Genomic DNA, 56,221 nt, shown 5'->3' on the forward strand with positions numbered 1-56,221 from the left:
AGGGGGGACCCTGTGGGAGAGTAGGACGCCGCCGAACAATCATTCACAGAGAACCCCCATCCGGGAAACCGGATGGGGGTTCTTTGCATTTCCGGTGACGTATCGTCGGGGCATGGACGATCAGACAGCGGTCATTGCGAACAGTGTGCTCCGCCCCGAGCAGCGCGACGGCGCCCTGCGCGTTCTGGCGGACGCCCAGGCGGTGGACGGCCGGGCTGCCGTGTCCGAGCAGGGCCGGCTTCGGCTGCGTTCCTCGGATACGCCGCGCCCCGGCGTGAGCCACTTCATCGAGAGTGAGAACGCCGCCGCCGTCGGTTACGGGCAGCTCGAAGTCCAGGAGGGCTCCGCCGCCAATCCCGCCGCCAACCCCGCCGCCGAGCTGGTGGTCGACCCGGCCGCCCGCGGCCGCGGCCTGGCCCGGCCGCTGGTGGACGCGGTGCTGGCACAGGCCCACCGGGCCGGCCGCGACGCGGTGGACTTCTGGGTGCACGGCGGTCACCCGGCGGCCCGGCACCTGGCCGGCCGGTACGGGGCCGAGCTGGTCCGCGAGCTGCGGCAGATGCGCCGCACCGGGGCGCAGACCGAGGCCGTCGCCGTCCCCGAGGGCGTCGAGCTCCGGACCTTCCGCCCCGGCGAGGACGACGCCGAGTGGCTGCGGTTGAACGCGCTGGCCTTCGCCCACCACCCGGAGCAGGGCTCCTGGACGGAGCGGGACCTGGCCGAGCGGCTGGCCGAGCCCTGGTTCGATCCGGCCGGTTTCTTCCTCGCCACCCGGGGCGGCAAGGTGGTCGGCTTCCACTGGACGAAGGTGCACCCGGCCACCGCCACCGAGCCGGCGCTCGGCGAGGTCTACGTGGTCGGGGTGGACCCGGCCGAGCAGGGCAGCGGTCTCGGCCGTGCCCTGACCGCTGCCGGTCTGCGTCACCTGACCGGTTCGGACGCCGGCGAGCGCGGACTGGAGACGGTCCTGCTCTACGTCGACGCCGACAATCCGGCCGCGGTCCGGGTATATGAACGACTGGGGTTCACCATCCACGAGGTGGACCTCATGTACCGCGTCCAGTGCCGCGCGGACCAGGCGGCCTAGGACCGGACAGGACCTACAGGACCGGGCAGGGCCTAGCGGCTCCGGGCGGTCCGGGGCAAGGGGTCGGACGTCACCGGCCCTTGCCCCGACCGACTCAGCTTTCCTCCTGGCCATGCGGTGTTTACCGTGGATTCAATTGCTGCCGCGAAGATCACAGGATGAAGTCCGTAGTGTCTCGCTCGTGCAGAGTCGACCGCCACGTGCCGGCCGGCCCTGTACGGACCGCGCCCGGCGGGTGGGCGTTGGCCCTGGGCGAGGACGACGGCCCGCAGAGCCATTCGCGTCCGGACGACGTCCTGCTGCTGGAGGAGCTGGAGCCCATGAGCATCCCCCGCCCCGTCTCTGCCTCGCTGTCCCCGCCGGCCAGGATGTCCGGTGCGCTGGGGATACCGCCCGAGCTGCCGGCCGAGGACGAGCAGGAGTTCGACGCACTGCCGCAGGGCCGCTTCCTGGACCGCGAGCGCAGTTGGCTGGCGTTCAACGAGCGGGTCCTGGAACTGGCCGAGGACCCAGGGATCCCGCTGCTGGAGCGGGCCAAGTTCCTCGCCATCTTCGCGAGCAACCTGGACGAGTTCTTCATGGTCCGGGTGGCCGGGCTGAAGCGCCGGATCGCGACGGGCGTCGCCCAGCGCAGCGCGTCCGGCCTCCAGCCGCGCGAGGTGCTGGACCTGATCTGGACCCGCTCGCGTGAGCTGATGGCGCGGCACGCCGCCGCCTTCCAGCAGGAGGTGCTGCCGGACCTCGCCACCGAGGGCATCGAGGTGGTCCGCTGGCCGGAGCTGGCCGAGAAGGAGCAGGCTCGGCTGCACACCCTGTTCCGGCAGAAGATCTTCCCGGTCCTCACCCCGCTGGCGGTCGACCCGGCGCACCCCTTCCCGTACATATCGGGGCTCTCGCTCAACCTGGCCGTGGTGGTGCGCAACCCGGTGTCGGGGCACAAGCACTTCGCCCGGGTGAAGGTGCCGCAGTCGCTGGCCCGCTTCCTGGAGGCCTCGCCGCAGCGTTACGTCCCGCTGGAGGACGTGATGGGCGCGCACCTGGAGGAGCTGTTCCCGGGCATGGAGGTGCTCGCCCACCACGCCTTCCGGGTGACCCGCAACGAGGACCTGGAGGTGGAGGAGGACGACACCGAGAACATCCTCAAGGCCCTGGAGAAGGAGCTGATGCGGCGGCGTTTCGGCCCGCCGGTGCGGCTGGAGGTCGAGGAGTCGATCGATCCCTACATCCTGGACCTGCTGGTGCGGGAGCTGAACATCACCGAGGCGGAGGTCTTCCCGCTGCCCGGTCCGCTCGACCTGACCGGTCTGTTCGGGATCGCCGAACTGGACCGCCCGGAGCTGAAGTACCCGAAGTTCGTGGCGGGCACCGCCCGCGGGCTGACGGACGTCGAGTCGGCGTCCCAGCCGGACATCTTCGCCGCGATGCGCGAGCGGGACGTCCTCCTGCACCACCCGTACGACAGTTTCTCCACCTCGGTGCAGGCCTTCCTGGAGCAGGCCGCCGCCGACCCGGACGTCCTGGCGATCAAGCAGACGCTGTACCGCACCTCCGGCGACTCGCCGATCGTGGACGCGCTGATAGACGCGGCGGAGTCGGGCAAGCAGGTGCTGGTCCTGGTCGAGATCAAGGCGCGCTTCGACGAGCAGGCCAACATCAAGTGGGCCCGCAAGCTGGAGGAGGCCGGCTGCCACGTGGTCTACGGCCTGGTCGGGCTGAAGACGCACTGCAAGCTGTCGCTGGTGGTCCGGCAGGAGGGTGACACCCTGCGCCGCTACTCGCACGTCGGCACCGGCAACTACCACCCGAAGACCGCCCGGCTGTACGAGGACCTGGGGCTGCTGACCTCGGACCCGCAGGTCGGCGCCGACCTCTCGGACCTCTTCAACCGGCTGTCCGGCTACTCGCGCCGGGAGTCCTACCGCCGCCTGCTGACCGCCCCGCGCGGCCTGCGCGACGGGCTGGTCTCCCGGATCCACAACGAGATCGCCCACCACCGGGCCGGCCGGCCGGCGTACGTGAAGCTCAAGGTCAACTCGATCGTCGACGAGGCCGTGATCGACGCGCTGTACCGGGCCTCGCAGGCCGGCGTGCCGGTCGACGTCTGGGTGCGCGGGATCTGTGCGATCCGGCCGGGCGTGCCGGGGCTGAGCGAGAACGTCCGGGTCCGCAGCATCCTGGGCCGCTTCCTGGAGCACTCCCGGGTCTTCGTGTTCGGCAACAACAGCGATCCGGAGGTCTGGATCGGCAGCGCCGACATGATGCACCGCAACCTGGACCGCCGGATCGAGGCGCTGATGCGGATCACCGACCCGGCCCACCGGGCCGAGCTGTCCGGCCTGATCGACCTCGGGATGTCGGACGAGACCGAGTCCTGGCACCTGGGGCAGGACGGCACGTGGACCCGCCACTCGCAGGACGCCGAGGGCCGGCCGCTGCGGCACGTCCAGGATCTGCTGATCGACTCGCGCCTGCGCCGCCGGGCCGCCGCCTCGCGCTGACGCGACCACTGATGCGAGCCGCTGGAACCGCAGGGGACCGGTTCCAGCGGTCGGCCACCAGCCCCGGGGGGACGAACCCGGGGGAACGGGGATCTACCACGCCATGACCGATGCGCCGATGACGGCCCAGGCGGCCGCCACCACGACCGCCGGGGACATCCTCTCCAGCCACCTCACCGCCCAGGCCGGCGCGTTCCTGCGCGCCCTGCCGCTGACGGTGGGCGAGGTCGGCGCCAGACCGGGGACGGCCGCGGTCGTCCCGGCGGCCGGCACCGCCGACCTGCTGCGGGCGGTCCGGCGGATCGGCGGGCTGCTGCACACCTTCGGCTCCGTCTTCGAGCAGGCCTGGGCCCAGGAGTCGCGCACCGAGCTGCGCTGGCTGCTCAACCTGCTGGCGCTGGAGCCCGGTTACGTCCGCCGCTCGGCCCGGCTGCTGGGCGCGCTGGACTCGCTGAGCGGCAGCGATCCGGACGGGACGGGCATGCTGGCCGGGCACGTCGGGGCGCCCAAGGCGCGGGCGCTGCTGGACCGGCAGCTGACCCTGGCCCGGACCAGGGCGCACTCCTCGGTGCTCCAGGAGCTCCGGTCGGCCCGGCTGCACGCGCTGGCGGACCGGATGACGCTGCTGGTCGGCGATGCCCCGCTGCTGGAGTCGGCGGGCGGCCGGGCGCAGGCGGTGCTGCTGCCGCAGGCGGCCGCCGCGTTCACGGCGCTGTCGGCGAGCGCTCAGCAGCTGCCGCTGCACCGGGCCGCCACGCCGTACGGCGGCGACGGGCTGCGCCGGCTGGGCGCCGTCCCGGCGGCGCGCGGCGCGGTGGACGCGGACACGGCGCTGGCGGCCGACGACGCGCCGTGGGCACGGACGCGGATCCTGGTGAAGCGGGCCCGGTACGCGCTGGAGGTGTGCGGTCGCGGGTCCGCCGAACTGGACGAGCTGGACGGGGTGCTGGGCCGGCACCAGGAGGCGGCGGACGCCGCGGTCACCGCGGCCACCGCCGCGCGGACCCCGCGGATCACCCCGGCGACCGCCTACGTGCTGGGCGTGGTGCATGCTGATCAGCGACTGGAGGTGGAGGCGGCGCGGTACGCCTTCGGCCGCCGGTGGCCCGACCTCCCGCCCGGCCCGGACGGCTGGCCGGACCTCCCCCCTGCCGAGGGCTGGGGGCATTCCCCCGCACCACGGACGGCCTGAATTGCGCGATCGCCTGAGCACCGGGCCGGCAGTGGACGCGGCCGCGACCGGGGCGGGGCACGCCCGGGTGATCCTGGCGGCGGGCGCGGTGCTGTGGCTGCCGGGCCGGCCGAAGAAGAGCGGCCGGCTGGGGCGGCCGCGGATCGCGGTGATCCACCGGCCCAAGTACGACGACTGGAGCCTGCCGAAGGGCAAGCTCGACCCGGGGGAGGGGGTCGTCGCGGCGGCGCTGCGCGAGGTGCGCGAGGAGACCGGGTTCGCCTGCCTGCTCGGTCCGGAGCTGCCGGCCCAGCACTACCTGGCGCAGGGCCGGCCGAAGGAGGTGCGCTACTGGGCGGCGGTGCCGTCGAGCGGGGCGTTCCGGCCGAACCGCGAGGTGGACCGGCTGGAGTGGCTGCCCGCCGGGAAGGCCCGTGCCCGGTTGACGCACGACCGCGACCGGTTGCTGGTCGACGCCCTGCTGGCGATCCTGGGTGCGAAGCCCGTACGGGCGAGCGGTCACCATCGGTGAGGGACGAGCGGTCTCCATCGGTGAAGGAACGGTGGAAGTGATCTCGTCGCGCCCTTGCCGTGACGCAACCGTGACTACCTGACGTAGTTTCCTGTCATCCTTTCGAGGTTCACTCTCCGTTCACTTGTGACCGGCTGTCGTGTCACCTACCCGGCCTAACTTCGGGTTTACCGGAGGGCCGAACGGGCCCCGGACCACAGCAGAACCCGCGCTCCGCCGTCCTCGCACGGCCCGCGCGACGGGCGATGCCACAGAAAGGGACACCCCTGTGAAGCTCCAGCGGAACGGCCGCTCCAAGGCCCTCGCCATCGGTGCCATGGCGCTCGTCAGCTCGCTGTCGCTCGCTGCCTGCGGCTCGGACGACAACGGCGCCAAGGCCGCCGGTGGCTCCAGCGGCTCCGCTTCGGCCGCCGCGGTCAACTGTGGCAAGGGCGGGACGCTGCTCGCTGCGGGCTCGACGGCTCAGGCCAACGCGATCGACGTGTGGAAGACCACCTACGGCGCGTCCTGCTCCGGCACCACCGTCAACTACAGCGGTGGCGGCTCCGGCGCCGGTGTCCAGCAGTTCAACCAGGGCAAGGTCGCCTTCGCCGGCACCGACTTCGCGCTCAAGCCCGCCGACGTCGACGCCTCCAAGACGGTCTGCACCGGTGGCAAGGCGATCGACCTGCCGCTGGTCGCGGGTCTCGTCTCGCTGGTCTACAACGTCGACAACGTAGACAACCTGGTCCTGGACGGCCCGACCTCCGCCAAGATCTTCGACTCGCAGATCACCAAGTGGAACGACCCGGCGATCGCCGCCCTGAACCCGGGCGTGCAGCTGCCGGACGCCGAGATCCAGACCGTCCACCGTTCGGACGACTCCGGGACCTCCTACAACCTCACCTCCTACTTCGCCAAGACCTCCGGTGGCGCCTGGACCGCGGCGCCGGAGAAGGCGTGGAAGGGCAAGGGCGGCCAGTCCGCCCAGGGCAGCGCCGGCGTCTCCGCGCAGATCAAGCAGGTCAAGAACTCCATCGGCTACGCCGAGCTGTCCTACGCGCAGAGCAACAACCTCAAGAGCGCCAAGATCGCCACCGGTGCGGCCAAGCCCGTCGAGGCGACCGCGGCCAACGCCGCCCTCACCTTCGCCTCCTCCACCGTCGTGGGCACCGACGGCGACCTCGCCCTCTCCCTGGACTACGGGACCAAGGCCGACAACGCCTACCCGATCATCCTGGTGACCTACGAGATCGCCTGCGACAAGGGCAACAAGCCGGAGAACCTGGACAACCTCAAGTCCTTCCTGACCTACGCGGTCAGCGACGCCGCGCAGAAGGCGATCGGCGACAAGGGCTACGTCCCGCTCCCCGCCGCCATCAGCGACAAGGTCAAGGCCGCCGTCTCCTCCCTGGCCTGACCCGACAGGAGCACCGGTGGGACGGCCCCGTGAGCGAGGGGGGCCGGGGTCGTCCCACCGGAACGCACCGACCCAGCACGAACGTCCGGGGCACCGCCGCCATGGTGCCGTCCCCCTTCCGGGGCGGCACCACCAGACCGGAGTAGACAATGACTTCATCCTCCCCTGCCGCCCCGCGAGGCAGGGAACGCCGACCGCGCGACAGCCGCTTCGGCGACAAGATCTTCATGAACCTCGCCCGCGGTTCGGGCGTCCTGCTGCTGGTCATCATGGCCGCGATCGCCGGCTTCCTGGCCTGGCGCGCGGTCCTGGCGCTCAGCACCAACGAGGGCAACTTCCTCACCACCTTCGAGTGGACGCCGGACGCCACGAAGCCGGTCTTCGGCATCGCCGTCCTGGCCTTCGGCACCCTCGTCAGCGCCGTCATCGCGATGGCGATCGCCGTCCCGGTGGCCATCGGGATCGCGCTGTTCATCTCGCACTACGCGCCGCGGAAGATCGCCCAGCCGTTCGCCTACCTGGTCGACCTGCTCGCCGCCGTCCCCAGCATCGTCTACGGCCTGTGGGGCGCGCTCTTCCTGGTCCCGCACATGGACGGCCTGACCAGCTGGCTCAACCAGTACCTCGGCTGGACGTACCTCTTCGACCAGACCAAGTCCGGCACCCCGCGCAACCTGTTCACCGTCGGCATCCTGCTGGCGATCATGGTCCTGCCGATCATCACGGCGGTCTCCCGCGAGGTGTTCCGCCAGGTGCCGCGGATGCAGGAGGAGGCGGCGCTCGCGCTCGGCGCGACCCGCTGGGAGATGATCCGCACCGCGGTGCTGCCGTTCGGCCGCCCCGGCATCATCTCGGCCTCGATGCTCGGCCTCGGGCGCGCGCTCGGCGAGACCATCGCCGTCGCGGTGGTGCTGTCCGCGAGCAACGTGCTCTCGCTGCACATCCTCGACGCGGGCGGCGGCACCTTCGCGCAGAACATCGCGCTGAAGTTCGCCGAGGCCGGCAACAACGGGCGCGACGCCCTGATGGCCTCCGGCCTCGTCCTGTTCGTCATCACCCTGCTGGTGAACGGTGCCGCGCGACTGATCATCGCCCGCCGCAAGGAGTACTCGGGGGCCAACGCATGACCGCGGCAACGACTTCCGTCACGGCCGACGCCCGGCCGCTCAGCCGGTCGCTGACCGCCAACCGGCTGCCCAAGTGGGCCCCGGCCGCCGTCGCGGTCGGCTCGATCGCGCTCGGCTGCGGGATCGGCGCCGTCGGCGGGCTGGAGAGCCACCTGCAGTGGGGCCTGATCTCGGCCGTGCTGTTCCTGCTGATCAGCTACGGCGTCTCGGCCCAGGTCGAGGGCCGCCGCCAGGCCAAGGACCGGTTCGCCACCTCGGTGGTCTGGGTCGCCTTCATCCTGGCCGTGGTCCCGCTGATCTCCCTGACGGTCTACACGATCCAGCAGGGCATCGGCGTGGTGAACGGGAACTTCCTGAGCCACTCGATGAAGGGCGTGATCGCCTCCGGCCCCGGCGGCGGCATCTACCACGCGCTGCTCGGCACCATGCAGCAGGTCGCCCTGGCCACCGCGATGGCCGCCCCGGTGGGTCTGCTGACCGCCGTCTACCTGGTCGAGTACGGCCGCGGCACGCTCGCCAAGACCGTCACCTTCTTCGTCGACGTCATGACGGGCATCCCGTCGATCGTCGCCGGTCTGTTCGTCCTCTCGCTCTGGAACATCGCCCTGGGCTTCAGCTACTCGGGCTTCTCGGGCAGCCTCGCACTGGCGATCCTGATGATGCCGGTCGTGGTCCGGTCCACCGAGGAGATGCTCAAGCTCGTCCCGAACGAGCTGCGCGAGGCCTCGTACGCGCTCGGCGTGCCGAAGTGGAAGACCATCCTGCGGATCGTCCTCCCCACCGCGATCGGCGGCATCACCACCGGCGTGATGCTGGCGGTCGCCCGCATCACGGGCGAGACCGCCCCGGTGCTGATGCTGGTCTTCGGCGCCGACGCCATCAACAGCAACCCGTTCGACGGACCGCAGCAGTCCCTGCCGATGTACATCTGGCAGCAGTACTCGGTGGTCAACAACGACTTCGGCTACGCCCGCGCCTGGGGCGCCGCGCTGGTGCTGATCGCCTTCGTGATGGGGCTCAACCTCATCGCCCGGGGCATCGCACGCTGGCGCTCGCCCAAGGGCGGACACTGACCGACTGACGTACGAAGACAGACGAGAGAAGCAACGATCATGGCCAAGCGCATCGACGTCAGCGGACTGTCCGCCTACTACGGCACCACCAAGGCCATCGAGGACATCTCGATGAGCATCGAACCCCGCTCGGTGACCGCCTTCATCGGCCCCTCCGGCTGCGGCAAGTCCACCTTCCTGCGCACCCTCAACCGGATGCACGAGGTGATCCCCGGCGCCCGGGTCGAGGGCAAGGTCCTCCTGGACGACGAGAACCTCTACGCCTCGAACGTCGACCCGGTCGCCGTCCGCCGCTCGGTCGGCATGGTCTTCCAGCGCCCGAACCCGTTCCCGACCATGTCGATCTACGACAACGTGATCGCCGGCCTCAAGCTCGCGGGCGTGCGCAAGAAGTCCGTCCTGGACGAGGTGGTCGAGCGCTCGCTGAAGGGCGCCAACCTCTGGAACGAGGTCCACACCCGGCTGAACAAGCCGGGGGCCGGCCTCTCCGGCGGCCAGCAGCAGCGGCTGTGCATCGCCCGCGCCATCGCGGTCGAGCCGCAGGTCCTGCTGATGGACGAGCCCTGCTCCGCGCTCGACCCGATCTCCACCCTCGCGATCGAGGACCTGATCGGCGAGCTGAAGTCGCAGTTCACCATCGTCATCGTGACCCACAACATGCAGCAGGCGGCCCGCGTCAGCGACCGCACCGCCTTCTTCAACCTGGCCGGCGTCGGCCAGCCGGGCAAGCTGGTCGAGCTGGACGACACCCAGCGGATCTTCTCCAACCCGTCGGTCCAGGCGACCGAGGACTACATCTCCGGCCGCTTCGGCTAGGCCGTACCCCCCCGCCACCGGCCGACGGACCGCGGTGTCCGGAGGCGAACGGCGAGCACACAGGCTGCTCCGCGGTGCTGCATGGCGGTGCCGCCGTGGAGCATGAAGAAGGGCCCGCCCCCGAGATGTGGGGGCGGGCCCTGTCACGTGCGGGGCCGGTCAGCCCCAGAACAGGTGGGCGAACCAGTACACCAGCGCTGCGACGATGGCGGCCGCCGGCATCGTGATGAACCAGCCGAGCACGATGTTCTTGGCGACGCCCCAGCGCACCGCGCGGATCCGCTTGGTGGCCCCCGCGCCCATGATCGCCGCGGTGATCACGTGGGTGGTGGAGATCGGCGCCTTGAAGACGAACGAGGTGACGTACATGACCGTCGCGGCGGTGGCCTCGGCGGCGAAGCCCTGCGGCGGGTCCAGCTCGATGATCTTGCGTCCGAGCGTCCGCATGATCCGCCAGCCGCCCGCGTAGGTGCCCAGCGAGAGCATCGTGGCGCAGGAGATCTTCACCCACACCGGGATGCCCTCGCCGGAGTGGTGGCCGGAGATGGTGAGGGCCATCACCACGATGCCCATCGTCTTCTGCGCGTCCTGCAGACCGTGCGCCAGCGCCATCGCGGCGGCCGAGGCGGTCTGGGCGACCCGGAAGTTGCGCTTGGCCTTGTGCGGGTTGGCCCGGCGGAAGATCCACAGGATCGCCAGCATCACCAGGAAGCCGCCGACCAGGCCGACCACCGGCGAGACGATCATCGGGATGACGATCTTGTCGAGGACGCCGCCCCAGATCACGTCGATGCCGCCGGCCATGGCCGCGCCCACCATGCCGCCGAACAGCGCGTGCGAGGAGGAGGACGGCAGACCGAAGTACCAGGTGACCAGGTTCCAGGCGATCGCCCCGACCAGTGCGGCGAACAGGATCACCATGCCCCGGTCGCCGGTGGGGGTCTCGATGATCCCCTGGGAGACGGTGTGCGCCACGCCGCTGCCGAGGAAGGCGCCGGCCAGGTTCATCACCGCGGCCATCGCCAGCGCGGCCCTGGGGGTCAGCGCCCGGGTGGAGACCGAGGTGGCGATCGCGTTCGCGGAGTCGTGGAAGCCGTTGGTGTAGGTGAAGAAGAACGCAACGCCGACGACGGCGATGAGTGCTGCCATGTCCACGAGGGTCAGGACTCCTTGACGGCGATGGTCTCCACCGTGTTGGCGACGTGCTCGAACGCGTCCGCCGCCTCCTCAAGAACGTCCACGACCTGCTTGAGCTTGAGCACCTCGATGGCGTCGTACTGGCCGGAGAACAGGTGGGCGAGCAGCTTGCGGTGGATCTGGTCGGCCTGGTTCTCCAGCCGGTTGACCTCGATCCAGTACTCGGTGAGGTTCGACATGCTGCGCAGGTTCGGCATCGCCTCGGCGGTGAGCTCGGCGGCCCGGGCCAGCACCTCGATCTGCTGCTCGATCCCCTTCGGCAGCGTCTGGATGTCGTAGAGGACGACCAGGTCGACGGCCTCCTCCATGAAGTCCATGATGTCGTCCAGCGACGAGGCGAGGTTGTAGATGTCCTCGCGGTCGAAGGGCGTGATGAAGGACGAGTTCAGCTGGTGGAACACGGCATGGGTGGTGTCGTCCCCGGCGTGCTCGGCGGCGCGCATGCGCTCGACGATCTCCGCGCGGGCCGACACGTCTGATCCCAGCAGTTCCAGCAGGAGCTTCGAACCGACGACGAGGTTCTCCGCGGCGGCAGAGAACATGTCGTAGAAGCTCGTCTCCTTCGGGGTCAGGCTAAAACGCACGGAAATCTCCGATGTGCGGGGTAGGGACTGAACGATGCTAGGTGCAACCAAGCGCAATCGTGCAAACGGGGTGGTGATGGTGGAGGCGGAACCTCCTCTTCCGTTCGGCTGCCGCACCAGCTGACCCGGACCGCACACCCAGGTGCGGACGTGAGCCCCCAGTCTGACGGAACCTCGCCCGGATTGTCCCCGTGGTACGTACGGAAGACGGGGGCGCCGCTCAGACGGGTGAACCGCGCGGCGGGCCGCCCGCAGCCCGGTCGCAGCCCGTTCGCAGACCGTCCGGAACCCGTCCCGAACCCTTCGGCACATGCCGCGTCGGCCGTCGGAACACCACGGACGGCCCCGGTGTTGGACACTGGTGGCCGACGCAGCCACCAGGCATCCAGACGAAGGCGGGCCGATGACCACGACGCAAGCGCGCACCGAGCCGGACCACGGGCACGGCACCGACGCGCAGGCCGACGCACCCGCCGTCCCCGCGGCCGCCGCAGGACATCAGGGCGGGCACGGCCCGCACGGCTACAGCGCCCAGAAGGACGCCCACCTCAAGCGGCTGCGCCGGATCGAGGGCCAGATCCGCGGCCTCCAGCGCATGGTCGACGAGGACGTCTACTGCATCGACGTGCTCACCCAGGTCTCGGCCGGAACCAAGGCGCTGCAGTCCTTCGCACTGTCCCTGCTGGAGGAGCACCTGCGGCACTGCGTCGCGGCCGCCGCCGAGGAGGGCGGCGCCGAACTCGACGCCAAGGTCGCGGAGGCCACGGCCGCGATCGCTCGGCTGCTGCGCAGCTGAGGCCGGGCCTGGTCCGGGCCGGGCGCGCGGGTCCGGACCGCCAACACCCCCAGCCGCGAACGTCCCTGGGCCGCGAACGCCCCTGGGCCGGGAGCGACCTAACCGTCGGCCTGCCGCCAGGCCTCGCCGTCGGCCCGCCCAGGCTCGGCCCGGTCGAGCAGCACCTCGTCGATCCGCTCGGTCGGCAGCCGGTCGCCGGTGCTGGCCGTCGCGGCGATCATCAGCTCGCCGGCCAGATCGATCTCGTCGAGGGCCGCGTCGTCGTGGCCGCCGCTGCGGCCGCCCGTGGACGACACCACCTGCACCACCCCTTCAGTGCCTCGCCAGCCCGGGCGGCAGCCACCCGACGTCCAGCCTAGGCACTTCGGAGCCCGTCCACATGGCACGGACGGGCCATCTCGGCGCCGCCGAAACGGGTGGCCGCCGCTCCCCGGGCGGCCACCCGCTCCGGCGGCGCCCCGGTTCGCCCCGGCGCCGGAGCCCTGCCCCGGCGGCCTACTTCGGGCTCTCCGAGGGCTTCATCGCGTAGATGTCCGAGGCCGGCGGCTCGGCCGCCTCCACCGGCTTGCCGAAGTCCGTCACCGAGGTGGTCGACGTCACCTTCACCTGGTCCTTGGCCTCCTTCGAACCGGCCACCCCGGCGAAGGTGAACACCTCGACCACCTTGTGCAGCCGGCCCTGGTCGTCCAGCCAGGCGTCGTACGGGACCTCCTTCACGGTGAAGGTCTGGGCCCCCATCCGCAGGCCGTCCCCGCCGCGGCCGCCGGTCGCGTCGGCCGCCTTGGCCAGGTCCAGGGTGCCGCGGTAGTGGTGCAGCGCCACCCCGTCGACGGTCTCGGTGCCGACCGGGTCCGCCTTCTGCGCCCCGCGCAGGGCGCCCGCCGCCGAGGCCGGGTCGGTGGCGCCGCTGCTGACCAGGTTGCCGTCCGGCAGTTGGCGCACGTCCAGCTTGACCCACTTGCCCTCGGGCACCTTGGCGCCGCTGTTCTGCAGGTAGACGGTGCCCGGCAGGACCACCTCGACGATCTTCCCGGTGGTCGCCGCGCCCGGCGGCACCTGGACCTCCAGCCGGCCGATCCGCTTCACGTAGTCGTAGCCGCCCGTCCCGGTGAAGACGGCCTTCTTCTCGGACGACTCGGTGACCAACTCGGTGGCGGTGTGTGCGGAGCCGGTGCGGCCCGTGATGTCGGCGCTGTTGCGCACCGCCGTCAGCGGGTCCGCGGCGAGCTGGTCGGGGGCACCCGACTGCCGGTCGGAGGAGCCGCCCCCGGAGCCGGCCGCGCAGCCGGCGGACAGGCCGGCCAGGGCGGCGGCGAGCAGGGCGGCCCCGGCCGCCGAACGCAGATGCGGCAGCGGACGGCGCCCCGGCCGTCCGCCACGCTGCTGGTCGGTCATCTTCATCCTCGCGACAACCCCCTCGGGCCTGACTGCCCTGCCGACACCACCAGGTGAACAGAGCTCTTTCCGGGCAAACGAGTTGAGCCGCGAAGGGTTACGCGGAAGAGGTCTTGAGGACGGCATCGCGCGCCCGGCGCCCGGCGCGTTACGGTGAACCACGTGCACAGTGAGCTGCCGGCCTTCCCCGGCACCGCCCGGATGCCCGAACACCGTGTCGCGGTCAGCGAGCGCGGTTCCTTCGCCTTCGCGACCTGCAGTTGCGGCTGGTTCTCACCGGCCCGCCGCTCGCGCGACCTGGCCCGGCGCGAGGGGGACGACCACCTCGCCCTCGCCGAGAGCGGCGGCGGACCGGGGTAGCCGGGCCGGGCGGCTCACGCCGCCAGATCGGACTCCGGCGGCTGCTCCTCGGAACGCACCGCCCCGCGCTCGCGCCCGCGCCGCCGGCCGCGCGGGCCGGCGCCGGCCCGCTCCGGCGCCCGGATCAGCGGGGCGAGGGCGGTTCGGCCCAGCGCGTGGCAGAGCGGGACCAGCACCGCCATCGCGATCGGCGCCAGCAGCAGCACCACCGCGGCGGCGAGCGCGAAGCCGCCGATCACGTCGGTCGGGTAGTGCACGCCCATGAACATCCGGCAGAAGCCCTGCAACAGGGCCAGGCCCCCGGCGATCCAGCCGAGCCGCCGGTTCACCAGGAACAGCGCCACCGCCACGCCCATCGTCATGGTCGAGTGGTCGCTGACGAAGGAGTGGGTGCCGGCCTTGCCGTCCACCAGCACCAGCAGCCCGCCGTGGTCGACGAACGGGCGCGGGCGGTTCACGATCGCGGCGATCGGCAGGTTGGCCAGCTCGGCGATGGCGACGGAGAGCGGCACCCAGAGCAGCCCGGCGACGGCCACCGGCGCGTCCGGGCGGCGTCTCGCCTGCAGCCAGGCCACCAGGCCCAGCATCGCCAGGCCGATCAGGATGCCGTACTCACCGATCCACGAGACCAGGTGGTCCAGCCACTGCGGGGAGCGCTTGGCCAGTCCGTTGACGGCGTAGAGCAGGCCGAGGTCGGGGTTGGTCGTGTCGGCAAGCGGCGTCGACACGCCGCACCTCCTTCTGGTCCGCTGCAGCTGTTCGATCCGGTCGGGGCCCTTCCCGGCGCGGGAAGCTGACGGTGGGCCATCGGGATCAACGTCATCGCCGGGGCACAGCGTTCCACGGAAACGCGCGGTTATGGAAACTTGACTCAGCGTCCACAGGGCACTCACACCTCGGGGCCACGGGCGGCTCAGTTCCTCGCCGCCAGCCGCCCCGCCCCGGCGGGGTCCGGGCCGGTCGGGGCGGGTGGCGCGGCGGCCGCGGGGGGTCCGGCGGCGGGCCGGGTGGCGGCGCTGCTGGGGCTCGCCAGGGCTGCCGGAGCCACCGGGGCCGAAGGGGTGGTCGCCGCGGTCGGACTGGTCGGGCCGGTCGGCGTCGTCGAGCCCGGGCGGCTCGGGGCGCTCACGGAACCGTCCGCGTTGCGGGCCGGCAGCGCCTGGGCGCCGTCCGAGGTGACCCGGGTCGCGCCGATGTACTCCCTGGTGTCGATCTTGTCGTAGCGGATCACCGCGCCGGTGTGCGGCGCGTTGATCATGTAGCCGCCGCCGACGTAGATCCCGACGTGGTGGATGCTCCGCGGATCGTTCAGGTCCGTCGCCCAGAACACCAGGTCGCCCGGCCGCAGCTGATCGCGCGACGGGTGCGGGCCGGCGTACCACTGGTCGTTCGCCACCCGGGGCAGCGTGATGCCCACGCTGGCGTACGCCGCCTGGGTCAGGCCCGAGCAGTCGAACCGCCCGTTCTGCGAGGGCAGCCCCTCCCCGCCCCACAGGTACGGCGTCCCGAGCTTGCTCTGCGCGAAGTAGATCGCCGCGGCCGACTGCCCGGACACCTCCACCGGCGCCGTGGGCACGGTGAAGCTGCGGGCCATCGCCTGAATGTTCCTCACATAGCCCTGGGTCTCCTTGTACGGCGGCACCCCGTTGTACTTGGTCACCGCGTACGGGCCGGCGTTGTAGGCGGCCAGCAGGTTGGCCTGCCGGTCGCCCGGGACCTTGGCGACGTCCTTCGCGAGCGCGCAGTCGAAGGTGGCCGCCGAGGCGATCGCGTCCAGCGGGTCCCAGACGTCCTTCTTGCCGTCCCCATTGGCATCCGTGCCGTACGCCGCCCAGGTATCGGGCATGAACTGCGCCATTCCCTGTGCCCCGACGCCCGATTGGGCCTTCGGATCGAAACCGCTTTCCTGGTAGAGCTGTGCCGCGAGCATCGGCGGCGAGATCTCCGGGCAGAGCGCGCCCCACTGCTGGATCGGCGCCTGGAACGCCGCCGGGACCGTCCCCGGCGAGAGTGCGGCGCGATTTGCCGACTGCTGCGGCGTCCCACTCGCCGCGAACGTCCCCACCGTCACCAAACCGAGCAACCCGAACGTCACAACTCCCGCAGCGGCGGCGGCCGTACCGGCCTTCCGGAGTACCATCAGCACCATCCCGACGAATCGTCAGTCGAAGTGTTCCGGAAGGCGTTGCTCACCGCAATCATCAGAGATACAAAGAGTGAGCGCTATCCTTCGTACGGTGGACATCCTCGCGTACGTGCCCGGTACCTCACGACCAATCCGCGAGAAGTAGCCAAGTCGACATCAGATCTGGCCAAGAATAGGTACCGACCCTTCGCGCGGGCGGGGTCAGGGCCCTTGAATTTGCCTGATCGGGCGGTGAGATGGAAATGAACCTGAGCAGCGTGCACACGAACGCGATCGGCCACCTGGCCGAGGACCCACCAAAGAAGCCGAATATCGACACCATCATCGGCGGGATCGCCCCGGACTGGGGCCCGTTCGCGACCCTCGGGTCGGAGGCCAGGGTGATGGTCGAGGTCATCATGGCCGTCGCCATCCTCCTCTGCCTCGGCATCGCCGTCTGGGGGGCGGCCAAACAGCGGATCGGTGCGACCGCGATGCGTGACAGCTTCGGCGCCGAACAGGGCAAGGGGCTGATCGTCGCCGGTCTGACCGGCGTGTTCATCATTGGATCACTCGGCACTCTGTTCACCATTGTCTACGGCATGGCGATCTGACGATCGGACAGCAGTAGCCAGGCCCGCCCGCCCCGGGGCCAGGTCCCCGTCCGGACCGCCCCGAGCCCACCCGCCAGCAGTCCACCCCCCCCGTTCCCACCCTCCGTCCGCGCCCGCCCCCGGCGGAGGGCCCCCGGAGCCCCCCGGCTCCCCGCACCAGGAGGGCCGCCGTGCCGTTGTCCGACGACCAGCCGCACACCCGTACGCGGCTGCCGGTCGGCGAACAGCCCTCCTCCCAGCCGACCCAGCGTCAGGCCCGACCGCTCCGCACCCTGCTGACCGTCCTCGTGGTCGTCACCCTGCTCGTCGTGGCCATCTCCATCGCCAACCGCGACAAACCCGACCCCGGCAGCACCGGCCGCTCCGCCGACCACGCCGCCCCCACCGCGCCCGCCGGCGCCGGCCCCGCCCCCAGCGGCGACCAGCCCGTCGGCACCACCACCAACGGCATCGGCTCCGGCTACCCGCACACCGACCAGGGCGCCCAGTCCGCCGCCGCCAACTACGCGGTGGCGATCGGCTCCGCCGACATGTTCCGCGCCGACAGCCGCCACACCATCGTCGCCACCATCGCCGACCCGGGCGCGGTCTCGGGCCTGCAGAGCCGCCTGGACCAGGGGTTCGGCGGCGACACCGCCGCCCGTTACGGCCTCGACGCCCAAGGCCGCGCGCCCAAGGGCCTCACGTTCGTCAGCCGCACCGTCCCGGTCGGCGCCAAGTCGACCGGCTACAGCGACGGCGACGCCAAGGTCGAGGTCTGGTGCACCGGCCTCACCGGCCTCGCCGGCGAACACTCGGTCCAGCCCGTGACGACGAACTGGTTCACCCTCACGCTCTCGCTCCACTGGACGGGCAGCGACTGGAAGCTCACCGACTTCACCAGCAAGCAGGGCCCCGCGCCGATGCCGGGGGACCAGCAGGCCGCCACCGCCGACGAGATCACCGGCGCCGTCCAGCAGCTCGGGGGGTTCCGCTATGCCCGTTGACCAGACCTCACACCGCTCCACGGCACGCCGAGCGGGCACGCTGGCGGGCGCGTTCGCCGCCTTGCAGGTCGCGGCGCTGCTGGCGGCCCAGCGGGTGTTCGCCGAGCCGACACCGACGGCCACGCCGACGCCGACCACGACGCCGAGCGCCAACTGCCCTGATCTGCCGATCTCCGGCAACGGCATTCTCTGCGTGGACAAGCCGGGCGTCGGCTCGCTTCCGGGCGGTGGGGCCATCGGGAGTGTGGCCGATCCGTTGGGGTCGTTGGCCAAGGGGTGTGCCCAGGCGGCGGCTTGGGTGGTGCGGAAGTTGTCGAGCGCGATCGACGGGACGACGCAGGTGGACTTCACCAATGCGTCGTTCCTGCAGCAGTACGCGGTGGTGTTCGCCGTGTCGACGGTGATCACGCTGGTGCTGTGGCTGCTGGCGGTGACGAAGCGGGCGGTGCGGGGGGCGCCGTTGGCGACGGCGTTCACGGAGGCGATCGGCTTCCTGTGGCTGACCGTCGTGGCGTCCGCGTTCACGCCGCTGATCCTCTACACCGTGGTGAGCGTGACGGACGGGCTGACCAAGGCGATCGCGGTGGGGACGAAGTCGGACACCGGGTCGTACCTGGGCGCGTTCGCCGACACCCTGGAGAAGGGGGACATGGGCGGCGGCCCGCTGATCCTGATCATCGTGTCGTTGGTGGCGGTGCTGGCGGCGGCGGTGCTCTGGATCGAGCTGCTGATCCGGGCGGCGATGCTGTACGTGGGCGCGCTGCTGGGTACGGCGGTGTACGCGGGGTTGGTGGACAAGCAGCTGTGGAAGCACGTGCGCCGGTGGGCGGGGGTGATGGTGGCGGTGGACCTGGCGAAGCCGATCATCGTGGTCATCCTGGGCCTGGCGGGTGCGGTGGCGTCGGGGGCCGGGGCCAGCGACGACTTCGCGCGGGTGCTGTCGGGGCTGGCGATCCTGTTCCTGTCGATCTTCGCGAGCGCCGCCGTGTACCGCTTCGTGCCGGGCTTCGGCGACGAGATCATGAACATGCGCCATGCCCGGGCGAGTGCGGTGTCGGCCGGTTCGGCGATGATCAACGGCACCGCGAACCTGATGAAGCAGGGCATCACCACCCACGGTGACCGCGGGCCGGTCGGTGCGGGTGGTGGCGGCGGCGGGGGTGCGGGCGGCGGTTCGGTCGCGCCGGGCATCGCCGCGCACGCCGGGCGGACGCCGGCGCCACCACCGCAGGCCGGGCCGCCGCAGACCTCGGTTCCGATCCGCGACAGCAACTCAGCGAAGGGAGGGTGACGGGTAAGTGAGCAGTGAACCGCTCGGCCAGTACGGAGCCCAGTACGCCCAGCCGTACGTGCACCAGCGCCGCACCTACCTGATCGGCAAGGCCCGCCCGAACGCGCCGATCGGCCGCAACCGGGAGTCCGGCGAGATCGTCCTGATCATCTTCGGGGCGTTCCTCGGCATGCTCTGGGGCCTGCTGATGCCGATCCTGCCGCTGCGGATCGGCGGCCTGATCGGCCTGCCCATGGTGGCCATCGCGGCGGTGTACGTGCCGTACCGCAGGCGGACGTTCTACAAGTGGGCGGAGATCAACCGCACCTACCGCCGGACGGTGCGCAGCGGCCGGTCGGTGTGGCGCTCGGACGTGATGGACGCCGGGACCCGGATGGACGGCCGGGAGGTGGAGGTCGGCCCGCCGCCCGGGGTGGGGCGGCTGCGCTGGCTGGCCGCGCCGTTCGGGCCGGACGAGGTCGGGGTGCTGATGCACCTGGAGCGGCGGACGGTGACGGCCGCGATCGAGATCGAGGGCCCGGGTGTCGGCCTGCGCGACTCGGAGGACCAGGAGGCGCTGGTCGACCGGTTCGGCACGCTGCTGAAGCACGTCGCCAACGGGGACGGCTTCGTGACCCGGTTGCAGATCCTGGCCCGGACGCTGCCGGCCGACCCGGACGCGCACGCCAAGGACGTCGAGCGGCGCGGGGACCACGACGCGCCGCGCTGGCTGCAGGACTCGTACGACCAGTTGCAGTCGATGGTGTCGACCTCCTCGGAGCAGCACCGGGCGTACCTGGTGGCCTGCATGCACTACACCCGCGACCTGGCGGCCGAGGCGCACGCGATGGGCCGTACGGCGACCGGTCGGCGGGCCCGGGACGACGAGGGGCTGGCGGCCGTGATGGCGCGCGAGCTGACCGACATCTGCGCCCGGCTGGCGGAGGCGGACATCCGGGTGCGCCAGCCGTTGGGGCAGGCCCGGCTCTCCTCGCTGCTGCACTCGATGTACGACCCGGACCACCCGATCGACCACATCCAGGCGATGTCCCGGCGCAACGCCTGGCCGGCCGAACTGGACGCGACCAACCCGCAGTACCTGGAGGCGAAGACCCGCGAGTCGGCGACCCGGGAGCCGTGGTGCCACGCCACCGCGTGGATCAAGGAGTGGCCGCTGACCCCGGTGGGGGTCAACTTCCTGGCGCCGCTGCTGGTGCACACCCCGGACGTGATCCGGACGGTCGCGGTGACGATGGACCTGGAGCCCACCGACGTCGCGATCGAGCGGATGCTGACCGAGAAGACCAACGACGAGGCGGAGGCCAGCCGCGCGGCCAAGATGAACCGGACGGTCGACCCGCGCGACCTGGCCCACACCGGCCGGGTGGACCAGCGCGGCGACGACCTGGCCTCCGGTGCGGCCGGGGTGAACCTGGTCGGCTACATCACGGTGTCCTCGCGCAACCCCGACGCGCTGGCCCGGGACAAGCGCACCATCCGGGCCTCGGCCGGCAAGAGCTACCTCAAGCTGGAGTGGTGCGACCGCGAGCACCACCGGGCCTTCGTCAACACCCTGCCGTTCGCGACCGGCATCCGCCGCTGACGCCCGGTCCGCACCGCTCCACCACCGCCCGTCGACCAGACCAGGAGGCCGTACATGGCGCTCGGCAACCTCTCCGAGGCGTTCACCAGCCTGATGTTCGGCAAGGTGGAGACCACCCGGCTGCCGGTGCGCACCTCCACCGGCCAGGCGCAGGCGGTCTACCTGCCCACTGCCGCGCCGGGGCTGGGCGACTCGGGCGTGATCATCGGCCGTGAGGTGTACAGCGGCAAGGGGTACGTCTACGACCCCTTCCAGCTGTACGGGCAGCAGCTGCCGGCCCCGCACTGGCTGGTGCTCGGCGAGTCCGGCAACGGCAAGTCGGCGCTGGAGAAGACGTACGTGCTGCGGCAGTTGAGGTTCCGCGACCGGCAGGTCGTGGTGCTCGACGCGCAGGGCGAGGACGGCGTCGGCGAGTGGAACCTGATCGCCAACGCGCTGGGCATAAAGTCGATCCGGCTCGACCCGATGGCCGCCCGGGACGGCGGGGTGAAGCTCAACCCGCTGGACCCGGCGATCACCCAGACCGGCCAGTTGTCGCTGCTGCGCACCATCGTCGAGGTGGCGATGGGGCGGGGCCTGGAGGAGCGGGCCGGGTTCGCGCTGAAGGCCGCGCACGCCCATGTGGTGGCGACGGTGAAGGACCGTCAGCCGGTGCTGGACGACATCATCGACACCCTGCGCAGCCCCGAGCTGTCCTCGGTGGAGTCGCTGGGCGTGGCGGTGGACGAGGTGCAGTCCTGGGGCCTGGACGTGGCGCTGGTGCTGGACCGGCTGGTCGACGGCGACCTGCGCGGCATGTTCGACGGGTCGACCACCGACGGCATCGACCTGGACGCGCCGCTGATCGTCTTCGACCTCTCGCACATCGACCGCAACTCGATCGCGATGCCGATCCTGATGGCGATCGTCGGCGTGTGGCTGGAGCACACCTGGATCCGGCCGGACCGGAAGAAGCGCATCTTCCTGGTCGAGGAGGCCTGGCACATCATCAACAGCCCCTTCGTGGCACAGCTGTTCCAGCGGCTGCTGAAGTTCGGCCGCCGGCTCGGGCTCTCCTTCGTCGCGGTGGTGCACCACCTGTCCGACGTGGTGGACGGTGCGGCGGCCAAGGAGGCGTCGGCGATCCTGAAGATGGCCTCCACCCGGACGATCTACATGCAGAAGGCGGAGGAGGCGCGGTCCACCGGCCGGGTGCTGGGCCTGCCGCGCTGGGCGGTGGAGATCATCCCCACCCTGTCGCCGGGCATCGCGGTCTGGGACGTCAACGGCAATGTCCAGGTGGTCAAGCACATCATCACCGAGGCCGAGCGGCCGCTGGTGTACACCGACCGTGCGATGACCGAGGACGCGGTGGCCGAACGGGACCGGGCCGAGCGGCAGTTGGCGGCCGAGCCGGGAGTCTGAGCGGCCTGGTCGGGGGCTTGAGCGGTCGGGTCGGGGGGCCTGGGCGGGTCGGGCGGGTGGTCTGGGCGGGGGCACCGGCGCTGGTCGGACGGCGACGGTTCGTCAGGAGGTAATCCTCTCGTTACGTTCGACGTCCTGACAGCTACGCGCGTTGACTCTAGGCTTCACAGGCGCAACACATCACCCAGACGCCCGGTCAAGTCCACAGCGGGCGCTCCTCCAAGGTGCAGGGGACCCTCATGCTCACCGTCAGATCCCGACGCGCGGCGCTCGCCGTCGTCGCCGCCGCAGGTCTGGTCGGCACGGTGGCCGTGCCGACGGCCGCGCAGGCCGCCGACGCCAACGCCAAGCGTCACAAGACCGTCAACCTCCAGCTGCTGGCGATCAACGACTTCCACGGCAACCTGGAGCCCCCGGCCGGTTCGTCCGGCACCATCCGGGAGATCGACCCGGCCACCGGCAAGGAGGTCTCGACCCCGGCCGGTGGCATCGAGTACCTGGCCACCGAGCTGCGCAAGGCCCGGATCCCGGCCGACGACTCGATCACCGTCGCGGCCGGCGACATCATCGGCGCCAGCCCGCTCACCTCGGCGCTCTTCCACGACGAGCCGACCATCGAGGCGATGGACAAGCTCGGCCTGGACGTCACCTCGGTCGGCAACCACGAGTTCGACGAGGGCGCGCAGGAGCTGCTGCGCATGCAGGACGGCGGCTGCCACCCGGTCGACGGCTGCTACGAGCCCGGCCGCACGTTCAAGGGCGCCAACTTCAACTACCTGTCGGCCAACGTCACCGACGAGAAGACCGGCAAGCCGCTGCTGGCCCCGTACTGGGTGACCAAGTCCCAGGGCGTGAAGGTCGGCTTCATCGGCGTCACCCTGGAGGGCACGCCGAACATCGTGACCGCCGAGGGCGTCAAGGGCCTGAAGTTCGCCAACGAGGTCACCACGATCAACAAGTACGCCGCCGAGCTCAAGGCCAAGGGCGTCAACTCGATCGTCGCGCTGATCCACGAGGGCGGGTACCCGGCCAGCAGCGTCTACAACTACGACTGCGGCCCGGCCGGCCAGGGCATCTCCGGTCCGATCGTCGACATCTCCAAGAAGCTCGACCCGTCGATCGGCGCCATCGTCACCGGCCACACCCACAACGCGTACGCCTGCACCATCCCCGACCCCAACGGCGTCCCGCGCTCGGTCACCAGCGCCGCCTCCTTCGGCCGGCTGTACACCGAGATCGACATGAAGCTGGACAAGACCACCGGCGAGATCGTCCGCCCGACGGTCAAGGCCGAGAACCACGTGGTGCGCCGCACCGTCGAGAAGGCGCCCGACATGACGGCGCTGGTCGACCACTACTCCAAGCTGGCCGCCCCGATCGCCAACCGGCCGATCGGCTACATCGCCTCGGACATCAACGGCCGCGGCAACAGCGACCTGGAGAAGCCGCTCGGTGACCTGATCGCCGACGCGCAGGTGGAGGGGCTCGCCCCGGCCGCCAAGGGCGGGGCGCAGGTCGCCTTCATGAACCCCGGCGGCATCCGCTCCGACCTGGTCTACAAGGCCTCCGGCGCCGAGGGCGACGGCGTGGTGACCTACGGCGAGGCGTTCACCGTCCAGCCGTTCACCAACATGATGCAGGTCAAGACGCTGACCGGCGCCCAGCTGGTGCAGCTGCTCCAGCAGCAGGTCAGCGGCTCCAACGCGGCCGCGCCGAAGATCCTCCAGGCGTCCTCGGGCCTCCACTACACCCTGGACATGCGCAAGACCGGTGCGGACCGGGTGGTCGTCGACTCGATCCGGCTGAACGGCGCCCCGATCGACCAGGCCGCCAAGTATCGGGTCGCGGCCAACGAGTTCCTGGCCGGCGGCGGCGACGGCTTCCCGGCCTTCGCGGCCGGCACCGACAAGCTCGTCGGCGCCTCCGACCTGGACGTCTTCGCCGCCTACCTGGGTGCCCACAGCTCGGCGGCCTCGCCGCTGAAGGCCCCGGCGCAGGATCGGATCAAGGTCATCGGCCCGGGCGTCGACATCGACTGACCGTGAGCCGGTACAGGACGGGCGGGGCGCTGTCGGGGCGCCCCGCCCGTCCTGCGTTGTCCGCCCGTCCCGCCCTATTCGGGGGCGGGGCCGCCGGGCAGCCGGACGGTCGCCAGCGCGCCCGGGCCGCCGTCCCCGGCCGGGCCCAGCGACACCTCGCCGCCCGCCTCCCGGACGCTCTGCGCGACGATCGACAGGCCCAGGCCGGAACCGGGCAGCTGTCGCGAGGACGGCGAACGCCAGAACCGGTCGAACACGTACTGCAGTTCCTCCGGCGGAATGCCGGGGCCGTGGTCGCGGACGGTCAACACGCCCTGCTGGAGCCGGACTTCGATGGTGCCGCCGGGCGGGCTGTACTTGACCGCGTTGTCCAGCAGGTTGATCACCGCCCGTTCGAGCCCGGCGGCGTCGCCGTGCACGAACCAGGGATCGGTCGCGGTCTCGAAGACCAGCCCCGGGCCGCGCAGCTTCGCCCGCTCGACCGCCCGCCCGGCGATCTCGTGCAGGGCCACCACGGTGGGGTTGTGGACCGGCTTGGGGGAATCCGGGCGGGACAGCTGGAGCAGGTCCCCGATCAGGACGGTGAGCTCCTGCATCTGCGCCTTCATGTTGCCCAGCAGCTTGGTCTTGGTCGCGGCGGGCAGCGGGCGGCCCGTGTCGTTGCTGCGGATCAGCAGGTCGACGTTGGTGCGCAGCGAGGTGAGCGGGGTGCGCAGCTCGTGCCCGGCGTCGGCGATCAGACGGGTCTGCCGCTCGCGCGAGTTGGCGAGGGCGGTGCTCATCGAGTTGAAGGAGGTGGAGAGCCGGGCGATCTCGTCGTCCCCCTGGACGGGGATGGTGGTGCCGACCTCCTCGGTGCGGGCGATGTGCTCGACGGCGTCGGTGAGTTGGTCGACGGGCTTGAGCGCGGACCGGGCGACCACGCGGCCGGCGATGGCGGCGAGGATGATCCCGCCGAGGGCCACGCCGCCGAGGAGGAGTGCGAGCCGCTGGAGGGAGTCCTCGATGGGCTGGGAGGGGGTCGCCACCATGACGACGACGGGCACCTGGAAGCTGTGGTTCAGGGTCAGCCGGACGATCGCGGGGTCGCCGTTGGTGTACCGGCCGTCCCGGATGATCGACTGGCCCGGCTTGAGCCGGAATCCGGCGGCGTCCGCCGACGTGGCCACGATGGCCTTGGTCGCCCCGGGGGGCAGGCAGACGCCCTCGGCCCCGGCCCGGAGGAACTGGGTGTCCCGGGGGACGGCTCCGCTGATGTCCGGGATGACGACGCCGCGCTGGTTCTCCAGCGCGGCTTCCGGGGTGGCGTAGCAGACCAGGGGGTTCCTCCCGATCGGTGCTGCGGGAGCACCCGCCAGGTCCGCCCGGACCTGGTCGTACAGCTGCTTCTCCACGATGAACCAGCAGGCCAGCGCCGACAGGGCGATGGCCACCGCGACCGCGGCCGCGCTCAGGAAGGTGAGGCGGCTGCGGAGGGAGCGGGAGCGGAGCCAGTGGGAGAGGCGCCGGCGGCGGGGGACGCCGGGTGGAGCCAGTGGCGGGGGCGGGTAGGGCGTGGGGGAGGTCACGTGGTGGCGCCGGCGGCCGGGCGCAGGGCGTAGCCGACGCCGCGCACGGTCTGGATGAGGCGGGGCATGCCGCCCTGCTCGGTCTTGCGGCGCAGGTACATCACGTAGACGTCCAGGGAGTTGGAGGAGGGTTCGAAGTCGAAGCCCCAGACGGCCTTGAGGATCTGTTCGCGGGTGAGGACCTGGCGGGGGTGGGCGAGGAACATCTCCAGCAGCATGAACTCGGTGCGGGTGAGTTCGACGGGCTTGCCGGCGCGGGTGACCTCGCGGGTGGCGGTGTTCATCCGCAGGTCGCCGAAGGCCAGCACCTCGCTCTCGTCCTCGGCGGCGGCGCGGGCGGCGGCCTCGGTGGCGAGGGCGTTGCGGCGCAGCAGGGCGCGGACGCGGGCGAGCAGTTCGTCGAGTTCGAAGGGCTTGGCGAGGTAGTCGTCGGCGCCGACGTCCAGGCCGGTGACGCGGTCGCCGACGGCGTCGCGGGCGGTGAGCATCAGGACGGGGACGGTGTCGCCGCGGGAGCGCATCCGGCGGACGGCGGTGAGGCCGTCCATCCGGGGCATCATGATGTCCAGCAGGACGAGGTCGGGCCGGTCACGTTCGACGGATTCCAGGGCCTCGTAGCCGTCGGTGGCGGTGGCGACCTCGTAGCCCTCGAAGGCGAGGCTGCTCTCCAGGGCGTCCCGGAGGGCGGGTTCGTCGTCGACCACGAGGAGCCGGGCGGAGGGGTGGCCGGCCTCGGCGGCGGTGCGGTCGTCGGCGGACGGGGTCATGGGCTGCTGCCCTTTCTCGTCGGGTGGAGGGCCTGCTGGGGGTACCGGGGGTAATTGTCCGTCTTACAGGTTCTGGCCGGCCTCCAGTTTCGGCAGAACCTGCTTGATGTCGTTGATCGGGATGGCGAAGCCGAGGCCGACGCTGCCGGCGCTGCTGCTGCCGCCGCCGGCGGTGGAGCTGGCGCCGCTGGGGGCGTACATCGCCGAGTTGATGCCGATGACCTGGCCGTTGGCGTTGATGAGCGGGCCGCCGGAGTTGCCGGGGTTGAGGGCGGCGTCGGTCTGGAAGGCCTTGTAGGTGGTGGTGCTCCCGCTGTTCTGCTGGGGGAGGTTGCCGCGCGTGCCGGGCAGGTTGGGCAGGCCGGGCAGGCTGGGGAAGCCGAAGCCGCCGTTGCTGCTGGTGGTGCCCTCGTCGAGCTGGACGGTGACGTCGCGGTTCTCGGCGCTGATGATGCCGGAGGTGACGGTGCCGGTGAGGCCGTCCGGGTTGCCGATGGCGACGACGGGGTCGCCGACGGCCACACCGGAGGAGTCGCCGAGGGTGGCGGGGGTGAGGTTCTTGCCGCCGCTCGCGGTGATCACGGCGACGTCGAGGGACTTGTCGGTGCCGGTGACGGTGGCCGGGGCGGTGGAGCCGTCCTTGAAGGCGACGGTGATCTGGCCGCCGTCGGCGGCGGTGTCGATCACGTGGTAATTGGTGAGGATCCGTCCGCTGGTGTCGAGGATGACGCCGGTGCCGGTGGCGGTGCCGTTGCCGTTCTTGACGGTGATCTGGACGACGCTCGGCGAGACGGCGGCGGCGATGGCCGGCACGTCGGCGCCGCCGTCGGAGCGGGCGGAGACGGGGCTGGCGACGGTGCTGGTGCGGGCGGCGGAGCCGTGCTGCTCGGCGGCGACGAACCCGCCGGTGACGCCGCCGATGACGGCGGCGACCGCGGCGACGGCGGTGACCAGGGCGATCCGTCCGCGCAGCAGGCCGCGCCGGGCGCGGTTGCCGTGGCCGCCGTGGCCGCCGGGCTGGCCGGCGGTGGGCGGCTCGGGGGGCATGGGCGGGGGCGGGGTCGGGGAGTCGAAGCCGCCTGCCGAGTAGTCCTCGTGGTACCCGTAGGCGGTCGTGGCGGCGCTGCTGCCGAGGACGGTGCCCTCGACCACGCGGGGCTCGTACGGGCCGTACTGCTCGTCGTGGTGCTGCTGCTGTTCGCTCATGCCGACCAACGTCCGCCTGGTGGATGAGGATGGCATGAGAACCGGCTCAGAAGGGTCCGAGAAGCCCGTTGGGTTCTCATAAAGCCTGGTCAGGCGGTGTGCGGTGGCGGGTGGAGCGGAGTGCGCTACTCCGCTTCCCCGGTCGGGACCGCCGCGGCGCCGCCACAGCCGCAGGAACGGCGGATCACCAGGCGGGACGGGAACTTGCGGACCCGCTCGGTGTCCGATCCGGGCACCATCAGCGAGTCGTCGAGCACCAGGTCCACGGCGGCCCGGGCCATCGCGTCGCGGTCGGAGGCGACGGTGGTCAGCGGCGGGTCGGCGAGTGCGGCCTCGGGGACGTCGTCGAAGCCAGCCACCGCGAGGTCCTCCGGGACCTTCAGGCCGACCTCGCGGGCGGCCCGCAGCACGCCGATCGCCTGGTCGTCGGTGGAGCAGAAGATCGCCCGCGGCCGGTCCGGCGAGCGCAGCACCCCGAGCGCGACCTCGTACGCGCCGTAACGGTGGAAGGGCGCGTCGATCAGGTGGGGCTCGGTGGGCAGGCCGTGCGCGTCCATGGCGCGCTGCCAGCCCTCGACGTGGTCGATGACCGGGTCGCCGGGGGCGGGGGACTCGACCGGGCCGCCGAAGCAGGCCACGTACGGGTGCCCGTGCACCTCCAGCAGGTGGCGGACGACGGCCTCGGCGCCGCCCACGTCGTCGGTGACCACCGCGACGTCGTCGATCGCCTCGGGGCGGCGGTGCAGCAGCACGACCTTGGCGCCCTCCATCGCGGCGAACTCCTCGGCGGCGCGCTGCGAGGGGCCCTGGCTGACCAGGATCAGGCCGGAGACACGCATGCCGAGGAAGGCCCGGACGTAGTGCACCTCGCGGTCGTCCACGTAGTCGGAGTTGCCGATCAGCACGAGCTTGCCGCGCTCGGAGGCGGCCCGTTCCACGGCGTGCGCCATCTCGGCGAAGAAGGGCTGGCGGGCGTCCGGGACGACCATGCCGATCAGGTTGGTCCGGCGGGAGGCCATCGCCTGGGCGACGCTGTTCGGCCGGTAGCCGAGCTGCTCGATCGCGGCGAGGACCTTCTCCCGGGTCGCGGGCGCGACCGGGCGCGGCCCGTTGTTGATGACGTAGCTGACGACCGCGGTCGAGGTACCAGCCAGCCGGGCTACATCGTCGCGCGTCACTTTGGCCACGGGGGGAGTCTACGCGTGTGGCGTGCGCGTCGGCAGTGGGACCTGGGGCTTTCCGTCAGGGCTTTCGGCAGGTGCCCGGCAGGTGCCGGGGAGCGAACCGGACAAGCCGGGCGGGGGTGGCCCGCCCGGCCGTCGGTCAGGCCTCCAGCGGCGCCGAGGGGCGCTGGGCGAGCTCCGGGCGCTCGCCCTTCTCCGGCTTCTCCGGGACGACGAAGCGGTAGCCGACGTTGCGCACGGTGCCGATCAGCTGCTCGTGCTCGACGCCGAGCTTGGCGCGCAGCCGGCGGACGTGCACGTCCACCGTGCGGGTACCGCCGAAGTAGTCGTAGCCCCAGACCTCCTGCAGCAGCTGGGCCCGGGTGAAGACCCGGCCGGGGTGCTGGGCGAGGTACTTGATCAGCTCGAACTCCTTGAAGGTGAGGTCGAGCGCCCGGCCCTTGAGCTTGGCGGAGTAGGTGGCCTCGTCGACCGTGAGGTCGCCGTTGCGGATCTCCATCGGGCTGTCGTCGGTGCTGATGTGGAGCCGGCCGAGTGCGAGCCGCAGCCGGGCCTCGACCTCGGCCGGGCCGGCCGTGTCCAGCAGGACGTCGTCGATGCCCCACTCGGCGGTGACGGCGGCGAGGCCGCCCTCGGTCACCACCAGGATCAGCGGGCAGTCGATGCCGGTGGAGCGCAGCAGCTGGCAGAGGCTGCGGATCTGCGGCAGGTCGCGCCGGCCGTCGACCAGGATGACGTCCGCACTGGGGGTGTCCACCAGGGCGGATCCCTCGGCGGGGGCCACCCGGACGTTGTGCAGCAGCAGGCCGAGGGCCGGCAGCACCTCCGCGGAGGGTTGCAGAGCGTTGGTGAGGAGGAGGAGAGAACTCATACCCGGTAGTCCCCTTTCCGGGTCGTCGCGGTCGCGTTACGGCTGCCGCCACAGCCGGATGGCGCACGTGCTGAGGTCGGGGGGAGGTGGACGGACGCCCGAGGAGCGCCGGAGGGCCGGCCGGTGCGCAGGACGCGACGGCGCACGCGCCGAGGGTCCCGCAACCCTTGGCGCGCCGTTTCTGCCCTGTTCATCCCGCGAACCCTCCGGTTTGTTTCCGGTCCCGGGCGGCGGCCCGGGTGCCGGGTGGACACCCCGGCCGGCCGGGGCACGTCGTCGTGCCGCGTGGGGCGGGGCGGTTCCCGCGACGCGCCGGGGGTGGGCCGACGAATCGCAAGAATGTCCGTACTGGCGTCCTGAAAGCACAAAAGGACCCGGGGGCGACTCTGCCCGGATCCCTCTTGGACGTCGAGGATAGCCGACGGCCCTCCGCGCCGGGAGGGCTCGAATCCGGCGGTTCGCCCAATCCGGGCGCGCGCCGGGTGAGCCTGGACACAGCTTCGAGCCGTCCTCCGGGCCCCCTCGGCCAGGGCGATTGCCCCTAGTGGAGGCGGACACGCCATCATGGGACGCACATCGGCGGCGCCGTGCGAGTCCATCTTTCGGGTGGTCGGGCGGCCCGGTGGCGAGCCGGACCGGGGCACCGGGGCCGGGCGAGGACGACGAGAAGGGGTGGCCCCGATGGGTGCGACCACGGAGCCCGCGAGCGGCGCCCGGGTGCGCGGGACGATCCGCTACTGGGCGGCCGCGAAGTCCGAGGCCGGGCTGGCCGAGGAGCCGTACGAGGCGGTGACCCTGGCGGAGGCGCTGGCGCAGGCCAGGCGGCGGCACGCGGACCGGCCGAAGCTCGTCCAGTTGCTCGGGCACTGCTCCTACCTGGTCGACGGCTCCCAGGTCGGCGGCCGGGACCACACGACCGTGGCCCTCACCGAGGGCGGCACGGTCGAGGTGCTGCCGCCGTTCGCGGGAGGCTGAGCGGCGTGACGGACATGAACAACGCGAACCAGGGCGGCTACGGCGAGTGGCCGCAGCAGCCCCAGCCGCAGTACCCGCAGTACCCGCAGCCCCCGTACCCGCAGGCCCAGGCGCCGCAGCCGGGGCAGCAGCCGCCGTACGGCCACCCGGGGTACGGGCAGCCGCCGATGGACGACGCGGCGACCACGCTGCTGCCGCCCGTCCCCGCGATGGACGACGCCACGGCGACCACGCTGTTGCCGCCCGTGCCGCCGATGGACGACGCGGCCACCACGCTGCTGCCGCCCGTGCCCCCGATGGAGGACGCGGCCGCGACGACGCTGCTGCCGCCGGTGGTCGTGTCCGGCGCGATGCCGCCCGCCCCGCCGGCCTGGACGCCCGCCCCGCCGCCGGCACGGCACGCCGCGCCGCCGCAGGCCCGGCACGCCGCTCCGGCGCCGGGCCCGCAGCGGGCGGCCCCGCCGATGGCGCCCCCGCAGCAGGGAGCGCCCGCCCTCGACTCGCCGACCATGACGCTCAAGCGGCCGGTCGTCCCCGGCGGCCCGGCGGGCGCCCCGGCCGCGCCGCCGTACGCGGCCGTCCCGGCGCAGCCCGCGCCGGTGGCGCCGCCCGCCGGCCCGCGCGGCCGGACCGGTTCGCCGATCATCGATCCGGGCCTGCAGCCCGCGCTGATCACCGCCGGCGTGGCCGCGCTGCTGGCCGGCGGCGCCGCGCTCGGGCAGGTGGCGCTGGCACTGGTGGTGGCGCTGCTCCAGGTGCTGACGGCGGCCGGCTGGTTCCGGCTGAACGGGATGTGGCCGGCCCGCCAGGGCATCGCGCTCGCCGCGCTGGCCGGGCTGACCGCGGACGCGGCGGTGCTGCTGGCGGACTCCGAGGGCAGCGTGGCGGCGGTGGTCGGCACGCTGGGCGGGTTCTTCCTACTGGTCCTGGTGCTGCAGACGTTCCGCCCCTCGGACCCGAAGGAGCGGTTCTACGCGCTGACGGTGCTCGGCTCGGCCACGGTGGTGACGGCGCTGTGCACCTCGCTGCTGGTGGCCGACTGGGTGCCGGCCGGGGTGGGCGCGGTCGCGCTGGCCACCGTGCTGGCCGCGGCGCCGCTGCCCGGTCCGAAGCTGCTGGGTCCGGTGCTGGGCCTGGCGGCGGCGGTGCTGCTGGGTCTGCTGGTGGGCGCGCCGCCGGCGCTGGGGGTGCTGGCGGGGCTGGGTGCGCTGGTCGGCCGACGCGTCGCGGCGTACGACTTCCCGTCCCGGTTCGTGCACATGACGGCGGGTGTGGCGTTGCCGCTGGCGGTGGCCTCGCCGCTGATCTGGATCGCCACGGACCTGCTGGCCGGCTGACACCCGGCAGACGACCGGCGAGTCCCGCTCCGGAACCATGCTCCGGGGCGGGACGTCGTACGGTCGGGCGGGAACGGCCTTGGCCGGGGGCCGCCATGGAACGCCGGGCAGGGAACGCCGGGCGAGGAACACCGAACGAGGACAGCGAACGACAAGGGCGACCGGCGACGACAGGGAGTGCGATGCGCGGATGGCTGAAGGCGACGATCGGCCTGGTGGTGCTCGCCGGCCTGCTGGTCGGCGCCGACCGGATCGCGGTCGGGGTGGCCGAGGACCAGGCCGCCGACCGGATGGTGAGCAGCGGCCGGATGAGCCAGCGGCCGGACATCTCGATCGAGGGCTTCCCGTTCCTCACCCAGGCGCTGTCGATGAAGCTGGACGACGTCCGGATCTCCTCCGACGGCCTGACCGTCGGCGACGGCGGCCGCCAGGTGGCGCTGCGCTCCTTCAAGGCCCGGCTGTCCGGCGTCACGGTGAGCGACAGCCTGAAGAGCGCCACGGTGGACAGCGGCACCGGCAGCGGCCTGATCTCGTACGCGGACCTCGCGCAGCTGCTGCCGCCGGCCTCCCAGCTGATGTCGGGGGCGGGCAAGCTGCCGGTGGGCGGCAACACCCGGCTGGCCCTGTCGTACGGCGGGCCGGGCAAGATCAAGGCCGCGCTGGGGCCGATCGCGGTCGGCGAGGGTTCGCTGCACAACAACGGGAGCACCGTCACGGTGGACGGCTTCCAGCTCAGCGCGCTGGCCGGGATGTTCGCCGGGGTCACCGACCAGCGGCTGGCGCCGATGAGCTTCACCCTCGACTCGCTCCCGGCCGGGCTGAAGCTGGCCGACAAGGACGGGGCGACGCCGCTGCCGGAGGGCGTGCAGCTGACCTTCGAGGGCAAGGGCGTCAAGCTGCTGGACTGACCGGCCGGTCACTTCCACTCCCGTGCCGCTCCTTCCCTCGGTTCCTTCCTCCCGTTCCTTCCGCTCCTTCCGTCTCTTGCGTTCCGCTCCGCGAGACGCGCCGTCCGGCGCGTCTCGCGGAGCGGTGTCGTTTCCGCCCGTTGTGGGCCGTCCGGGGCCGCCGGTCTCGGACGGGACGGCTGCCCGGCAGACCATGAAAGGGTCAAATCTCAGTATTCGGTCTATCTGGTCTCGGCATTCGGTACGCTGATGACAGCGGGCCTTCGGTGTCCCTAGCATCGTCGACATGAAGCGACAGACGGATCTCACGAAGCGGCGGGCGGTCGACCTGTGCCGCGTGGCCGCCTGTCTGTGTCGAATGCGCTAACTCGGCGTTTTGGCTGGGCAGTTGAAGCCCGCCGCCGATTTTCCCGGTGACCTTGCCCGGCCACCCCGGCCGGCCGTCGCCGCCGCACCCCGCAGCTCCCCGCCCGGTCGGCCCGGACCACCACCCTCGTCCCAGTATTCGGACAGGAATTCGGACCGCAGTCGCCCGGGCACCCAGCAGCACCTCCCGAGCAGAACCTTCCGCACACCGCCCTCGGATGGAGAACACCACCATGAGCCGCAGCGACGTCCTGGTCGACGCCGACTGGGTCCAGGCCCACCTGGACGACCCGAAGGTCGTCATCGTCGAGGTCGACGAGGACACCTCCGCGTACGACAAGAACCACATCCGCAACGCCGTCCGGATCGACTGGAAGCAGGACCTCCAGGACCCGGTCCGCCGCGACTTCATCGACCAGGCCGGCTTCGACGCGCTGCTCAGCGCCAAGGGCATCGCCAACGACGACACCGTCGTGCTCTACGGCGGCAACAACAACTGGTTCGCCTCGTACGCCTACTGGTACTTCAAGCTGTACGGCCACGGTGACGTCCGCCTGCTGGACGGCGGCCGCAAGAAGTGGGAGCTGGACTCCCGCGACCTGGTCGCCGAGGTGCCGGCCCGCGAGGCCACCGAGTACCGGGCGCAGGCCGTCGACTCCTCGATCCGCGCCTTCCGCGACGACGTGCTCGCGGCCATCGGCCAGCTCAACCTGGTCGACGTCCGTTCGCCCGACGAGTTCTCCGGCAAGCTGCTCGCCCCGGCGCACCTCCCGCAGGAGCAGTCGCAGCGCCCCGGCCACGTGCCGAGCGCCCGCAACATCCCGTGGGCCAAGAACGCCAACGACGACGGCACCTTCAAGAGCGACGACGAGCTCAAGGCGCTGTACGAGGCCGAGGGCATCGACCTGGCGAAGGACACCATCGCCTACTGCCGCATCGGCGAGCGCTCCGCGCTCACCTGGTTCGTCCTGCACGAGCTGCTCGGCCAGGAGAACGTCAAGAACTACGACGGTTCGTGGACCGAGTACGGCAGCCTCGTCGGCGTGCCGATCGAGCTCGGCAGCAACTGAGCCCGCGGCTCGACCGTCGTCAGAAGGGAAGACAAGACATGTGCGGTGCGAAGGCCGGCGGCCCGGACCTGGCAGGAGTTGACGTGGCGAACGAAACGATCATCCAGGGTTCGGTGACCCGCGACGGTGAGCCGGTCAACGGCTACGTCCGGCTGCTCGACGAGGGGGGCGAGTTCACGGCCGAGGTGCCCACCTCGGCGACCGGCCAGTTCCGGTTCTTCGCCCGCCCGGGCAAGTGGACCCTGCGCGCGCTGGTGCCGGGCCAGACCGTGGACCGTCAGGTGGTGGCCTCCCAGGGCACCGCCGTCGAGGTCGCGATCGCGGTCTGATCGACGCCCGATCGACCCGATCGACCCGATCCACCTGATCCGCCCGATCCACCAGATCCGCGGACGAAGTACACCGAGGGCCCTGCCGCGGCAGGGCCCTCGGTCGTACCGTGGAGGCGTGCAGACAAGGCGGCGGCGGCACTACTACTTCGCCCTGATGGGCGTCTGCCTGGGCCTGTTCGTGCTGGCCTGGGGCGTGGTGAGGTTCTTCTCCGTGCCCGCCGCGATCGGCATGTGCGTGGTCGCGATGGTGATCCCGCCGGCCGCCGCCGTGTTCGCCAACAAGCGGGACCCGGACGACGACTGGTGGAACGACCCGCGCTGGGACGACCCGAAGTGGGACGATCCCGGCCACGACCGGGACCGCCCCGACCACGAGGAGCACCCGTAGGCGTCAGTAGACGAGTGCCTGGACGTTGTCCGCCATGATCTCGCTGACGAAGACCTGCGCGCCCGCGATCCGGACGCCCTCGACGGTGTCCTGCTGCACGATCCCCCGGCGGGCCGCACACTGGGTGCACAGCGTCACCGAGCCGCTCGCGAGGATCGCCTCCAGCAGGTCCGGAAGCGGTGCCGCGTGCGGCAGTTCGAACTCCGCCGCCCGCCCCGGCAGGGCGAACCAGGAGGACTCCCCGGTCAGCCAGAGCGAGACCTCGATCCCGCTGGCGACGGCCACCGCCGCGACGGTGAACGCCTGCGAACACCGCTCCGGCGCATCGGCCCCGGCGGTGACCTTGATGACGAGTTTCTTCGACATGGCGCCACCTTAGAGGGCTCGCGGCCCCCGCTCGCCGTCATCCCAGGATCCCTTGGGGAAACCTTGGACGGCGGGGGAGAATCGGCGCGAACGATGACGTGGTGGGGCTCACCGCGACCGGCCGATGACCGGCGGATAGAGTGAGCGGCAGCAAAATCCACCACACTGTCGCCGCCTGGGAGCCACCCGTGTCCGGTCTGGAAATCTTCTTCGACGGTCTGCTGGCCCTCATGGCCGTGCTGATCACCTGGTTCGCCATCTTCTCGGTGATGAAGCTCTACCAGGGCCAGCGCTGATCCTGCCGTACGGTTGAGGCAGCCCACACCGACGACGACAGCGACCAGGAACATGATCGAGATCCCCTCTGACCTCCACAAGGACGTCGTCCCGCTCGCCTTCCTCCTCGGCACTTGGGAGGGCGCGGGCGTCTATGACTTTCCGGGCGCCGAGAAGTGCAACTTCGGCCAGGAGATCGTGATCCGGCACGACGGCCGGCCCTTCCTGGAGTTCCGCTCCCGCACCTGGGTGCTGGACAACGAGGGCGAGAAGGTCCGTCCGCTGGAGAACGAGCACGCGTTCTGGCGCATCACCAGCAACCACGACGGCACCAGCGGCGTCCGCGGGATCGAGATCTCCTCCGTCCGCGACGACGGCACCGTGGAGATCTGGTACGGCGAGCTGGCCGACGGCAAGCCGCAGATCGACGTCTCCACGGACGCGGTCGCCCGGATCGAGGGCTCGCCGGAGTACTCGGGCGGCAAGCGGCTGTACGGCTTCGTCAACGAGGAGCTGCTCTGGGTCGGCGAGAAGGCCGCCCCGAACGTGCCGCTGCGCCCGTACATGTCGGCCCAGCTGAAGAAGGTGCTCAGCCCGGCCCAGCTGATCAAGGACATCAACGACCTGCCGGACGACGGCATCGCGTTCTTCAAGTGAGCCCGGCGCTCCGCTGAGCGGTACGGCTTTCGCGTGAGGTAGGGACCGGCCGCCGGCCGGTCCCTACACTTGCCTCAGGACCCCCGACCTTGGCAGGGACAGCACCGTGGCGGACACCGGCACCACCGACTGGCAGCTCTCCGGCGACTGGAAGGCCGACCTGCGCGAACGCGGCTACCGGCTGACCCCGCAGCGGCAGCTCGTACTCGAAGCCGTCGACCGCCTCGACCACGCCACCCCCGACGAGATCCTCTGCCACGTCCGGCAGACCGCCAGCGGCGTCAACATCTCCACCGTCTACCGGACCCTGGAGCTGCTGGAGGAACTCGGCCTGGTCTCGCACGCCCACCTCGGCCACGGCGCCCCGACCTACCACCTGGCCGGCCGCCACCACCACCTGCACCTGGTCTGCCGGGACTGCGACAAGGTCTCCGAGACCGGCACCGAGATCGCCGAGCCGCTGATCAGCAGCCTGCGCGAACAGCACGGATTCGACACCGACCTCAAGCACTTCGCCATCTTCGGCCGCTGCGCCGACTGCACCGCCAAGCTCGCGGACGGCCGGTCGTAAGCTGGCCGGTATGAAGAGCCCGCTGCTGAGCCTGCCCGGAGCCGTCCCCGCCGAAGGCGCCGACGAGGGCGTCGCCGCCCACTACGGCGACATCTTCCGCGAGCAACGCAACCTCGCGCAGGGCACCGGCTTCGTCGACCTCTCGCACCGCGGCGTGCTCACCGTCACCGGCCAGGACCGCCTGGCCTGGCTGCACCTGCTGCTCACCCAGCACGTCAGCGCGCTGGCGCCGCAGGAGGCCACCGAGGCGCTGGTGCTCTCCCCGAACGGGCACGTCGAGCACGCGCTCTACCTGGTCGACGACGGCACCACCACCTGGGCGCACGTCGAGCCGGGCACCCAGGAGGCGCTGCTGGGCTACCTGGAGAGCATGAAGTTCTTCTACCGGGTGGAGGTCGCCGACGCGACCGCCGAGTACGCCGTGGTGCACCTGCCGGCGGGCTCCACCGCCTCCGTCGAGGGCGTCGCGGCGGTGCGTGAACTCCCGTACGGGCGCGACCTGTTCGTGCCGCGCGCCGAGCTGGCGAAGCTGACCGCCGGGTACGGCCCGGCGGCGGGGGTCTGGGCGTACGAGGCGCTGCGGATCGAGGGCCACCGGCCGCGGCTGGGCTTCGAGACCGACCACCGGACCATCCCGCACGAGGTGGACTGGCTGCGCACCGCCGTCCACCTGCAGAAGGGTTGCTACCGCGGACAGGAGACCGTCGCCCGGGTGCACAACCTGGGCCGGCCGCCGCGCCGCCTGGTCTTCCTGCACCTGGACGGCACCGAGGAGACGCTGCCCCCGCACGGGACGCAGGTGCGGCTGGCCGCCGAGCCGGACGGGCGCCCGCTCGGCTTCGTCACCTCCTCGGCCCGCCACCACGAGCTGGGGCCGATCGCGCTGGCGATCGTCAAGCGGAACGTCCCGGTGGACGCGGTGCTGCTGGCCGGGACGGTGCCGGGCACCCAGGACGTGATCGTCCCGCAGTAGCCCGTGCGCCCGGCTGCGGTCAGACCTCCACGAGGACGGTGAACGGGCCGTCGTTCACCAGCGCCACCTGCATGTCGGCGCCGAACCGGCCCGTCTCCACCTTGGCGCCGAGCGCGCGCAGTTGGGCGACCACCTCGTCCACCAGGGGCTCGGCGACCGGGCCGGGGGCGGCGGCGTTCCAGGTCGGGCGGCGGCCCTTGCGGGCGTCGCCGTAGAGGGTGAACTGGCTGATCACCAGCAGTGGGGCCCCGAGGTCGGAGCAGGACTGCTCGACGCCCTCGTCGTCGGCGGGCAGCAGCCGCAGCGTCCACAGCTTGCGGGCCAGTTGGGCCGCCTTGGCCGGGGTGTCCTCGTGGGTGACGCCGACCAGGACGCAGAGCCCGGGCCCCTCGATCGCGCCGACGGTCTCTCCGGCCACGGTCACCCTGGCCTCGGTCACTCGCTGCACCACTGCTCGCATGCCGCCATTGTGCCGGAGGCCCGGGGCGTGCCCGCCGGGCACCCGGTGCCGTGCCCGGCGGCACCCCGGGGCGTGCGGGAGGGGCGCGTGTGCAGGTGGTGCACGCTGGGTGGTGCGCGCCTGCGCGGGGTCGGGCGCCGCTCTTCCTGCGAAAAGGTCCGGTCATATCAGCCACCCCCGTTCGCCAGGGGGCCGTTCGGGTGCACGGGCGGTGCGCCCGCGCCGGGCGGGGTGGCACGCTGGTGGACCGTACGGAGGGCCCGGCGCGCCATATGGTCCGCCGCACCGGGCCGGGCTCGGCCGGGAGGTCGAGCCGGTAGGTCAGGCGTTCTGGCGGCATCGCCCCGGTGGGTGGTTGCGGCCGGGAACCGGAACCTTCGGGGGTGGCCGGGCGTGCCAACGGACGGGACGCGTGAGCCCGTCGGGGGACGGGCCGGACCGGCGGCAGGGACGCAGTGCCGCGAGCGGGCGGGATCGGACGACGGCAGGTGGGTTGGTTGATGGACGCGAGCAGCGCGGCGTGGGACCGGTCCGGGCACGTGGCGGAGGTCGCCGGGGGCGCCGGGGCCCTGGGCACGGCGATAGAGCCCGACCTGGAGCGGCTGGGCCTGGACCAGCTGCGGATCCTGCGCCGGGAGACCCTGGAGCAGGAGGCCGACCTCTCCTACCTGCGGCGGCTGCTGCACGGGCGGATGGACATCCTGCGCGCCGAACTCGACCGCCGGCCCGGCGGTCCGCCCCGGCCGGCCGGACCGCCAGGGGCGGGCGGCGCCGACGGGCCCCCCGGCGACCTGCTGGACCGCCTCCCGGCCATCCTGACCGACGCGCCCTCCACCGTGCGGCGCTCGGCCCGGCACGTCACGCTCGGGCCGCCACGCGGCCACGAGTCCCAGCTGGAGGCGGCCGAGCTGATGGGGGACGTCCAGCTCGCCGACCTGGCCGCGCACCCGGCGGAGGAGCTGCTGGCCGCGCTGGAGCGGCTGCGCGCGCACGAGCGCGAGGTGTCCGGGCGGCGGCAGCGGCTGCTGCGGACGGCCGACGGTTGCAGCGCGGAGATCACCCGCAGGTACCGTGATGGGGAAGCACGGGTCGAGGACCTGCTCGCAGGGGGGCCGCTCTGACCGGGTGAGGTACCACGGGCGGGCGGGGCCCGGTCCACCCTCACCCCCGGAAGGCTCCCGCCATGTCCCAGTCCGCCACCCCGCCCGTCGTCCTCGCCGAGGTCATACGCTCGGGCTTCACCGAGGGCCGCCATCACGGTTCCCTGGTGCTGCTCGCCGCCGACGGCTCGGTGGAGTTCGCGCTCGGCGACCCCGACGCTCCGGTCTTCCCCCGGTCGACCGCCAAGCCGTTCCAGGCGGTGGCCACGCTGCGGGCCGGGCTGGCGATCGAGGGCGAGCTACTGGCGCTGGCCGCCTCCAGCCACTCCGCAGAATCGTTTCATCTCGATGCTGTCCGGGCCATCCTGAGCTCCGCCGGGCTCGACGAGTCCGCCCTGCGCACCCCGGCCGACCTCCCGCTGGACGAGACCGAGGCGGAATTGCTGCTCGGCTCCGGCGGCCGCCGCGCCCCCGTCCTGATGGACTGCTCCGGCAAGCACGCCGGCTGGCTCGCCGCCTGCGTCGCCAACGGCTGGGACACCGCGAGCTACCTCGACCCCGGGCACCCGATCCAGCGGCTGGCCCGCGAGGCCCTGGAGGAGGGCACCGGCGAGACCGCCACGCACGCCGGGGTGGACGGCTGCGGCGCGCCGCTGCTGGCCGTCACGCTGACCGGCCTGGCGCGCGGCTACCGCGGCCTGGTGCTGGCCGCCGAGGGCACGGCGCCCCGCCGGGTGGCCGACGCGATGCGCGCCCACCCCGAGTACGTGGCCGGCACCCGCCGGGCCGACACCTGGCTGATGCGGGCCGTCCCCGGCGCGCTGTCCAAGATGGGCGCCGAGGCCGTCCAGGTGGTGGCGCTGCCGGACGGGCGGGCGCTCGCCTTCAAGATCGACGACGGCGGCGAGCGGGCCCGCGGCCCGGTGCTGGCGGCCGCACTGCGCCGGCTCGGGGTGACCGGCGCGGACGAGACCGTCGAGCGGATCGGGGCGGCCCCGCTGCTGGGCGGCGGCGTCCCGGTCGGGCAGGTGCGGGCGGCCTTCTAGCGGCCTCCCACGGCCTCCCGGGGGCCTGCAAGGGGCCTCCCCGGGGCCCGCCGCGGCCTGCAAGGGGCCTGGCAGCGGCCTTCCAGGGGATGCGGGGCGGCCGGAGGCGGCCGTCGGCGTGCGGGCGGAGCGGCGGCGGTGCACGGTGGACCGGGGGCCGTCGCACAGCTGAGGGAGTCCGCCATGACTGACCACGTGTACCGGGTGACCGAGATCGTCGGATCCTCGACCGAGAGCGTCGACGCCGCGATCCGCAACGGGGTGGAGCGGGCCTCCCGGACGCTGCGCAACCTCGACTGGTTCGAGGTGACGCAGGTCCGGGGCCACCTGGAGGACGGCGGGGTGAAGCACTACCAGGTCGGACTGAAGCTCGGCTTCCGGCTGGAGGACTGAGCCCGCTTCCGCGGCCCGGCCCAGGCCCGCTCGCAGCCCCGCTCCACAGCCCCGCCGTCGGCCCCGGCCGCCCGGTCAGCGTTCGGGCAGCACCAGCGGCACCCCGGTGCGCGGGTGCGCCAGCACCTCGACCGGGTGGCCGTACACCTCGCTGAGCAGCGGGGCGCGCAGCACCTCGGCGACCGGCCCGTCCGCGACCGTCGACCCGGCGTTCAGCAGCACCACCCGGTCCGCGTAGGCCGCCGCCAGGGACAGGTCGTGCAGCACCACGACCACGCCGTCCCCGGCGGCGGCGCGCTCCCGGGCGACCCGCAGCACCAGCTCCTGGTGGCGCAGGTCGAGGGCGGCGGTCGGCTCGTCCAGCAGCAGCAGCGGGGCGCGCTGGGCCAGCACCCGGGCCAGCGCCACCCGGGCCCGCTCGCCGCCGGACAGCGCGGTGAACGGGCGCCCGGCGAAGGCGGCGGACTCGGTGGCGGCCATCGCCTCGGCGACCACGGCCTCGTCCTCGGCGGCGGCCGCCGTGCCGGTCCAGGGGGCGCGGCCCATCCGGACCACCTCGTCGGCGGGGAACGGGAAGGACAGCGCGGCGGACTGCGGCAGCAGCGCGCGGTGCAGGGCGAGCTCGGCGGCGCCGTAGCCGGCCAGCGGGCGGCCGCGCAGCCGGACCTCGCCGCCGTCCGGCCGGACGTCGCCGGCCAGGACGGACAGCAGGGTGGACTTGCCGGCGCCGTTCGGCCCGAGCAGCGCGACCACCTCTCCGGCGGCGACCCGCACCGACGCGCCGTCCAGCAGGGCACGCCCGCCGATGGTCAGCCGGACGGTCTCGGCGGTCAGCAACTCGCTTCCGGGCAGGGGCCGTTCGGGCACCTCCCGGGGGGTTCGCAATCTCATGCCCAGCCTCCCTGCCTGCTCCTGGTACGGCGCAGCAGCCAGAAGAAGAACGGACTGCCGATCAGTGCGGTGAGCACCCCGAGCGGCAGCTCGGCCGGCTCGGCGACGGTGCGGGCGGCGAGGTCGGCGGCCACCAGGACCAGCGCGCCGCCGAGCGCCGAGGCGGGCAGCAGGAAGCGGTGGCCGGGCCCGGCCAGCATCCGCAGCAGGTGCGGGACGACCAGTCCGACGAAGCCGATGATGCCGCTGACCGCGACGGCCGCGGCGGTGAGCAGCGCGACGACGGTGATCAGCACCAGCCGCATCCGCTCGACGTCCACCCCGAGGTGGCGGGCCGGGCGTTCGCCGAGGGCCAGCAGGTCCAGCTTGCGGGCGTACAGCGGGGCGACGGCCAGGCCGACGGCGGCGAACGGCAGGACGGCGAGCACCTTGCCCCAGGTGGCCTGGGCGAGCGAGCCGAGCTGCCAGAAGGTGACCTGGCTGATCGCGGCGGAGTCGGCGGTGAACAGGAAGATCCCGATCAGCGCGCCGCAGAAGGCGTTCACGGCGACCCCGGTGAGGATCAGCGTGACCACCTCGGTGCGTCCGCCGGAGCGGGCCATCAGGTACACCGCGAAGACGGTCAGCAGGCCGCTGGCGAAGGCGAAGGCGGTGATCGTCCAGCTGCCGAGGGCGTCCAGGCCGAGCACGATGCAGGCCACCGCGCCGACCGCGCCGCCCGAGGAGACGCCGATCACGGCGGGTTCGGCCAGCGGGTTGCCGAACACGCCCTGCATCAGCGCCCCGGCGCAGCCGAGCGAGCCGCCGACCAGCAGGGCGAGCACCACCCGGGGGAGCCGGACGTTCCACAGCACCGACTCGGGCACCCGGTCCAGGGCGTGCCCGCCGAGGCCGAGCCGGTGGGCGGCGGAGGCCAGGATGTCGCCGAGCGGGATGCGGTAGGCGCCGATGCCGGCGGCGAGCAGGGCGCAGAGCACCAGGGCGGCGGCGAGCCCGGCGGTGATCAGGGTGGTCCTGCTGACGGCGGGCGCGGTCTTCGCCCGTACGGCGGTGGTCACTTGGCGTCCGCCGGGTAGAGCTGGGCGGCGATCTCGCGGAGCACCTGGGGGGTGCGCGGGCCGTAGCTGAGCAGTTGGCCGTCCTCGATCGAGACGATCCGGCGGTCGAGGCCGGCCGGGGTCTGGGCGACGCCGGGCAGCTTGAGCAGGCCGTCGACGCCGCCGACCGAGTCCAGGCCCTTGCTCATCACCAGGATGGCGTCGGGCGCGGCCTTGACCAGGGCCTCGCTGGTGAGCGGGGTGAAGTCGCCGGTGAGGCCGGCGGCGGTGCCGGCGTCCTGGCCGCCGACCGCCTCGATCAGCGAGCCGGCGCCGGAGGCGGGCCCGCCGAGCAGGTAGACGGAGGCGCTGCCGCGCAGGTAGAGGAAGGCGACCTTGGGGTGGCGGGCGGCGGCCGGGGCGGCGGCCCTGGCCTCGTCGATGCGCTGTTCGGTGCGCTCCTTCAACTGCCGTCCGGCGTCCGGGACTCCGAGGGCGGCGGCGACGGTGTCGATGCGCGGGCCGACGTCGGCGAGCCGCTTGGCGTCGTCCAGGACGAGCAGCGGGACGCCGGCCGCGCGGATCTGCGCGATGGCCTCGGCCGGGCCGGTGGAGCGGTCGGCGAGGACGACGGTGGGGTGCAGCGACAGCACGCCCTCGGCGGACACGTCGTGGGCCTGGGTGATCACCGGCAGGGCGGTGGCCTGCTGGAAGGTGGTGGAGACGTCCCGGGCGACGACCTTGGGGCCGAGGCCGAGGCTGAACACCAGCTCGGAGAGGCTGCCGTTGAGCGGGATGATCCGCTCGGCGCTGGTGACGGTGACCTGGCGGCCGTCGACGGAGGCGGTGGTGGCCGGGAGCTGCGGGACGGGTTCGACGGGCAGCGGCTCGACCGCGTCGGGGGCCCGGGAGGAGCTCGCCGCGGCCGCTCCGGTGGTGGTGCCGGACGGGCCGCAGGCGGTGAGGGCGAGTAGCAGGCCGAGGGCGAGCAGCAGGAGGGCGGGCCCGCGGGCCGCCCCGGTTCGGATCGTACTGCTGCTCAACGCGCTTCCCTTCGATGGGAGTTGTCGCCGCTCCGGTCCTGGTGGAGGGGTTGCGGCGGGACTCTTGACTCATATATTAGGTTAGCCTTACCTGAGTTCCGCAAGGGGGTCGGCGCCACGCCCGACCCCTCCCTTGCCGCGTCCTTCACCACCACTGACCGCACCCCGCCGAGGAGTGATCCGCCGTGCCCCTGTCCAGCCGGCTCCGCCGTCTGGCCGCCACCCTGGTGGCCGCCCTCGCCGCCCTGCTGGCGGTGGGCCTCTCACCCGGCCCGGCACACGCGGCGGAGGGCAAGGTCGCCGGCGGGCGGCTGGACTGGGGCATCAAGCAGTCCTTCCTGACGTACATCACCGGCCCCATCGCCAAGGGGAGTTGGACGCTCAACGGCGGCGCGGCCACGGTCGGCGGCAGCACCTTCCGGTTCCACTCCGCGACCGGCGGCTACGACCCGGCGACCGGTGTGCTGACCGCCGCCTTCTCCGGCGGGGTCCGGTTCACCGGGCACCAGGAGAACGGCGCCAACGCGCTCGACCTGAGCCTCGGCCGGCTCACCGTCCGGGCCGTCCAGGGCGGCGCGGCCGGGCTGTACGCCGACGTCAGCAGCAAGTCCAAGGACACCGGACAGGTCAGCAACGCGAGCCAGGCCAAACTGGCCGAGCTCTCACTGGCCGGCGTCGACCTGCGCGGCGCGGCCGGCACCCTGACGCTCAGCAACGTGCCGGGCACCCTCACCGACGCCGGGGCCAAGGCCTTCGGCAACTTCTACCCCGCCGGGACGGCCCTGGACCCGCTCACCCTCTCGGTCAACCTGCCCGCCGCGCAGCCGACTTCGCAGGCCCCGTCGCCGACCGCCGCGGCCACTCCCTCGGCGGCCGCCGTGCCGACGCCGTCGGCGACCGCCGAGACCCCGTCCGCCGAGACCCCGACCGCCCCACCCGGCGCCCAGGCCCCCGACAGGACCGAGTTCGCCAACGGCGCCCTCGACTGGGGCGTGCGCCGCACCTTCCGCGACTACGTCACCGGCGCGATCGCCCAGGGCCGCTGGGAACTCGGCGCCGGCGCGGCGGACGGCGGAGCCTACTTCCGCTGGACCCCGGCCAAGGGCGGCTACGACCCCGCCAACGGCGACCTCACCGCCGCCTTCACCGGCACCGTGCGCTTCACCGGCCTGCGCAGCGGCGACACCTACGGCCTGGACCTCACCCTCGCCAACCCGGGCGTCACCGTGGCCGGCGGCCAGGGCCGACTGGTCGCGGACGTCTCCGGCCGGACCCCGGACGGCGCCACCCAGCAGCTCACCGGCGTCGAGCTGGCTGCCTTCGACCCGGCCGGCCTCAAGCCCGAGGGCGGCCTGCTGAAGGCCGTCGAGGTGCCGCTGAAGCTCACCGAGGGCGGTGCCAAGGCCTTCGGCGGCCTCTACCCGGTCGGCACCGAGATGGACCCGCTGAGCTTCGCCGTCGCGCTCGACCCGGCCGCGGCGCTGCCCCCGCTGCCGGACCTCGGCAGCGCCCCGGCCACCGCGCCGAGCGCCACCGCGACCCCCGCCACCAGCCCCTCCGCCGCGCCCGTCGCCTCCTCCTCCCAGGGCGGCTTCCCGGTGGCGGCCGTGGCCGGCGGCGCCGTGCTGGTGGCCGCGCTCGCCGTGACCGGCGGCCTGCTCGTCCGGCGCCGCCGCGCGGCCGCCGCGCCGGGCCCCGGCGACGCGGCCTGACACCCCGGAGCGTCCCCCCGCTCCCTCCCCCCGCCCCATCCGAACGGAGTACCCACCATGTCCCGCAACCGCACCCGGCTGGCCGCCCTCGCGGCCGCCACCGCCGGCCTCGGCCTGACCGCCCTCGGCGCCCCCGCACTGGCCTTCGGCGCGGGCGGCCCCGGCAGCGTCACGTACGACACCGGCGCGCTGGACTGGGGCGTGAAGGCCAGCTTCCGCAGCTACGTCAGCGGCCCGGCCTCCCAGGGCGGCGCCATCGAACTGACCGGCGGCGCCACCACCAACGCCGACGGCACCTTCCACTTCGGCCTGGCGAACGCCACGTACGACCTCGCCACCCACGCGCTGAGCTCCTCCTTCACCGGCGGGGTCCGCTTCACCGCCCACCACGGCGCGCTGGACGTCGCCCTCAGCGACCTCAAGGTCACCACCGCCGGGACGACCGGCACGCTCACCGCCGACACCGCGTCCAAGGAGTCGATGGGGGCCACCGAGGTCACCCGACGGGACGACGTGCCGCTGGTGACGTTCACCGTCGGGCGGGACACCACCACCGGGGTGCCGACGGCGGCGAAGCTGACCGAGCAGGGCGCCAAGGCCTTCGCGGGCTTCTACACGGCCGGGACGGACATGGACCCGCTGTCGCTGCTGCTGAAGCAGAGCCCGGCGACGCCGTCGCCGACGGCCACGGCGACCGCCACCGCTTCGCCGACGGCCCCGACCCCGACATCGACCCCGACCGCCACGGGCACGCCGACCGCCTCGCCGTCCGCCACCGGCACGCCGTCGGCCACGCCCACCGCCACGCCGTCGGCCACCGCGACGCCGTCCGCGACGCAGTCGCCGAGCGCCACCGCCTCGCCGTCCGCGAGCGCCACCCCGTCCGCGACCGGGACCCCGGCGCCCACCGGTGCCCCCGGCCGGCTGCCGGTGCTGAACGGCACCCTCGACTGGACGGTCAAGGAGAGCTTCCGCGCGTACCTGGCCACCCCGATGGCGAGCGGCAAGGTCGAGTTCGGCGGCGGCGCGGCCGACTACCGCTTCGGCGGCGCCACCGGCGGCTACAACACCGCCGACCACTCGCTGACCGCCGCGTTCGGCGGTTCGGTCCGCTTCCTCGGCCACCCGGGCAAGGACGGCTGGGCGCTCGACACCACGCTCTCCAAGCTGGGCCTGACGATCGACCAGGGCGGCGCCTTCCTGACCGCCGACGTGAACGGCAAGTCCCCCGACGGCAAGGCGACGTCGCTGAGCGGCGCGCGGATCGCCAAGCTGGACGTGCCCGCCTCCGCCCTGAAGCCGGTCAACGGCGTGGTGACGCTCTCCGGCGTCCCGGCCACGCTCACCGCCGAGGGCGTCTCGGTGTTCTCCAACTACCCGGCGGGCACGGCCCTGGACCCGGTCAGCGCCACCCTGGCGTTCGACAAGGACGCCAAGCTGCCGGCCACCCCGCCGACCGCCGGGTCCGGTGCCGGCGCCGGTACTGGCGGCGCCAACCAGCCTGCCGGAGGCCAGGGTTCGGGCACCGGTACGGTCGGCGGCGCCTCGCTGACCACCGGCGGCGGCCTGACCGGTGCGGGCGCTGCGGGCGGTGCGGGCGGCGTGCTGGCCGCCACCGGTTCGCAGACCCCGGTGGTCCCGCTGCTGGCCACCGCGGCCGGTCTGCTGCTGGTCGGCGGCAGCGCCACCGTGCTGGTGCGCACCCGGCGCGGCGCGCGCTCCTGACGCACCCCCGGGACGCGCGACGGCCCCGGCGAGCAACCGCTCGCCGGGGCCGGTCCGTTGGCGCACCCAGGCGGGTGCGCCCTACGGGGAAACGTTCAGGCGCTCAGCGGGTAGCGCGCGTCCAGGTCCCGGAAGACCGCGCCATTGAGCACGAAGGCCCGCTTGCACTCCTCGACCACCCGGCGCCGCTCCACCTCGTCCATCGCCAGCCCGGCCGCGTCCAGCCGGGCCCGGTAGTCGCGCTTGAAGGCGGCCGGGTTGTCGACCTCCTCGAAGACGTAGAACCGCACGCCGTCGCCCTTGCGCTCGAAGCCCCAGGTCTTCTCGGCGATGCCGCGGATGATCTGACCGCCGGACAGGTCGCCCAGGTAGCGGGTGTAGTGGTGCGCGATGTACCCGGCCGGCCACGTCTCGGCCAGTTCCTCCACCCGCGCGACGTACGCGGCGGTGGCCGGCAGCGGCGCCAGGCCGTCCTGCCAGTCCGGCCCGCGCAGGTGCGCCAGGTCGCGCTCGATGGCGGCGGTGCGCAGCAGTGCCCGGTCGATGAAGGGCCCGGCGAGCGGGTGCTCCGCCAGGTGTCCGGCGCGGCTCTCCAGGGCCCGGTAGACGTACCAGAGCTGGCCGGTGAGGTCGGCGTAGGCCTCGATGCCGAGCCGTCCGCCCAGCAGGTGGCTCATGAACGAGGACTGTTCCGCGGCCTCGTGCTCCTCGCTGCTGGCGGTGCGGAGCGCGGTGGAGAACGGGACGGGCTCGGGCGTGGGCATGCGGCCTCCAGGATCGGATTCGGCCCCGACTGTTTTGGTTAGCCTAACCTAACAAGCCGTCTTGCCGACAGGCTGTCGGCAAGACGGCCGCGCCCGGCCCCGGACACGGCGAAGGCCGGGGCCCGCGGACGAATCCGCGAACCCCGGCCTCCGGCTGCCCCGACCTACCTCGAACTGCTCAGAACGATCTGATCGAACGAGATCGGAACGACGGCTCAGTGACCGCCCTGCTCCGCCAGACGCTTGATCGAAGCGGTGACCTCGGCCTCGGCCTCGGCGCGGCCGACCCAGTTGGCGCCCTCGACGGACTTGCCCGGCTCCAGGTCCTTGTAGACCTCGAAGAAGTGCTGGATCTCCAGGCGGTCGAACTCCGACACGTGGTGGATGTCCCGCAGGTGCTCCCAGCGCGGGTCGGTGGCCGGAACGCACAGCAGCTTGTCGTCGCCGCCGGCCTCGTCGGTCATCTGGAACATGCCGATGGCGCGGCACTTGATGAGGCAACCCGGGAAGGTCGGCTCGTCCAGGATCACCAGCGCGTCCAGCGGGTCGCCGTCCTCGCCGAGCGTGCCCTCCACGTAGCCGTAGTCGGCCGGGTAGCGGGTCGAGGTGAAGAGCATCCGGTCGAGCCGCAGCCGGCCGCTCTCGTGGTCGACCTCGTACTTGTTACGAGAGCCCTTCGGGATTTCGATAAGGACGTCGAATTCCAACGGTTCCTCCAAGGTAGGGACTGACAGAATCCAAGTGTCTCCTACGGGAGTGAGTGCTCGGGAAAGGGGCCGGTCGGTGGGAACAGGGGTCGGGGCGGCGCGCCGCCGCAGGGGGACGGCCGCCGGACTGTTCGGAGCGGCCCTGCTGGTCGCCGGAACGGTCCTGACCTCGGGCGGAGCGTACGCGCAGCCCTCCCCGGGCCCCGGCGGCCACAGCACCGAGCACGGCGAGGGCGACGGCCGGGGCGACGGCCGGGACGGCCGCGACGGTGGGAAGGGCGGCCGGGGGAGGGGCGACGGCAAGCCCGGGCCGGGCGACACCCCGGCCACCCGCCCGGCCGAACAGCCCACCGCCCCCGGCACCGCCGCCGGCTCCACGCCTGCCGGCACCGGCTCCACGGGCCCCACCGGCTCCGCCCCCGCCCCGGGTGGCGGCGCCCGCCCGGCCCCCGCCCCCGGCGCCGTCCTGGCCACCGTCGAGGCAGGCGGCTCCGCCGCCGCACCCACCGCCCAGGGCCTCCAGCAGGCGCTCGCCGCCGTCGTCGCCGACAAGAGCCTCGGCACCGTCACCTTCGCCGTCGCGGACGCCGCCGGCGGTCAACTCCTGTACGGCTCCGGCGAGAACACCCCGGGCACCCCCGCCTCCACCACCAAGCTGGCCACCGCGATCGCGGCCCTGTCGCTGATCCCCGGCGACACCCGGCTGACCACCCGGGTGGTCCGGGGCGCGGACCCCGGCACGATCACCCTGGTCGGCGGCGGCGACCCGACGCTCACCGCGCTGCCCGCCGACCAGGTCCAGATCGGTGGTCAGGCGGCCGATGCCGACACTGCCCCCGCCTCGCTCGACGCCCTGGCCCGGCAGACCGCCGCCGCTCTCAAGGCCGCCGGCACCACCACCGTCAAGCTCGACTACGACCTGTCGATGTACGCGGGCAATCCGCAGCACAAGAACCACGACGCGCAGAACATCGCCCTGGTCGTCCCGCTGATGGCCGACGAGGGCAGGGTGGACCCCAAGAGCCGCGACGAGGCGCCGGCCCGGGTCGCCGACCCGGCCGGGAAGGCCGCCGAGAGCTTCGCCGCCCTGCTCAAGGCCCAGGGCGTCACCGTCGACGGCACGGCCAAGCCCGCCGCCGCCCCGGCCGCCCCCGCCGCCACCGTCCTCGGCCGGGTGGACTCGCCGACCGTCGCCCGGCTGGTCGAGCGCATGCTCACCACCTCCGACAACCAGCTCGCCGAGGCGATGGCCCGTCAGGCGGCCCTCGCCGCAGGCCAGCCGGCCAGCTTCGAGGGCGCCGCCACCGCCGTCACCCGGGAACTCGCCAAGCTCGGCGTGCCGATGACGGGCGTGTCCCTGAACGACGGCAGCGGACTGCACCCGGGCAACGCCGTCCCGCCGGCCGTCCTCGTCCAACTCCTCGCCCTGGCCGCCTCCGACCAGCACCCGGCCCTGCGCCCGGTCCTCACCGGCCTGCCCATCGCCGGCTTCACCGGCACCCTCGGCAAGCGCTACGGCACCGGCTCGGGGGCCGCCGCTGCGGCCGGCCTGATCCGCGCCAAGACCGGCACCCTCAGCGGCGTCAACACCCTCGCCGGCACCGTCGTCGACGCCGACGGCCGCCTTCTGGCCTTCGCCGTCATGACCCGCACCACGGCCCCCGCCGACACCGCCCGCGCCGCCATGGACCGCATCGCCGCCCGCCTCGCCACCTGCGGCTGCCGCTGACCCGCCCGCGCCCCCGCCCCGGGCCCCGCCGGGGGCGGGGTGAGGGTGTTCGTCGCGGGTGGCTGCCGCTGGTGGGTGGGAGCACGTACGGTGAGGGCATGACGAGCGCGAGTGGCGGTGCTGGCATGGTCGACTGGAATCTCGCGGTCGCAACCGCGACCAGGTTGGTGCGGCCGGGGCCGGAGGTGAGTCGGGCGGAGGCGGCGGCCGTGGTCGCCGAACTGCGCCGGCACGCGCTGGAGGCCGAGGAGCACGTCCGGGCGTTCACGGGGATGCGGTCGAGCAGTCTGACGGCGGCCACCGCGACGCCGGTGCTGGTGGTGGACCGCCCGGGCTGGGTGCGGGCGAACGTGGCCGGCTTCCGCACGGTGGTCCAGCCGCTGGTGGAGAAGCTCCAGGCGCGCCGGGCGAGCAGCCCGACGGCGGGGGTGTTCGGCGCGGTGGGGGAGAAGGCCACCGGCATCGAGGTGGGCGCGCTGCTGGCGTTCCTGGCCGGGAAGGTGCTCGGCCAGTACGAGACCTTCGCCCCGGCGGAGCCTTCGCTGGAGGCCCCGGACAGCCCGGCGGCGCTGTTCGACAAGCCGCGGCTGGGGCCGGAGGGCCCGGGGCCGGGCCGGCTGCTGCTGGTGGCGCCGAACATCGTGCACGTCGAGCGGGAGCTGGACGTCGACCCGTCCGACTTCCGGCTCTGGGTCTGCCTGCACGAGGAGACGCACCGGACGCAGTTCACCGCGGTGCCGTGGCTGCGCGACCACATCCAGTCCGAGGTGCAGTCCTTCCTGGCGGAGACGGACGTGGATCCGGGCGCCCTGCTGGACCGGCTGCGGGACGCGGCGGGTTCGCTCGGCGGCGGGCTGCCGGGTGTCGGGGGCCGGGAGGGCGTGCCGTCGGCGGGGCTGATGGAGGTCGTCCAGTCGCCGGCGCAGCGCGAGATCCTGGGCCGGCTGACGGCGGTGATGTCGCTGCTGGAGGGCCACGCGGACGTGGTGATGGACGGGGTCGGCCCGGCGGTGGTGCCGACGGTGGCGGAGATCCGGGAGAAGTTCCAGCAGCGCCGGGACCGCGGGGCGAACCGGCTCGACCTGCTGTTGCGCCGGCTGCTCGGCATGGACGCCAAGCTGCGCCAGTACCAGGACGGCGCGGTGTTCGTGCGCGGGGTGGTGGAGCAGGTCGGCATGGAGGGCTTCAACCGGGTCTGGACCTCCCCGAACACGCTGCCGACCAAGGAGGAGATCCACGATCCGGCCTCCTGGGTCGCCCGCGTCGCCCGCTGAGGCGGGCGCGGACGGGGCTCGGACCCCAAGCGCCGCGCGGTGGTCGGTGGTGGTCAAACCCGCTCGTACGAGTGGTCCAATCGGGCAGCCGGAGGGTGAAGATACGTTTCTCCATTCACCCGAACGTGGGACGGTGGTCGTACCGGTGGCGCGGGTGGCGTAGCGGGGTGCTCCTTTCTGCCACCATCTGTGAGCGCCCGGTAACAGGGCGCTCATGAAGCTGCGCGGCCCAGCCGCGCGAGCCGCCGTCCTGTCCCCTCCGTCGAGGAGTCGTCCGCCGTGGGTCCACACCCCGCAGTCGCAGCGATACGCCTGGCCGTCCGCCGCACGCTCACCGACCTCGCCGCCGAGGCCGGTACCACCTTCACCGCGCCCGTGCGCGAGCCCCGCGAGCGCCCGGCCGGGGCGCCCCTGGTGGGCGCCGCCGTCGGCACCACCCTGATCGGCAACGCCGCCCGGCACCCGTCCGGACTGCCCCGGACCCCGGCCGCCCCCGGCTCGCCGCTGGTGCTGGTCGCCGTCAGCGGCGGCGCCGACTCGATGGCGCTGGCCATCGCCGCCGCCTTCGAAGCCCCCAAGATCGGCCTGCGGGTCGGCGCCGTCACCGTGGACCACGGCCTGCAGCCCGGCTCCGCCGACCGGGCCGCCCAGGTGGCCGAACGGCTGCGCTCGCTCGGCCTGGACCCGGTCGAGGCGATCCCGGTGCGCGTCGGCCGGTCCGGCGGCCCGGAGGCCGCCGCCCGGGACGCCCGCTACGCGGCCCTGGACGCGGCCGCCGAACGGCTCGGCGCGGTCGCGGTGCTGCTCGGCCACACCCGGGACGACCAGGCCGAGACGGTGTTGCTGGGCCTGGCGCGCGGTTCGGGCTCCCGCTCGCTGGCCGGGATGCCGGCGCAGAAGGGCCGCTACCGCCGCCCGCTGCTGGAGCTGGACCGGGCGGCCACCCGGCAGGCCTGCTCGGCCCAGGCGATCCCGGTCTGGGACGACCCGCACAACTGTGATCCCGCCTACACCCGCTCCCGGGTCCGGCACGAGGTGCTGCCGGTGCTGGAGAAGCACCTGGGCGGCGGGGTGGTCGAGGCGCTGGCCCGCACCGCCCGGCTGTTCCGCGACGACGCGGACGCCCTCGACCAGTGGGCCTCCCTGGCCGAACGCGACCTCCGGACGGGTGAGGGCGCCCTGGACGCCGTGAAACTCGCCGAACTCCCGCCCGCGGTCCGCCGCCGGGTGCTGCGCCGGGCCGCGCTGCGGGCGGGCTGCCCGGCCGGGGACCTGTTCGCGCGGCACCTGGAGACGATCGACCTGCTGGTCACCGGATGGCGCGGCCAGGGACCGCTGCACCTACCCGGGGGCGTCGAGGCCACCCGCAGGTGTGGCACGCTGGTCTTTCGGCGGCAGGGCGACTGACGGGCGGGCATGTCCCGGGGTAGTCGGCCGCCGGCCACACAGACCCCGAACGTTTGAGGACGTATCCCCGGTGGACCAGAACGACATGGGCGCTGACCTCGCGAAGGTGCTCATCAGCAAGGACGAGATCGACGCCAAGCTCCTGGAGCTGGCCGAGCGCATCGACCGGGACTACGCAGGCAAGGACCTGCTGATCGTCGGCGTCCTCAAGGGGGCTGTGATGGTCATGGCCGACCTCGCCCGGGCCCTGCACTCGCAGGTCACCATGGACTGGATGGCGGTGTCCTCCTACGGCATGGGCACCAAGTCCTCCGGCGTGGTCCGCATCCTGAAGGACCTGGACACCGACATCGCCGGCCGGGACGTCCTGATCGTCGAGGACATCATCGACTCCGGTCTGACCCTGTCCTGGCTGCTGGGCAACCTGAGCTCGCGCGGCCCGGCCTCGCTGGAGGTCTGCGCCCTGCTGCGCAAGCCGGACGCGGCCAAGGTCGAGATCGACGTGAAGTACGTCGGTTTCGACATTCCGAACGAGTTCGTGGTCGGCTACGGCCTGGACTACGCGGAGAAGCTGCGTAACCTGCCCTTCATCGGGACGCTCGCCCCGCACGTCTACGGGGGCTGAGGACTCCGTTCGGGCTACGGATGGGAACAGGAGCCGGTTCCCGCCCGTTGGACCGGGGGGACCAAGAACGACGGCCGTGTCGCTGCGCTCCCGCCATGCGCGGGTGTGACTGCGGTACGGTCCATTAAAACCGCTCTTCACATGAGCACCGACCAGGATGCGCCGGCGGCACCCAGCCCGCGGCGCCGCTGAGTGGCAGGAGGGACGGGGCGGCAACGCCCCGCATGGATGGACGTCAAGCGATACTTCCGTGCGCCGATCATGTGGATCGTGCTGGCCGTCCTCGCCGTCATCGTCTTGATGCAGGTCGTTTCGGATTCGAACGGCTACAAGACGGTGGACACCGGTCAGGTCGTCGCGGCGATCGACGCGAAGCAGGTCAAGTCGGCGCAGATCACCACTGGTGACTCGAACACGATCAAGATCCAGCTGAAGGACGGCGCCACGCTGTCCAACGCCGGTACCGGCAAGACGCCGTCCGGCAGCAAGTTCCAGGCCTCGTACATCGGCGACCAGGGTGTTGCGATCGCCGACAAGCTCCAGGCCCAGATCAACGACAACGACCAGAGCACGCTCGCCGAGGGCTACACCATCAGCCCCGAGAAGCAGAGCACCTTCGTCAGCCTGCTGCTGTCGATGCTCCCGATCGTCATCATCGTCCTGGTCTTCCTGTTCCTGATGAATCAGATGCAGGGCGGCGGCTCCCGGGTCATGCAGTTCGGCAAGTCCAAGGCCAAGCTGCTCACCAAGGACACCCCGAAGACGACCTTCGCGGACGTCGCGGGCGCCGACGAGGCGGTCGAGGAGCTCCACGAGATCAAGGAGTTCCTCCAGGAGCCGGCCAAGTTCCAGGCCGTCGGCGCCAAGATCCCCAAGGGTGTGCTGCTCTACGGCCCGCCCGGTACCGGCAAGACCCTGCTGGCGCGTGCCGTCGCGGGCGAGGCCGGGGTGCCGTTCTACTCGATCTCCGGCTCGGACTTCGTCGAGATGTTCGTGGGTGTCGGCGCCAGCCGCGTCCGCGACCTCTTCGAGCAGGCCAAGGCGAACGCCCCGGCGATCGTCTTCGTCGACGAGATCGACGCCGTCGGCCGGCACCGCGGTGCCGGTCTGGGCGGCGGTCACGACGAGCGCGAGCAGACCCTCAACCAGCTGCTGGTCGAGATGGACGGCTTCGACGTCAAGGGTGGCGTGATCCTGATCGCGGCCACCAACCGCCCCGACATCCTGGACCCGGCGCTGCTGCGCCCGGGCCGCTTCGACCGTCAGATCTCGGTCGAGCGCCCCGACCTCCAGGGCCGGCTGGACATCCTCAAGGTGCACCAGAAGGGCAAGCCGATCGCGCCCGACGTCGACCTCTCGGCCGTCGCGAAGCGCACCCCCGGCTTCACCGGCGCGGACCTGTCGAACGTCCTCAACGAGGCCGCTCTGCTGACGGCCCGTTCGGACAAGAAGCTGATCGACAACGGCATCCTGGACGAGGCGATCGACCGCGTCGTGGCCGGTCCGCAGAAGCGCACTCGGATCATGTCCGAGCGGGAGAAGAAGATCACCGCGTACCACGAGGGCGGCCACGCCCTGGTGGCGGCGGCGTGCCCCAACAGCGACCCGGTGCACAAGATCACGATCCTCTCGCGCGGCCGGGCCCTCGGCTACACCATGGTGCTGCCGGACGAGGACAAGTACTCCACCACCCGCAACGAGATGCTTGACCAGCTGGCCTACATGCTGGGCGGGCGCGCGGCGGAGGAGCTGGTCTTCCACGACCCGACCACCGGTGCGTCGAACGACATCGAGAAGGCCACCGCCACCGCCCGGGCCATGGTGACCCAGTACGGCATGACCGAGCGGCTCGGCGCCATCAAGTTCGGCTCGGACAACGCGGAGCCGTTCCTGGGCCGTGAGATGGGCCACCAGCGCGACTACTCGGAAGAGGTCGCCGGGCTGGTGGACGAAGAGGTCAAGAAGCTCATCGAGAACGCGCACAACGAGGCCTGGGAGATCCTGGTCGAGAACCGCGACGTGCTCGACAACCTGGTTCTGGAGCTCCTGGAGAAGGAGACCCTGAACAAGGAGCAGATCGCGGAGATCTTCGCCACGATCGTCCGGCGCCCGGCCCGGCCGGCCTGGACGGGCTCGTCCCGTCGCACGCCGTCCACCCGGCCTCCGGTGCAGTCCCCGAAGGAGCTGGCGCTCACCAACGGCGCCGCCGCGATCGACACCGCCCCGGTGGACATCGTGAAGCTCCCGCCGCTGCCGAGCGCGGAGCCGCCCGCCGAGGGCTGATCCCGCGCACCGTACGGAATGGATGCCGCGTCACCGGGGTTTGTACCCTGGAGACGCGGCATCCGTGCTGTTCAGCAAAGTCGTCCCAAGTAAGCGAGGCCCGCATGATCGACCCGGTGACGCTCGACGGTCCA

General features: G+C 72.6%; 55 protein-coding genes (1 of these 55 cut by a window edge). 37 read left to right on the forward strand and 18 right to left on the reverse strand.

Annotated features, from left to right (window positions below; all coding sequences use genetic code 11):
* Positions 1-112: 112 nt before the first annotated feature.
* The 8 genes from mshD to pstB all read left to right on the forward strand — a co-directional run bounded on the left by mshD (position 113) and on the right by pstB (position 9,703).
* Positions 113-1,087, forward strand: a complete 975-nt coding sequence (gene mshD / locus ACFVHI_RS21760) for a mycothiol synthase (protein WP_380341814.1) — start codon at positions 113-115, stop codon at positions 1,085-1,087.
* Positions 1,088-1,407: 320 nt separating this feature from the next.
* Positions 1,408-3,585: an RNA degradosome polyphosphate kinase gene (locus tag ACFVHI_RS21765; protein WP_380341897.1), complete on the forward strand. Its 2,178-nt coding sequence runs from the start codon at positions 1,408-1,410 to the stop codon at positions 3,583-3,585.
* A 103-nt stretch (positions 3,586-3,688) separates the two neighbouring features.
* Complete coding sequence (locus tag ACFVHI_RS21770) at positions 3,689-4,777, forward strand: CHAD domain-containing protein (RefSeq protein WP_380341817.1); 1,089 nt, start codon at positions 3,689-3,691, stop codon at positions 4,775-4,777.
* A 31-nt stretch (positions 4,778-4,808) separates the two neighbouring features.
* Positions 4,809-5,288 (forward strand): NUDIX hydrolase, encoded by a 480-nt coding sequence (locus ACFVHI_RS21775; RefSeq protein WP_380341900.1) that lies wholly within the window; start codon positions 4,809-4,811, stop codon positions 5,286-5,288.
* 268 nt (positions 5,289-5,556) lie between these two features.
* Positions 5,557-6,687, forward strand: a complete 1,131-nt coding sequence (pstS, locus tag ACFVHI_RS21780; RefSeq protein WP_063348287.1) for a phosphate ABC transporter substrate-binding protein PstS — start codon at positions 5,557-5,559, stop codon at positions 6,685-6,687.
* A 149-nt stretch (positions 6,688-6,836) separates the two neighbouring features.
* Entirely contained in the window at positions 6,837-7,814 is a 978-nt protein-coding gene (gene pstC / locus ACFVHI_RS21785; RefSeq protein WP_063348286.1) for a phosphate ABC transporter permease subunit PstC, read from the forward strand.
* On the forward strand, positions 7,811-8,887 hold the full coding sequence (gene pstA, locus ACFVHI_RS21790) for a phosphate ABC transporter permease PstA (protein WP_063348285.1): 1,077 nt from the start codon (positions 7,811-7,813) through the stop codon (positions 8,885-8,887). The genes pstC and pstA overlap by 4 nt, the downstream gene beginning before the upstream one ends.
* A gap of 39 nt (positions 8,888-8,926) precedes the next feature.
* Positions 8,927-9,703 (forward strand): phosphate ABC transporter ATP-binding protein PstB, encoded by a 777-nt coding sequence (pstB, locus tag ACFVHI_RS21795; protein ID WP_063348284.1) that lies wholly within the window; start codon positions 8,927-8,929, stop codon positions 9,701-9,703.
* A gap of 159 nt (positions 9,704-9,862) precedes the next feature.
* Here the strand turns inward: pstB and ACFVHI_RS21800 are convergent, their stop codons facing one another.
* Both ACFVHI_RS21800 and ACFVHI_RS21805 read right to left on the reverse strand, forming a co-directional pair.
* On the reverse strand, positions 9,863-10,858 hold the full coding sequence (locus ACFVHI_RS21800; protein ID WP_063348283.1) for an inorganic phosphate transporter: 996 nt from the start codon (positions 10,856-10,858) through the stop codon (positions 9,863-9,865).
* Between the two features lie 5 nt (positions 10,859-10,863).
* A complete protein-coding gene (locus tag ACFVHI_RS21805) occupies positions 10,864-11,484 on the reverse strand; it encodes a DUF47 domain-containing protein (protein ID WP_063348282.1) in 621 nt (206 codons plus the stop codon).
* Between the two features lie 403 nt (positions 11,485-11,887).
* Here ACFVHI_RS21805 and ACFVHI_RS21810 point away from each other — a divergent pair, with 403 nt between their 5' ends.
* The gene (locus tag ACFVHI_RS21810; RefSeq protein ID WP_063348281.1) at positions 11,888-12,280 is read left to right on the forward strand and encodes a metal-sensitive transcriptional regulator; all 393 of its coding nucleotides are present in this window, start codon (positions 11,888-11,890) and stop codon (positions 12,278-12,280) included.
* A 98-nt stretch (positions 12,281-12,378) separates the two neighbouring features.
* On the opposite strand, the gene ACFVHI_RS21815 is transcribed toward ACFVHI_RS21810, so the two are convergent.
* A complete protein-coding gene (locus tag ACFVHI_RS21815; protein WP_380341825.1) occupies positions 12,379-12,579 on the reverse strand; it encodes a hypothetical protein in 201 nt (66 codons plus the stop codon).
* Between the two features lie 196 nt (positions 12,580-12,775).
* A complete protein-coding gene (locus ACFVHI_RS21820) occupies positions 12,776-13,675 on the reverse strand; it encodes a hypothetical protein (protein ID WP_380341828.1) in 900 nt (299 codons plus the stop codon).
* 162 nt (positions 13,676-13,837) lie between these two features.
* Here ACFVHI_RS21820 and ACFVHI_RS21825 point away from each other — a divergent pair, with 162 nt between their 5' ends.
* Positions 13,838-14,035: a hypothetical protein gene (locus tag ACFVHI_RS21825; RefSeq protein ID WP_079136271.1), complete on the forward strand. Its 198-nt coding sequence runs from the start codon at positions 13,838-13,840 to the stop codon at positions 14,033-14,035.
* Between the two features lie 14 nt (positions 14,036-14,049).
* Here ACFVHI_RS21825 and ACFVHI_RS21830 read toward each other — a convergent pair whose 3' ends face one another.
* A complete protein-coding gene (locus ACFVHI_RS21830; RefSeq protein WP_363376774.1) occupies positions 14,050-14,763 on the reverse strand; it encodes a phosphatase PAP2 family protein in 714 nt (237 codons plus the stop codon).
* 185 nt (positions 14,764-14,948) lie between these two features.
* Positions 14,949-16,175 (reverse strand): NlpC/P60 family protein, encoded by a 1,227-nt coding sequence (locus ACFVHI_RS21835; RefSeq protein ID WP_380341833.1) that lies wholly within the window; start codon positions 16,173-16,175, stop codon positions 14,949-14,951.
* 248 nt (positions 16,176-16,423) lie between these two features.
* Between ACFVHI_RS21835 and ACFVHI_RS21840 the strand changes: the two genes are divergently transcribed.
* From ACFVHI_RS21840 to ACFVHI_RS21865, 6 genes are all read left to right on the forward strand, one after another.
* Complete coding sequence (locus tag ACFVHI_RS21840) at positions 16,424-16,774, forward strand: hypothetical protein (RefSeq protein WP_063348277.1); 351 nt, start codon at positions 16,424-16,426, stop codon at positions 16,772-16,774.
* Between the two features lie 170 nt (positions 16,775-16,944).
* Positions 16,945-17,760 (forward strand): hypothetical protein, encoded by an 816-nt coding sequence (locus tag ACFVHI_RS21845; protein WP_063348276.1) that lies wholly within the window; start codon positions 16,945-16,947, stop codon positions 17,758-17,760.
* Positions 17,750-19,051 carry a hypothetical protein gene (locus ACFVHI_RS21850; protein WP_380341837.1) on the forward strand — a complete coding sequence of 434 codons (1,302 nt, stop codon included), beginning with the start codon at positions 17,750-17,752 and terminating at the stop codon, positions 19,049-19,051. Before ACFVHI_RS21845 ends, ACFVHI_RS21850 begins: the two co-directional genes overlap by 11 nt.
* Positions 19,052-19,058: 7 nt before the next feature.
* Positions 19,059-20,633, forward strand: a complete 1,575-nt coding sequence (locus ACFVHI_RS21855; protein WP_063348275.1) for an SCO6880 family protein — start codon at positions 19,059-19,061, stop codon at positions 20,631-20,633.
* A 54-nt stretch (positions 20,634-20,687) separates the two neighbouring features.
* Positions 20,688-22,037 (forward strand): ATP-binding protein, encoded by a 1,350-nt coding sequence (locus ACFVHI_RS21860; protein ID WP_063348274.1) that lies wholly within the window; start codon positions 20,688-20,690, stop codon positions 22,035-22,037.
* A gap of 239 nt (positions 22,038-22,276) precedes the next feature.
* Complete coding sequence (locus tag ACFVHI_RS21865; protein ID WP_063348273.1) at positions 22,277-24,076, forward strand: bifunctional UDP-sugar hydrolase/5'-nucleotidase; 1,800 nt, start codon at positions 22,277-22,279, stop codon at positions 24,074-24,076.
* 74 nt (positions 24,077-24,150) lie between these two features.
* On the opposite strand, the gene ACFVHI_RS21870 is transcribed toward ACFVHI_RS21865, so the two are convergent.
* From ACFVHI_RS21870 to ACFVHI_RS21890, 5 genes are all read right to left on the reverse strand, one after another.
* Positions 24,151-25,644 (reverse strand): sensor histidine kinase, encoded by a 1,494-nt coding sequence (locus ACFVHI_RS21870; RefSeq protein ID WP_380341842.1) that lies wholly within the window; start codon positions 25,642-25,644, stop codon positions 24,151-24,153.
* Entirely contained in the window at positions 25,641-26,411 is a 771-nt protein-coding gene (locus ACFVHI_RS21875) for a response regulator transcription factor (RefSeq protein WP_063348272.1), read from the reverse strand. The genes ACFVHI_RS21870 and ACFVHI_RS21875 overlap by 4 nt, the downstream gene beginning before the upstream one ends.
* A 63-nt stretch (positions 26,412-26,474) precedes the next feature.
* Positions 26,475-27,617: a S1C family serine protease gene (locus ACFVHI_RS21880; protein WP_380341846.1), complete on the reverse strand. Its 1,143-nt coding sequence runs from the start codon at positions 27,615-27,617 to the stop codon at positions 26,475-26,477.
* 125 nt (positions 27,618-27,742) lie between these two features.
* A complete protein-coding gene (locus ACFVHI_RS21885) occupies positions 27,743-28,804 on the reverse strand; it encodes a LacI family DNA-binding transcriptional regulator (protein ID WP_363632082.1) in 1,062 nt (353 codons plus the stop codon).
* Between the two features lie 136 nt (positions 28,805-28,940).
* Positions 28,941-29,672, reverse strand: a complete 732-nt coding sequence (locus ACFVHI_RS21890; protein WP_380341850.1) for a response regulator transcription factor — start codon at positions 29,670-29,672, stop codon at positions 28,941-28,943.
* Between the two features lie 681 nt (positions 29,673-30,353).
* Between ACFVHI_RS21890 and ACFVHI_RS21895 the strand changes: the two genes are divergently transcribed.
* From ACFVHI_RS21895 to ACFVHI_RS21925, 7 genes are all read left to right on the forward strand, one after another.
* Positions 30,354-30,647, forward strand: coding sequence for a MoaD/ThiS family protein (locus tag ACFVHI_RS21895; protein ID WP_063351215.1), 294 nt, complete (start codon positions 30,354-30,356; stop codon positions 30,645-30,647).
* A 5-nt stretch (positions 30,648-30,652) separates the two neighbouring features.
* The gene (locus ACFVHI_RS21900; protein ID WP_380341854.1) at positions 30,653-31,984 is read left to right on the forward strand and encodes a hypothetical protein; all 1,332 of its coding nucleotides are present in this window, start codon (positions 30,653-30,655) and stop codon (positions 31,982-31,984) included.
* Between the two features lie 182 nt (positions 31,985-32,166).
* Positions 32,167-32,892, forward strand: coding sequence for a DUF2993 domain-containing protein (locus ACFVHI_RS21905; protein ID WP_380341857.1), 726 nt, complete (start codon positions 32,167-32,169; stop codon positions 32,890-32,892).
* A gap of 286 nt (positions 32,893-33,178) precedes the next feature.
* Positions 33,179-33,259 (forward strand): Ms5788A family Cys-rich leader peptide, encoded by an 81-nt coding sequence (locus ACFVHI_RS21910; protein WP_350517234.1) that lies wholly within the window; start codon positions 33,179-33,181, stop codon positions 33,257-33,259.
* Between the two features lie 232 nt (positions 33,260-33,491).
* Positions 33,492-34,328, forward strand: coding sequence for a sulfurtransferase (locus ACFVHI_RS21915; RefSeq protein WP_350885168.1), 837 nt, complete (start codon positions 33,492-33,494; stop codon positions 34,326-34,328).
* 38 nt (positions 34,329-34,366) lie between these two features.
* On the forward strand, positions 34,367-34,657 hold the full coding sequence (locus tag ACFVHI_RS21920) for a DUF1416 domain-containing protein (protein ID WP_030059605.1): 291 nt from the start codon (positions 34,367-34,369) through the stop codon (positions 34,655-34,657).
* Positions 34,658-34,775: 118 nt separating this feature from the next.
* Complete coding sequence (locus tag ACFVHI_RS21925; protein WP_079135696.1) at positions 34,776-35,048, forward strand: DUF3099 domain-containing protein; 273 nt, start codon at positions 34,776-34,778, stop codon at positions 35,046-35,048.
* Positions 35,049-35,051: 3 nt separating this feature from the next.
* On the opposite strand, the gene ACFVHI_RS21930 is transcribed toward ACFVHI_RS21925, so the two are convergent.
* Positions 35,052-35,414, reverse strand: coding sequence for a DsrE family protein (locus tag ACFVHI_RS21930; protein ID WP_063348267.1), 363 nt, complete (start codon positions 35,412-35,414; stop codon positions 35,052-35,054).
* A 348-nt stretch (positions 35,415-35,762) separates the two neighbouring features.
* Between ACFVHI_RS21930 and ACFVHI_RS21935 the strand changes: the two genes are divergently transcribed.
* From ACFVHI_RS21935 to ACFVHI_RS21945, 3 genes are all read left to right on the forward strand, one after another.
* Positions 35,763-36,347 carry an FABP family protein gene (locus ACFVHI_RS21935; protein WP_363376755.1) on the forward strand — a complete coding sequence of 195 codons (585 nt, stop codon included), beginning with the start codon at positions 35,763-35,765 and terminating at the stop codon, positions 36,345-36,347.
* Positions 36,348-36,453: 106 nt separating this feature from the next.
* Positions 36,454-36,918: a transcriptional repressor gene (locus ACFVHI_RS21940; RefSeq protein WP_363376753.1), complete on the forward strand. Its 465-nt coding sequence runs from the start codon at positions 36,454-36,456 to the stop codon at positions 36,916-36,918.
* Positions 36,919-36,928: 10 nt separating this feature from the next.
* The gene (locus ACFVHI_RS21945; RefSeq protein ID WP_063348264.1) at positions 36,929-37,891 is read left to right on the forward strand and encodes a folate-binding protein YgfZ; all 963 of its coding nucleotides are present in this window, start codon (positions 36,929-36,931) and stop codon (positions 37,889-37,891) included.
* 19 nt (positions 37,892-37,910) lie between these two features.
* Here ACFVHI_RS21945 and dtd read toward each other — a convergent pair whose 3' ends face one another.
* Positions 37,911-38,351 (reverse strand): D-aminoacyl-tRNA deacylase, encoded by a 441-nt coding sequence (gene dtd / locus ACFVHI_RS21950; protein WP_063348263.1) that lies wholly within the window; start codon positions 38,349-38,351, stop codon positions 37,911-37,913.
* 500 nt (positions 38,352-38,851) lie between these two features.
* Here dtd and ACFVHI_RS21955 point away from each other — a divergent pair, with 500 nt between their 5' ends.
* From ACFVHI_RS21955 to ACFVHI_RS21965, 3 genes are all read left to right on the forward strand, one after another.
* Positions 38,852-39,472, forward strand: coding sequence for an ABC transporter substrate-binding protein (locus ACFVHI_RS21955; RefSeq protein ID WP_380341865.1), 621 nt, complete (start codon positions 38,852-38,854; stop codon positions 39,470-39,472).
* A gap of 62 nt (positions 39,473-39,534) precedes the next feature.
* Positions 39,535-40,497, forward strand: coding sequence for an asparaginase (locus tag ACFVHI_RS21960; RefSeq protein ID WP_380341868.1), 963 nt, complete (start codon positions 39,535-39,537; stop codon positions 40,495-40,497).
* 183 nt (positions 40,498-40,680) lie between these two features.
* Positions 40,681-40,890, forward strand: a complete 210-nt coding sequence (locus ACFVHI_RS21965) for a dodecin (protein ID WP_063348261.1) — start codon at positions 40,681-40,683, stop codon at positions 40,888-40,890.
* Between the two features lie 75 nt (positions 40,891-40,965).
* Here ACFVHI_RS21965 and ACFVHI_RS21970 read toward each other — a convergent pair whose 3' ends face one another.
* The 3 genes from ACFVHI_RS21970 to ACFVHI_RS21980 are packed head-to-tail and all read right to left on the reverse strand — an operon-like array spanning position 40,966 to position 43,861.
* Positions 40,966-41,781 (reverse strand): heme ABC transporter ATP-binding protein, encoded by an 816-nt coding sequence (locus ACFVHI_RS21970; RefSeq protein ID WP_380341872.1) that lies wholly within the window; start codon positions 41,779-41,781, stop codon positions 40,966-40,968.
* Positions 41,778-42,839, reverse strand: a complete 1,062-nt coding sequence (locus ACFVHI_RS21975; RefSeq protein ID WP_363376743.1) for an iron ABC transporter permease — start codon at positions 42,837-42,839, stop codon at positions 41,778-41,780. Before ACFVHI_RS21975 ends, ACFVHI_RS21970 begins: the two co-directional genes overlap by 4 nt.
* Positions 42,836-43,861 (reverse strand): ABC transporter substrate-binding protein, encoded by a 1,026-nt coding sequence (locus tag ACFVHI_RS21980; protein WP_079135695.1) that lies wholly within the window; start codon positions 43,859-43,861, stop codon positions 42,836-42,838. Before ACFVHI_RS21980 ends, ACFVHI_RS21975 begins: the two co-directional genes overlap by 4 nt.
* Positions 43,862-44,046: 185 nt before the next feature.
* Between ACFVHI_RS21980 and ACFVHI_RS21985 the strand changes: the two genes are divergently transcribed.
* Positions 44,047-45,573, forward strand: a complete 1,527-nt coding sequence (locus tag ACFVHI_RS21985) for an HtaA domain-containing protein (RefSeq protein WP_380341876.1) — start codon at positions 44,047-44,049, stop codon at positions 45,571-45,573.
* Between the two features lie 57 nt (positions 45,574-45,630).
* Positions 45,631-47,298, forward strand: a complete 1,668-nt coding sequence (locus tag ACFVHI_RS21990) for an HtaA domain-containing protein (protein WP_380341879.1) — start codon at positions 45,631-45,633, stop codon at positions 47,296-47,298.
* 95 nt (positions 47,299-47,393) lie between these two features.
* Here the strand turns inward: ACFVHI_RS21990 and ACFVHI_RS21995 are convergent, their stop codons facing one another.
* Both ACFVHI_RS21995 and ACFVHI_RS22000 read right to left on the reverse strand, forming a co-directional pair.
* Positions 47,394-48,062 carry a heme oxygenase (biliverdin-producing) gene (locus ACFVHI_RS21995; RefSeq protein WP_063348257.1) on the reverse strand — a complete coding sequence of 223 codons (669 nt, stop codon included), beginning with the start codon at positions 48,060-48,062 and terminating at the stop codon, positions 47,394-47,396.
* A gap of 215 nt (positions 48,063-48,277) precedes the next feature.
* Complete coding sequence (locus ACFVHI_RS22000) at positions 48,278-48,769, reverse strand: inorganic diphosphatase (RefSeq protein ID WP_063348256.1); 492 nt, start codon at positions 48,767-48,769, stop codon at positions 48,278-48,280.
* 76 nt (positions 48,770-48,845) lie between these two features.
* Here ACFVHI_RS22000 and dacB point away from each other — a divergent pair, with 76 nt between their 5' ends.
* The 6 genes from dacB to folE all read left to right on the forward strand — a co-directional run.
* Positions 48,846-50,498, forward strand: a complete 1,653-nt coding sequence (gene dacB / locus ACFVHI_RS22005) for a D-alanyl-D-alanine carboxypeptidase/D-alanyl-D-alanine-endopeptidase (RefSeq protein ID WP_380341883.1) — start codon at positions 48,846-48,848, stop codon at positions 50,496-50,498.
* Between the two features lie 98 nt (positions 50,499-50,596).
* Positions 50,597-51,772: a zinc-dependent metalloprotease gene (locus tag ACFVHI_RS22010; RefSeq protein WP_063348254.1), complete on the forward strand. Its 1,176-nt coding sequence runs from the start codon at positions 50,597-50,599 to the stop codon at positions 51,770-51,772.
* Between the two features lie 279 nt (positions 51,773-52,051).
* The gene (tilS, locus tag ACFVHI_RS22015) at positions 52,052-53,179 is read left to right on the forward strand and encodes a tRNA lysidine(34) synthetase TilS (RefSeq protein ID WP_363376734.1); all 1,128 of its coding nucleotides are present in this window, start codon (positions 52,052-52,054) and stop codon (positions 53,177-53,179) included.
* Between the two features lie 70 nt (positions 53,180-53,249).
* A complete protein-coding gene (gene hpt, locus ACFVHI_RS22020; protein WP_063348252.1) occupies positions 53,250-53,804 on the forward strand; it encodes a hypoxanthine phosphoribosyltransferase in 555 nt (184 codons plus the stop codon).
* Positions 53,805-54,032: 228 nt separating this feature from the next.
* Positions 54,033-56,087 carry an ATP-dependent zinc metalloprotease FtsH gene (ftsH, locus tag ACFVHI_RS22025; RefSeq protein WP_063348251.1) on the forward strand — a complete coding sequence of 685 codons (2,055 nt, stop codon included), beginning with the start codon at positions 54,033-54,035 and terminating at the stop codon, positions 56,085-56,087.
* 104 nt (positions 56,088-56,191) lie between these two features.
* A protein-coding gene (gene folE, locus ACFVHI_RS22030; RefSeq protein ID WP_063348250.1) for a GTP cyclohydrolase I FolE crosses the window boundary here: on the forward strand, positions 56,192-56,221 show its 5' end (the start). It continues 576 nt past the right edge of the window; 30 of the gene's 606 nt are visible here — the first part of the coding sequence; it begins with the start codon at positions 56,192-56,194; its stop codon lies off the right edge, out of view.

The sequence above is a fragment of the Kitasatospora sp. NPDC127121 genome, assembly GCF_042677305.1.
In the GTDB taxonomy this organism is placed as follows: Bacteria; Actinomycetota; Actinomycetes; order Streptomycetales; family Streptomycetaceae; genus Kitasatospora.

Excerpts from the sequence above, each read along its gene's own strand:
- mshD (WP_380341814.1), top strand. The coding sequence starts at position 113 with ATGGACGATCAGACAGCGGTCATTGCGAACAGTGTGCTCCGCCCCGAG.
- ACFVHI_RS21765 (WP_380341897.1), top strand. The coding sequence starts at position 1,408 with ATGAGCATCCCCCGCCCCGTCTCTGCCTCGCTGTCCCCGCCGGCCAGG.
- ACFVHI_RS21770 (WP_380341817.1), top strand. The coding sequence starts at position 3,689 with ATGACCGATGCGCCGATGACGGCCCAGGCGGCCGCCACCACGACCGCC.
- pstC (WP_063348286.1), top strand. The coding sequence starts at position 6,837 with ATGACTTCATCCTCCCCTGCCGCCCCGCGAGGCAGGGAACGCCGACCG.
- pstA (WP_063348285.1), top strand. The coding sequence starts at position 7,811 with ATGACCGCGGCAACGACTTCCGTCACGGCCGACGCCCGGCCGCTCAGC.
- pstB (WP_063348284.1), top strand. The coding sequence starts at position 8,927 with ATGGCCAAGCGCATCGACGTCAGCGGACTGTCCGCCTACTACGGCACC.
- ACFVHI_RS21810 (WP_063348281.1), top strand. The coding sequence starts at position 11,888 with ATGACCACGACGCAAGCGCGCACCGAGCCGGACCACGGGCACGGCACC.
- ACFVHI_RS21820 (WP_380341828.1), bottom strand. The coding sequence starts at position 13,675 with ATGACCGACCAGCAGCGTGGCGGACGGCCGGGGCGCCGTCCGCTGCCG.
- ACFVHI_RS21835 (WP_380341833.1), bottom strand. The coding sequence starts at position 16,175 with ATGGTACTCCGGAAGGCCGGTACGGCCGCCGCCGCTGCGGGAGTTGTG.
- ACFVHI_RS21840 (WP_063348277.1), top strand. The coding sequence starts at position 16,424 with ATGAACCTGAGCAGCGTGCACACGAACGCGATCGGCCACCTGGCCGAG.
- ACFVHI_RS21850 (WP_380341837.1), top strand. The coding sequence starts at position 17,750 with ATGCCCGTTGACCAGACCTCACACCGCTCCACGGCACGCCGAGCGGGC.
- ACFVHI_RS21860 (WP_063348274.1), top strand. The coding sequence starts at position 20,688 with ATGGCGCTCGGCAACCTCTCCGAGGCGTTCACCAGCCTGATGTTCGGC.
- ACFVHI_RS21865 (WP_063348273.1), top strand. The coding sequence starts at position 22,277 with ATGCTCACCGTCAGATCCCGACGCGCGGCGCTCGCCGTCGTCGCCGCC.
- ACFVHI_RS21875 (WP_063348272.1), bottom strand. The coding sequence starts at position 26,411 with ATGACCCCGTCCGCCGACGACCGCACCGCCGCCGAGGCCGGCCACCCC.
- ACFVHI_RS21880 (WP_380341846.1), bottom strand. The coding sequence starts at position 27,617 with ATGAGCGAACAGCAGCAGCACCACGACGAGCAGTACGGCCCGTACGAG.
- ACFVHI_RS21890 (WP_380341850.1), bottom strand. The coding sequence starts at position 29,672 with ATGAGTTCTCTCCTCCTCCTCACCAACGCTCTGCAACCCTCCGCGGAG.
- ACFVHI_RS21895 (WP_063351215.1), top strand. The coding sequence starts at position 30,354 with ATGGGTGCGACCACGGAGCCCGCGAGCGGCGCCCGGGTGCGCGGGACG.
- ACFVHI_RS21905 (WP_380341857.1), top strand. The coding sequence starts at position 32,167 with ATGCGCGGATGGCTGAAGGCGACGATCGGCCTGGTGGTGCTCGCCGGC.
- ACFVHI_RS21910 (WP_350517234.1), top strand. The coding sequence starts at position 33,179 with ATGAAGCGACAGACGGATCTCACGAAGCGGCGGGCGGTCGACCTGTGC.
- ACFVHI_RS21915 (WP_350885168.1), top strand. The coding sequence starts at position 33,492 with ATGAGCCGCAGCGACGTCCTGGTCGACGCCGACTGGGTCCAGGCCCAC.
- ACFVHI_RS21920 (WP_030059605.1), top strand. The coding sequence starts at position 34,367 with ATGTGCGGTGCGAAGGCCGGCGGCCCGGACCTGGCAGGAGTTGACGTG.
- ACFVHI_RS21930 (WP_063348267.1), bottom strand. The coding sequence starts at position 35,414 with ATGTCGAAGAAACTCGTCATCAAGGTCACCGCCGGGGCCGATGCGCCG.
- ACFVHI_RS21935 (WP_363376755.1), top strand. The coding sequence starts at position 35,763 with ATGATCGAGATCCCCTCTGACCTCCACAAGGACGTCGTCCCGCTCGCC.
- ACFVHI_RS21945 (WP_063348264.1), top strand. The coding sequence starts at position 36,929 with ATGAAGAGCCCGCTGCTGAGCCTGCCCGGAGCCGTCCCCGCCGAAGGC.
- dtd (WP_063348263.1), bottom strand. The coding sequence starts at position 38,351 with ATGCGAGCAGTGGTGCAGCGAGTGACCGAGGCCAGGGTGACCGTGGCC.
- ACFVHI_RS21955 (WP_380341865.1), top strand. The coding sequence starts at position 38,852 with ATGGACGCGAGCAGCGCGGCGTGGGACCGGTCCGGGCACGTGGCGGAG.
- ACFVHI_RS21960 (WP_380341868.1), top strand. The coding sequence starts at position 39,535 with ATGTCCCAGTCCGCCACCCCGCCCGTCGTCCTCGCCGAGGTCATACGC.
- ACFVHI_RS21965 (WP_063348261.1), top strand. The coding sequence starts at position 40,681 with ATGACTGACCACGTGTACCGGGTGACCGAGATCGTCGGATCCTCGACC.
- ACFVHI_RS21970 (WP_380341872.1), bottom strand. The coding sequence starts at position 41,781 with ATGAGATTGCGAACCCCCCGGGAGGTGCCCGAACGGCCCCTGCCCGGA.
- ACFVHI_RS21990 (WP_380341879.1), top strand. The coding sequence starts at position 45,631 with ATGTCCCGCAACCGCACCCGGCTGGCCGCCCTCGCGGCCGCCACCGCC.
- ACFVHI_RS21995 (WP_063348257.1), bottom strand. The coding sequence starts at position 48,062 with ATGCCCACGCCCGAGCCCGTCCCGTTCTCCACCGCGCTCCGCACCGCC.
- ACFVHI_RS22010 (WP_063348254.1), top strand. The coding sequence starts at position 50,597 with ATGACGAGCGCGAGTGGCGGTGCTGGCATGGTCGACTGGAATCTCGCG.
- ftsH (WP_063348251.1), top strand. The coding sequence starts at position 54,033 with ATGGACGTCAAGCGATACTTCCGTGCGCCGATCATGTGGATCGTGCTG.